At 69.4% G+C, this 48,120-nt stretch carries 42 protein-coding genes and 1 tRNA gene; 17 read left to right on the top strand and 26 right to left on the bottom strand.

Going from position 1 to position 48,120, the window contains the following annotated elements; all coding sequences use genetic code 11:
- Positions 1 to 286 precede the first annotated feature (286 nt).
- On the bottom strand, positions 287 to 1,432 hold the full coding sequence (locus ACYVKI_RS14415) for a calcium/sodium antiporter (protein ID WP_460691056.1): 1,146 nt from the start codon (positions 1,430 to 1,432) through the stop codon (positions 287 to 289).
- A gap of 93 nt (positions 1,433 to 1,525) precedes the next feature.
- On the opposite strand from ACYVKI_RS14415, the gene ACYVKI_RS14410 reads away from it, so the two are divergent.
- Entirely contained in the window at positions 1,526 to 1,963 is a 438-nt protein-coding gene (locus tag ACYVKI_RS14410; RefSeq protein WP_460691055.1) for a helix-turn-helix domain-containing protein, read from the top strand.
- A gap of 383 nt (positions 1,964 to 2,346) precedes the next feature.
- On the top strand, positions 2,347 to 3,579 hold the full coding sequence (locus ACYVKI_RS14405; RefSeq protein ID WP_460691054.1) for a hypothetical protein: 1,233 nt from the start codon (positions 2,347 to 2,349) through the stop codon (positions 3,577 to 3,579).
- A 130-nt stretch (positions 3,580 to 3,709) separates the two neighbouring features.
- Here ACYVKI_RS14405 and ACYVKI_RS14400 read toward each other — a convergent pair whose 3' ends face one another.
- Both ACYVKI_RS14400 and ACYVKI_RS14395 read right to left on the bottom strand, forming a co-directional pair.
- Positions 3,710 to 4,330 (bottom strand): ClpP family protease, encoded by a 621-nt coding sequence (locus ACYVKI_RS14400; protein WP_460691053.1) that lies wholly within the window; start codon positions 4,328 to 4,330, stop codon positions 3,710 to 3,712.
- Entirely contained in the window at positions 4,327 to 4,974 is a 648-nt protein-coding gene (locus tag ACYVKI_RS14395) for a ClpP family protease (RefSeq protein WP_460691052.1), read from the bottom strand. Before ACYVKI_RS14395 ends, ACYVKI_RS14400 begins: the two co-directional genes overlap by 4 nt.
- A 178-nt stretch (positions 4,975 to 5,152) precedes the next feature.
- On the opposite strand from ACYVKI_RS14395, the gene ACYVKI_RS14390 reads away from it, so the two are divergent.
- Complete coding sequence (locus tag ACYVKI_RS14390; RefSeq protein ID WP_460691051.1) at positions 5,153 to 5,656, top strand: DUF2505 domain-containing protein; 504 nt, start codon at positions 5,153 to 5,155, stop codon at positions 5,654 to 5,656.
- Between the two features lie 49 nt (positions 5,657 to 5,705).
- On the opposite strand, the gene pth is transcribed toward ACYVKI_RS14390, so the two are convergent.
- The gene (gene pth, locus ACYVKI_RS14385) at positions 5,706 to 6,290 is read right to left on the bottom strand and encodes an aminoacyl-tRNA hydrolase (protein ID WP_460691050.1); all 585 of its coding nucleotides are present in this window, start codon (positions 6,288 to 6,290) and stop codon (positions 5,706 to 5,708) included.
- A gap of 62 nt (positions 6,291 to 6,352) precedes the next feature.
- Complete coding sequence (locus tag ACYVKI_RS14380) at positions 6,353 to 6,982, bottom strand: 50S ribosomal protein L25/general stress protein Ctc (protein WP_460691049.1); 630 nt, start codon at positions 6,980 to 6,982, stop codon at positions 6,353 to 6,355.
- Positions 6,983 to 7,224: 242 nt separating this feature from the next.
- On the opposite strand from ACYVKI_RS14380, the gene ACYVKI_RS14375 reads away from it, so the two are divergent.
- Positions 7,225 to 8,037 carry an alpha/beta fold hydrolase gene (locus ACYVKI_RS14375; RefSeq protein WP_460691048.1) on the top strand — a complete coding sequence of 271 codons (813 nt, stop codon included), beginning with the start codon at positions 7,225 to 7,227 and terminating at the stop codon, positions 8,035 to 8,037.
- 21 nt (positions 8,038 to 8,058) lie between these two features.
- Here ACYVKI_RS14375 and ACYVKI_RS14370 read toward each other — a convergent pair whose 3' ends face one another.
- The 3 genes from ACYVKI_RS14370 to ACYVKI_RS14360 form a co-directional block, all read right to left on the bottom strand.
- On the bottom strand, positions 8,059 to 9,039 hold the full coding sequence (locus ACYVKI_RS14370) for a ribose-phosphate diphosphokinase (RefSeq protein ID WP_460691047.1): 981 nt from the start codon (positions 9,037 to 9,039) through the stop codon (positions 8,059 to 8,061).
- Positions 9,040 to 9,079: 40 nt separating this feature from the next.
- Entirely contained in the window at positions 9,080 to 10,513 is a 1,434-nt protein-coding gene (gene glmU, locus ACYVKI_RS14365) for a bifunctional UDP-N-acetylglucosamine diphosphorylase/glucosamine-1-phosphate N-acetyltransferase GlmU (protein WP_460691061.1), read from the bottom strand.
- Positions 10,514 to 10,648: 135 nt separating this feature from the next.
- Positions 10,649 to 10,720: transfer RNA gene (locus ACYVKI_RS14360), tRNA-Gln, on the bottom strand.
- A gap of 146 nt (positions 10,721 to 10,866) precedes the next feature.
- Between ACYVKI_RS14360 and ACYVKI_RS14355 the strand changes: the two genes are divergently transcribed.
- Positions 10,867 to 11,709 (top strand): DUF6612 family protein, encoded by an 843-nt coding sequence (locus tag ACYVKI_RS14355; RefSeq protein ID WP_460691046.1) that lies wholly within the window; start codon positions 10,867 to 10,869, stop codon positions 11,707 to 11,709.
- 57 nt (positions 11,710 to 11,766) lie between these two features.
- Here the strand turns inward: ACYVKI_RS14355 and ACYVKI_RS14350 are convergent, their stop codons facing one another.
- Positions 11,767 to 12,291 (bottom strand): helix-turn-helix domain-containing protein, encoded by a 525-nt coding sequence (locus ACYVKI_RS14350; RefSeq protein WP_460691045.1) that lies wholly within the window; start codon positions 12,289 to 12,291, stop codon positions 11,767 to 11,769.
- A gap of 242 nt (positions 12,292 to 12,533) precedes the next feature.
- On the opposite strand from ACYVKI_RS14350, the gene ACYVKI_RS14345 reads away from it, so the two are divergent.
- Positions 12,534 to 14,015 carry a hypothetical protein gene (locus tag ACYVKI_RS14345; protein WP_460691044.1) on the top strand — a complete coding sequence of 494 codons (1,482 nt, stop codon included), beginning with the start codon at positions 12,534 to 12,536 and terminating at the stop codon, positions 14,013 to 14,015.
- A 26-nt stretch (positions 14,016 to 14,041) separates the two neighbouring features.
- Here ACYVKI_RS14345 and ACYVKI_RS14340 read toward each other — a convergent pair whose 3' ends face one another.
- Both ACYVKI_RS14340 and ACYVKI_RS14335 read right to left on the bottom strand, forming a co-directional pair.
- On the bottom strand, positions 14,042 to 15,445 hold the full coding sequence (locus tag ACYVKI_RS14340; protein ID WP_460691043.1) for a serine/threonine-protein kinase: 1,404 nt from the start codon (positions 15,443 to 15,445) through the stop codon (positions 14,042 to 14,044).
- A gap of 27 nt (positions 15,446 to 15,472) precedes the next feature.
- Positions 15,473 to 16,234 (bottom strand): GntR family transcriptional regulator, encoded by a 762-nt coding sequence (locus ACYVKI_RS14335; protein ID WP_460691042.1) that lies wholly within the window; start codon positions 16,232 to 16,234, stop codon positions 15,473 to 15,475.
- 406 nt (positions 16,235 to 16,640) lie between these two features.
- Here ACYVKI_RS14335 and ACYVKI_RS14330 point away from each other — a divergent pair, with 406 nt between their 5' ends.
- The 6 genes from ACYVKI_RS14330 (at position 16,641) to ACYVKI_RS14305 (ending at position 22,432) form a co-directional block, all read left to right on the top strand.
- Positions 16,641 to 17,780, top strand: coding sequence for an ABC transporter substrate-binding protein (locus ACYVKI_RS14330; protein WP_460691041.1), 1,140 nt, complete (start codon positions 16,641 to 16,643; stop codon positions 17,778 to 17,780).
- Positions 17,777 to 18,715, top strand: coding sequence for an ABC transporter permease (locus tag ACYVKI_RS14325; protein ID WP_460691040.1), 939 nt, complete (start codon positions 17,777 to 17,779; stop codon positions 18,713 to 18,715). The genes ACYVKI_RS14330 and ACYVKI_RS14325 overlap by 4 nt, the downstream gene beginning before the upstream one ends.
- A complete protein-coding gene (locus ACYVKI_RS14320; RefSeq protein WP_460691039.1) occupies positions 18,703 to 19,611 on the top strand; it encodes an ABC transporter permease in 909 nt (302 codons plus the stop codon). The genes ACYVKI_RS14325 and ACYVKI_RS14320 overlap by 13 nt, the downstream gene beginning before the upstream one ends.
- A gap of 68 nt (positions 19,612 to 19,679) precedes the next feature.
- Entirely contained in the window at positions 19,680 to 20,717 is a 1,038-nt protein-coding gene (locus tag ACYVKI_RS14315; RefSeq protein ID WP_460691038.1) for an ABC transporter ATP-binding protein, read from the top strand.
- A complete protein-coding gene (locus ACYVKI_RS14310; RefSeq protein ID WP_460691037.1) occupies positions 20,714 to 21,439 on the top strand; it encodes an HAD family hydrolase in 726 nt (241 codons plus the stop codon). The genes ACYVKI_RS14315 and ACYVKI_RS14310 overlap by 4 nt, the downstream gene beginning before the upstream one ends.
- Before the next feature lie 75 nt (positions 21,440 to 21,514).
- Positions 21,515 to 22,432 (top strand): endonuclease/exonuclease/phosphatase family protein, encoded by a 918-nt coding sequence (locus ACYVKI_RS14305; RefSeq protein WP_460691036.1) that lies wholly within the window; start codon positions 21,515 to 21,517, stop codon positions 22,430 to 22,432.
- Here ACYVKI_RS14305 and ACYVKI_RS14300 read toward each other — a convergent pair.
- On the bottom strand, positions 22,345 to 23,469 hold the full coding sequence (locus tag ACYVKI_RS14300; protein WP_460691035.1) for an MFS transporter: 1,125 nt from the start codon (positions 23,467 to 23,469) through the stop codon (positions 22,345 to 22,347). The two genes, ACYVKI_RS14305 and ACYVKI_RS14300, sit on opposite strands and share 88 nt — an antisense overlap.
- Between ACYVKI_RS14300 and ppnP the strand changes: the two genes are divergently transcribed.
- Positions 23,469 to 23,750: a pyrimidine/purine nucleoside phosphorylase gene (gene ppnP, locus ACYVKI_RS14295; protein WP_460691034.1), complete on the top strand. Its 282-nt coding sequence runs from the start codon at positions 23,469 to 23,471 to the stop codon at positions 23,748 to 23,750. The two genes, ACYVKI_RS14300 and ppnP, sit on opposite strands and share 1 nt — an antisense overlap.
- A gap of 198 nt (positions 23,751 to 23,948) precedes the next feature.
- Here ppnP and ACYVKI_RS14290 read toward each other — a convergent pair whose 3' ends face one another.
- The 8 genes from ACYVKI_RS14290 to ACYVKI_RS14255 all read right to left on the bottom strand — a co-directional run bounded on the left by ACYVKI_RS14290 (position 23,949) and on the right by ACYVKI_RS14255 (position 36,837).
- Positions 23,949 to 27,590 carry a LamG-like jellyroll fold domain-containing protein gene (locus ACYVKI_RS14290; protein ID WP_460691033.1) on the bottom strand — a complete coding sequence of 1,214 codons (3,642 nt, stop codon included), beginning with the start codon at positions 27,588 to 27,590 and terminating at the stop codon, positions 23,949 to 23,951.
- 71 nt (positions 27,591 to 27,661) lie between these two features.
- Positions 27,662 to 29,752, bottom strand: coding sequence for a glycoside hydrolase family 127 protein (locus tag ACYVKI_RS14285; protein ID WP_460691032.1), 2,091 nt, complete (start codon positions 29,750 to 29,752; stop codon positions 27,662 to 27,664).
- Between the two features lie 3 nt (positions 29,753 to 29,755).
- Positions 29,756 to 30,574, bottom strand: a complete 819-nt coding sequence (locus tag ACYVKI_RS14280; protein WP_460691031.1) for a carbohydrate ABC transporter permease — start codon at positions 30,572 to 30,574, stop codon at positions 29,756 to 29,758.
- On the bottom strand, positions 30,571 to 31,638 hold the full coding sequence (locus ACYVKI_RS14275) for a carbohydrate ABC transporter permease (protein WP_460691030.1): 1,068 nt from the start codon (positions 31,636 to 31,638) through the stop codon (positions 30,571 to 30,573). Before ACYVKI_RS14275 ends, ACYVKI_RS14280 begins: the two co-directional genes overlap by 4 nt.
- Before the next feature lie 23 nt (positions 31,639 to 31,661).
- Positions 31,662 to 32,939 (bottom strand): sugar ABC transporter substrate-binding protein, encoded by a 1,278-nt coding sequence (locus ACYVKI_RS14270; RefSeq protein ID WP_460691029.1) that lies wholly within the window; start codon positions 32,937 to 32,939, stop codon positions 31,662 to 31,664.
- A gap of 93 nt (positions 32,940 to 33,032) precedes the next feature.
- Entirely contained in the window at positions 33,033 to 34,055 is a 1,023-nt protein-coding gene (locus ACYVKI_RS14265; protein ID WP_460691028.1) for a LacI family DNA-binding transcriptional regulator, read from the bottom strand.
- A gap of 238 nt (positions 34,056 to 34,293) precedes the next feature.
- Positions 34,294 to 36,225, bottom strand: a complete 1,932-nt coding sequence (locus tag ACYVKI_RS14260; protein ID WP_460691027.1) for an ABC-F family ATP-binding cassette domain-containing protein — start codon at positions 36,223 to 36,225, stop codon at positions 34,294 to 34,296.
- Positions 36,226 to 36,282: 57 nt separating this feature from the next.
- Entirely contained in the window at positions 36,283 to 36,837 is a 555-nt protein-coding gene (locus tag ACYVKI_RS14255) for a CGNR zinc finger domain-containing protein (protein ID WP_460691026.1), read from the bottom strand.
- 70 nt (positions 36,838 to 36,907) lie between these two features.
- Here ACYVKI_RS14255 and ACYVKI_RS14250 point away from each other — a divergent pair, with 70 nt between their 5' ends.
- Positions 36,908 to 37,921 carry an EamA family transporter gene (locus ACYVKI_RS14250; RefSeq protein WP_460691025.1) on the top strand — a complete coding sequence of 338 codons (1,014 nt, stop codon included), beginning with the start codon at positions 36,908 to 36,910 and terminating at the stop codon, positions 37,919 to 37,921.
- Here ACYVKI_RS14250 and ACYVKI_RS14245 read toward each other — a convergent pair.
- From ACYVKI_RS14245 to ACYVKI_RS14225, 5 genes are all read right to left on the bottom strand, one after another.
- Entirely contained in the window at positions 37,869 to 38,858 is a 990-nt protein-coding gene (locus ACYVKI_RS14245; protein WP_460691024.1) for a 4-(cytidine 5'-diphospho)-2-C-methyl-D-erythritol kinase, read from the bottom strand. The genes ACYVKI_RS14250 and ACYVKI_RS14245 overlap by 53 nt on opposite strands.
- A gap of 131 nt (positions 38,859 to 38,989) precedes the next feature.
- Positions 38,990 to 39,877 carry a 16S rRNA (adenine(1518)-N(6)/adenine(1519)-N(6))-dimethyltransferase RsmA gene (gene rsmA, locus ACYVKI_RS14240; protein WP_460691023.1) on the bottom strand — a complete coding sequence of 296 codons (888 nt, stop codon included), beginning with the start codon at positions 39,875 to 39,877 and terminating at the stop codon, positions 38,990 to 38,992.
- The gene (locus ACYVKI_RS14235) at positions 39,874 to 40,815 is read right to left on the bottom strand and encodes a TatD family hydrolase (RefSeq protein ID WP_460691060.1); all 942 of its coding nucleotides are present in this window, start codon (positions 40,813 to 40,815) and stop codon (positions 39,874 to 39,876) included. Before ACYVKI_RS14235 ends, rsmA begins: the two co-directional genes overlap by 4 nt.
- An 85-nt stretch (positions 40,816 to 40,900) precedes the next feature.
- The gene (locus ACYVKI_RS14230) at positions 40,901 to 42,802 is read right to left on the bottom strand and encodes an AMP-dependent synthetase/ligase (protein WP_460691022.1); all 1,902 of its coding nucleotides are present in this window, start codon (positions 42,800 to 42,802) and stop codon (positions 40,901 to 40,903) included.
- Between the two features lie 105 nt (positions 42,803 to 42,907).
- Positions 42,908 to 44,509 carry a dolichyl-phosphate-mannose--protein mannosyltransferase gene (locus ACYVKI_RS14225; protein ID WP_460691021.1) on the bottom strand — a complete coding sequence of 534 codons (1,602 nt, stop codon included), beginning with the start codon at positions 44,507 to 44,509 and terminating at the stop codon, positions 42,908 to 42,910.
- 51 nt (positions 44,510 to 44,560) lie between these two features.
- Here ACYVKI_RS14225 and rsmI point away from each other — a divergent pair, with 51 nt between their 5' ends.
- Positions 44,561 to 45,490, top strand: a complete 930-nt coding sequence (rsmI, locus tag ACYVKI_RS14220; protein ID WP_460691020.1) for a 16S rRNA (cytidine(1402)-2'-O)-methyltransferase — start codon at positions 44,561 to 44,563, stop codon at positions 45,488 to 45,490.
- Here rsmI and galE read toward each other — a convergent pair.
- A complete protein-coding gene (galE, locus tag ACYVKI_RS14215; RefSeq protein WP_460691019.1) occupies positions 45,462 to 46,400 on the bottom strand; it encodes a UDP-glucose 4-epimerase GalE in 939 nt (312 codons plus the stop codon). The genes rsmI and galE overlap by 29 nt on opposite strands.
- A gap of 573 nt (positions 46,401 to 46,973) precedes the next feature.
- Here galE and ACYVKI_RS14210 point away from each other — a divergent pair.
- Both ACYVKI_RS14210 and ACYVKI_RS14205 read left to right on the top strand, forming a co-directional pair.
- Entirely contained in the window at positions 46,974 to 47,231 is a 258-nt protein-coding gene (locus ACYVKI_RS14210; RefSeq protein WP_460691018.1) for a hypothetical protein, read from the top strand.
- Between the two features lie 223 nt (positions 47,232 to 47,454).
- On the top strand, positions 47,455 to 47,958 hold the full coding sequence (locus ACYVKI_RS14205; RefSeq protein ID WP_460691017.1) for a hypothetical protein: 504 nt from the start codon (positions 47,455 to 47,457) through the stop codon (positions 47,956 to 47,958).
- Positions 47,959 to 48,120 lie beyond the last annotated feature (162 nt).

Genomic DNA, 48,120 nt, shown 5'->3' with positions numbered 1-48,120 from the left:
GCTGAAGATTCAGTGTTGGGGGTGCAGTGTGAGGGATTCAGGGTGGGGGGGGTCAGGGTGGGGGGGGGTCAGGGTGGGGGGGTCAGGGTGGAGTTCTCGAGCCGAGCGGCCTCCCACAGGATACTGCGCCCGAGGCCGGCGAGCATCTGCGTCCGCTCTCAGCGGGAGCGCGGTTCCAGACGGTGAGCTTCGGCCGCCGAACCTTCGGTCGCGCCTGCCCGCGGCGGACCCTCCAGCTGTGGCGTCGACGCCGCCACGGCCGTGATCAGTGGCCCACGGAAGAGTCTCATCCGCGAAGAGCTGCACGTCCATGGCGCAGTCCGACCTCATAACCCACCAGGGCGATGATCCACAGCGCCGTCACCGGAAGCACGAACCACATCATCGCCGTGCTGAACGGCTCCAGGGCGGCGTGATGGGAGGCGGCCATGACGAGGTAGGCCACATAGGAGGCGTAGAGGGCCACCAGCAGCACGCCCTCCCACCGTCCGATGGCCTGTCCGGTGAAGGCCAGCGGCAGCAGCACCAGGGCGGTGGCCAGCATGACCGGCAGGTCGAAGTGGATCGCGGCCGGGTCGACGTCGATGCCCTCCGGAGCGATCACCGCCGTGATCCCGATGACCGCACCGATGTTGAAGATGTTGGAGCCCACCAGGTTGCCCACCGCCATCTCCCGCTCCCCGCGCAGGGCGGCGATGATGCTGGTGGCCAGTTCCGGCAGCGAGGTGCCGATGGCGACCACGGTCAGACCGATGATCAGATCCGAGACCCCGAAGGCTGCCGCGATGTCGGTGGCCCCGGAGACCAGCATCTGCGCCCCGCCCACGAGCAGTCCCACTCCGAGCGCCACCAGCACCAGGTCTGTCAGCACGGAGCGCAGCGTGGTGGCCCGCAGCGCACGCAGCAGCGGACCCGGTTCGTCGTCCGCGCCGTCGTCGTCCTCGACGACGGCGATCTCGACCTCCTCTCCCCGGGACTGCTGGCGACGGGCATAGAGCAGCAGCGCCACCAGGTAGACGCCCAACAGCGCCAGCAGCAGGATGCCGTCCCCGGTGGAGAAGCCGCCGTCGAGGGCCAGCAGGATCAGCATCACTGAGAAGACGATCATCACCGGAATGTCGGCCCGGATGAGCTGCAACCGCACGGCCAGGGCGCCGAACAGCGCGGTGAGGCCCAGCACGAAGAGGATGTTGGCGATGTTGCTGCCCACCACGTTGCCCACAGCCAGGCCCGGCGAACCGGAGAGCGCCGCTCCGGTGGACACAGCCAGCTCGGGGCTGGAGGTGGCGAAGGAGACGACGGTCAGGCCGACGACCAGGGAGGACAGTCCGACGGTGCGCCCGAGGGACCCGGCACCGCGGACGAGCGCCTCGCCGCCGGCGACGAGGAGGACGAAACCGCCGAGCAGCAGGAGGAGGCTGAGTATGCTCACGGCACCAGCGTACTCACCTCCGACCCCTTTCGAGGCCTCTGCCCAGGGCAGAAAGCCTGGGCGACGATGTCACGGGCGGTCTACTGTGGGCCCATGAGCGAGCACGCGGGAGATCAGAGGGCACCGAAGCCGGCTGCCTCATCGCGGCAGCCGTGGCGGCGGCGCGGCGCCGCAGCTCCCGGCGGACAGGAGCCGCTGTGGCGTGACGTGCTCGGCGCCCGGCTGCGCCGCCTGCGCCAGCACCAGGGACGAACTCTCCATGAGCTGGCGGCTGAGGCTGGGCTCTCCCCGCAGTATCTCTCGGAGATCGAACGCGGGCGCAAGGAGCCCTCCTCAGAGATGATCGCCGCCATCGCCGGGGCGCTGGGGATCGGGCTGCTCGACCTCACCGTCGAGGTGGCGGACGAGCTGCGCCGCGACACCCTCTCCTTCATCGGATTCTCCCCCGCCACGGGCCATGCGGCGGACCCCGGCCACGGGCGGGCCGACCTCGGAGCCTCCCCCGTGGTGAGCCTCTGTGCCGCTGCCTGAGGACTGACGCCTGGGCGCCGGAATCTGGGCGCCGGAGTTTTGGGGCCAGAGTCTGGGCGCCGCCCTTCCTCGCCCCAAGTCCCCGTCCCGTCCTGGTGCGCGCGAGCTCTCCCGCTGCGTCCTGGAGTCATTTCCCCGCACATCTCGATCAACTTACACGCATCACCATGCATCCGATGCGCGGGAAAATGACTCCACGATCACGGCACATCACCCCCTCGTCACTTGAAACCTTTTAGGTCGCGGTGAACCCTGCTATCGTGCCGCGCATCGTGTGAGCTACGACACATGCACGGGTTCTGTTGAGCTGTCGAACCATCACCGCCGTCGAAGAGTTCCCACGTTGCAAGCAGTCCACCGCATCCCGACAAGAGGATTCGCCGATGACACACCCCACCCCACCCGCACACGCCCGACCCGCATACCTTCGACCCGCATACCTTCGACCCACACACCCTCGACCCGGACGACGTCGGCTCCCCCGGCTCCCCCGGCTCGTCGGAGTCCTCCTGGCGGCCTTCGCCCTGTGCGCGGCCGCGCTGACCGGGGGCACCGCGGCCACGGCGGCCATCCCGCAGGAGACCCGACCATCCCAGCAGGCCTGCGGCAGCGGAGATGCCGTGGTCACCGGCAGCCAGGACACCGGGTTCACCACCACCTACCGCGGGACGACCGTCCACCAGGGTGACAGCTACATCGTCGCGATCTGGGAAGCGCTGGGCAGCCTGACCCCCGGCCGCACCGCCCAGGAGAGCGTCTCGGTGATGGCCAGCGGCTGGATCGGCCACCACACGATCGACCTGCCCAGCCATACCTCCTTCGAGGTCTGCGGCACCATGGCGGTCAGCAGCAACGATGGCCGCGGCGCCATCGAGTCCTTCGGCGCCACCGATGTCGCGATCCCCCACCTGACCATGACCGGCGACCCCTGGTTCGGCATGCATTTCGGAGCAGTCCGCGGCCTGCACCTGGGCCAGATCACCCTGGACCTCGACGGCGGTCTCGGCATCCGCTTCGACCGGCAGAGCGCCGACAGCACCTCGGTGGCCATGGATCATGTCTTCGTCTCCGGCACCGATCACCACGGGGTGGAGACCTGGAACGTCAACGGTCTCGACATCGGGGCGGTGATCGCCCGCGACGTCGGCTACGCCGGTCTGCTGCTGAACAACACCCGCAACGCCCGCATCGGGCTGGTGGACGGACACAATGTGGCCACCGGCACCGGATACGCCACCTTCCGCCTGGCCAACACCGCCGGACGGACCGCCGACGGCGGCTACGCCACCAACGTGGTGGTGGACCGAGTGGTCGCCCAGGGCGGCGGACGCGGGATCTTCTGCGTCTCCCGGTCCGGCGGACTGCACATCGGCGAAGTGGAGCTCAGCGGCACCGGCGGCAACTCCGTGCTCATCGAGAACTGCTACAACGTCACCCTGGCCTCCGGCACGGTCGACGGCGGCGGGGAGGTCCGGCTCGCCTCCCGCGACGAGTTCCCGCTCACCCGAGATGTCAGCCTCAGCCTGCAGGTGAACGGCACCGCGGTGCGCGAATCACCCTGCGGGGAGAACATCAGCTGGCACATCACCGGAGACGCCCCGCGGCACATCTGCTGATCACCGAGCAGCTGGGATCCACCCTGACCCCGCCGCGCGGTCGAAGAGTCACCTTCCCGTGCATCTCGACACGCTGATGCGCGTCACTCGCTGGAAGATGCACGGGAGCATGACTCCTCGATGGAGTGCGTCACCCCACGCCCAGATTCACCGCCGTCGTCGGACGCATGCTCAGCACCTCATCCACCAGTCCGTAGTCCAGGGCTTGGACGGCGGTGAGCACCCGGTCCCGGTCAGTGTCGCCGCGCAGCCGCTCCACCGCGCGGCCGGTGTGCCGGGCCAGCACGTCTTCGAGCTCGCCACGGACGCGGACCAGCTCGTCGGCATGGAGGATGAGGTCCGGGATGGCGCCCCGACCCACGCCGAGCGCAGGCTGATGCAGCACGATCCGCGAATGTGGGAGCATCGCCCGCATCCCCGGCTCTCCGCCGGCCAGCAGGACCGCCCCGGCGGCGAAGGCCTGGCCCACGCAGGTCGTCGCCACCGGGGCGTGGATGTACTGCATGGTGTCGTAGATGGCCAGGGTCGCGGAGGGGTCCCCGCCCTCGCAGTTGATGTAGAGGTTCACCGGAACCTGCGGGTCCGCGGACTCCAGGTGGAGCAACTGGGCGATGATCGCGTTGGCCACTCCTGCGTCGATGCCGGTGCCCAGGTAGATGATGCGCTCGTGCAGCAGCTGGGAGTAGACGTCCATGGCGCGCTCTCCGCGCCCGTCCCGGGTGATGACCTGCGGGATGGTGTAGGTGCTCATCGAGCCTCCTCGGAGGTGGTGCGCTCCAGATGCGAGGTCAGTCCCACTGGGCGGCGCCCGGCATGCGGGGCGATGCGCGCGAAGTCCTCGGCCACCGCGTCCACGAACCCGTAGTCCACCGCTTGGCCGGCGGTGAACCAGGTGTCGCGCAGGGAGTCCTCGAAGATCTGCGCGAACGGCCGGCCGGTGTCTGCGGCGGTCAGCTCCAGCACCGTGTCCCGGGTGGCGCGCAAGTCCTTCGCCTGGAGCTCGACATCGGCGGTGGAGCCGCCGATGCCGGAGGAGCCCTGGTGCATCAGGACCTTCGTGTGCGGCAGCGCCAGGCGACGCCCGGGCGTGCCTGCGGTGAGCAGGAACTGCCCCGCACTGGCGGCCATGCCCAGCGCCAGCGTCGCCACCGAGCAGGGCACAGCGCGCATCAGGTCGCGCAGGGCGAGCATCGCGGGCACCGAACCACCGGGCGAATGGATCCACAGGGCGATCTCGGTGTGGGGGTCGTCGGCGGCGAGGGTGGTCAGTTGAGTCATCAGCAGGGTGCCGTTGTCCTCGTCGAGGACACCGTCGAGGACCAGGACACGGCGGTGGAGCATCTGCTGGCGGGCGCTTTCGGTGAACACGGGGGATGCGGGGGTGTCGTCACTCATGGGACCAGCGTCTCCGCAGTCGGCGGGAACGGCGGCAGCATCCTGCTGGGAGCGGATCTGCCATGGGCTGATCCGCCGTGGGCTGATCTGCTCCCGGCGGTGCGGACCTCTATGATGAGAGCGTCTGTTCGGCGCATCTGCCGAACGCACTGTCACCCCTCGAGAAGGAGCACCGCCCGTGGCGATTGAAGCTGAGACCGTCATCTCCCACGACGTGGACAAGATCGTGGCCGCCTATGCCTCCCGTGACTTCCACCAGCACCTGGCCGACACGGTCGGCTCTACGCTGGAGAGCTTCGAGGCCAGCGGGGACACCGCCGGCGCCTTCGAGGTGACCTCCCGGCAGTCGATGCCGGTGGACCGTCTTCCGGAGATCGCCCAGAAGGTGATCAAGGGCCAGGTCACCGTGACGGTGACCGAACACTGGTCGGCGCCCGACGCCGACGGGTCGCGCCGGTCCGATATGGACGTGAAGATCCACTCGGCTCCGGTCAGCGCCGCGGCCTCCCAGGTCCTCCACGCCCGCGGGGACGGCGAGACGCGTGCCACAGTGCGCGGCGAGGTGTCCACCTCGATCCCGCTGATCGGCAAGAAGCTGAAGTCCGCCGCCGAGCCGTACATGAAGAAGCTCGTGGCGGTGCAGTCCCGCGAGGTCGCGACGTGGATCGAGCAGAACGGCTGAGAGCCCGCTGATCGAGGGCCCGCCGCGCAGGGCACGCTCCCGGGCGCCCTCAGCTCTGGTGCACGGTGTGCTGCGCGGCGGTGAGGCCTTCGGTGATGATCAGCTCGACGGCGTCGGCGGCGCGGCCGATGAGCTGCGGCAGGTCTTTCGCCTCGTCGGAAGAGAACTTCTGCAGCACGTAGTCGGCGGTGTCCATGCGCCCGGGCGGCCGGGAGACGCCGACACGAACCCGGATGTAGTCCCGGTCGCCCTTCAGGTGCTGGGTGATGGACTTCAGCCCGTTGTGCCCACCTTCGGAGCCGCCCCGTTTGAGCTTGATGCGGCCGTAGTCGAGGTCGACCTCGTCGTGGATCACCACCAGGCGGGCCGGGTCGACGTCGAAGTAGTCGACGAGGCCGCGCACCGGCTTGCCGGAGGTGTTCATGTAGCCCTCGGAGACGGCGAAGACGACTTTGGACCCGCCCGCTCCCAGACGGGCCGCGACGACCTGAGCGCCGACCTTGGTGCGGGTGTACTTCGCGTCCATCCGGCCGACGAGCTCGTCGAGGACCATGTGGCCGATGTTGTGCCGAGTATGACGATAGCGGGACCCGGGATTCCCGAGCCCCGCTATCAGCCAGGTGTCAGATGCCATGCCTCGCAGTCTATCGAGGAGCGGCGATCCTTCGAATCAGTGGCGACTGAGCGTGCCGCTGGTCAGGCGTCCTCACCCTCGGACTCACCCTCGGCGGACTCGGCGGGAGCCTCCTCAGACTCCTCGGCGCCCTCCTCCTCGTCACCGAGGTCCTGAGCGGTGGGCTCGTAGATGGTGACGACCGGGGACTCGAGGTCGGACAGGGCCAGGGTGACGCCTGCCGGCAGCTGCAGGTGCTCCGGCAGGGCGTTCTGGTCGCGGTCGGTGATGTCGATGGTGATCGACTCGGGCAGGTGGGTGGCCTCGGCCTCGACGGCGACGGTCGGCTGGTCCAGCAGGTACTCGAAGCCGGAGGCCGGCTCACCGATGACCTCGACCGGAGCGTCGACGACGACCTTCTCACCGGAGCGCACGGCCAGCAGGTCGAGGTGGTCGACGCTGCGGTAGATCGCGTCGCGCTGGATGTCCTTGGGCAGCACCAGCTGCGTCTTGCCCTCGATGTCGAGGGTGATCAGCGCGTTGGGGTTGCGGACCGCCAGAGTGGTCTCGTGGTTCGGCAGCAGGATGTGGATGGGGGCCTCGCCGTGGCCGTAGACGACACCGGGGATGTAGCCGGCGCGGCGGGCCTTGCGGGCGGCACCCTTGCCGAAGTCGGTGCGGGTGGTGGCTGGGATGACGATCTTGTCTGCCATGGGGTGTCCTTCGTCGGTTGTCTGGTGGGAGTTCCAGGGCCTGGGGCCGGTACCGACGAGTTCACGGGAGAAGAGCTGCTGAGCAGCCGGTCCGTCGCCTCGTCGATCACGGAGCCGCCGCCGGACCCTGATCGCTCTGCGATCGGTCTGCGGCGCTCCCTCGCCTGGGCACAGTTGACCATGCTATCACGAGGCCCACGGTAGCTTGTCGGCATCATCGACAGCCCGCCATACTCGGGTTCATGGACACCGCACCGACGCTGGACGCACCACACCTGGCAATGACGACGCTGACCACCTGCCAGGACCCGCATCGGCTGCTGGTCCTGGTCCCGGGTCTGGGCACGGATGTGGCCTCCGCCTGGGCCCCCGTCGCGCCGAAGCTGACACCGGACGTCTGGGCCGTGGGCCTGGATCTTCCCGGCCACGGCCTCTCGGGCCCGTGGACCGACGCCCCGGAGACGCCGTCGATGCAACTGCTGGCGGCGGCGGTGCTGGACAGCCTCGACCGGCTTCGCCAGCAGCAGCCCGCCCTCCGGGACATCCCGGTGCGCCTGGCGGGCACCTCATTGGCCGGAGGACTGGCGCTGGAGGTGGCGACCATCGGCGGCGACGCTCTGGAATCCGCTGTGGTGATCGCCGGCCTGCCCCGCTTCGGCACCGAGGAGGCCTGGCGGGATCGGGCGCGGCAGGTCCTCGACGACGGCACGACGTCGTTGGTCGAACCGACCCGGCAGCGCTGGTTCTCTCCAGAGTTCCGGACGGCGGCTCCCGGAGCCGTCGATGATGTCATGGCCTCGCTGCGCGCCGCTGACGATGTTACCTACGCCGCCCTGTGCTCCGTGCTGAGCCGGTTCGATCTGCGGGACCGACTGTCCCGGATCCGCACTCCGGTCCACCTGGTGGCCGGTGAGCTGGATGAGGTGGCAGCCCCGGCGATGATGCGCGAAGCCGCCGAGGCGCTCCCCGAGGCACAGTTCACCATGATCGACGGTGTTGCCCATCAGATCGCGGTAGAACAGCCGCAGCAGATCGCCGCACTGCTCAGCACCTGAGACCCGCCCAGGCCCTGAACCTCAGGCGTGGCCGTCGAAGAGCGAGGTCACCGAGCCGTCGGCGAAGACCTCCTTGATCGCCCGGGCCAGGATCGGGGCGATGGAGAGCACGGTGAGCTGCTCGAACCGCTTCTCCTCCGGGATCGGCAGGGTGTTGGTGACCACGATCTCCCGGGCGCCGGAGGCGGCGAGACGCTCGGCGGCCGGATCGGAGAAGACCGCGTGGGTGGCGGCGATGATGACGTCCTTCGCGCCGGCGTCCTTGAGGACCTTCACCGCACCGGAGATGGTGCCGCCGGTGTCGATCATGTCGTCGATCAGCACGCAGGTGCGGCCCTCGATCTCACCGACGACCTGCTTCGAGACGGCCTTGTTCGGCATGGTCAGGTCCCGGGACTTGTGCACGAAGGCCAGCGGAGCGCCGCCCAGGCGCTCGGCCCACTGCTCGGCCACCCGCACCCGGCCCGTGTCCGGGGAGACGACGGTGATCTCGTCGTCGGCCACCTGGGCACGGATGTGATCGGCCAGCAGCGGGATCGCGAAGAGGTGGTCGACCGGGCCGTCAAAGAAGCCCTGGATCTGCGCGGTGTGCAGGTCCACGCTCATGATGCGGTCCGCGCCGGCGGTCTTGTAGAGGTCGGCGACCAGGCGGGCCGAGATCGGCTCGCGGCCGCGCCCCTTCTTGTCCTGGCGGGCGTAGGGGTAGAACGGGGACACCACGGTGATCCGCTTGGCGGAGGCGCGCTTCATGGAGTCCACCATGATCAGCTGCTCCATCAACCAGTTGTTCAGCGGATACGGGTGGGACTGCAGCAGGAAGACGTCCTTCCCCCGCACCGACTCGGAGGAGCGCACGTAGAGCTCGCCGTTGGCGAAGCCGTAGGCGCTCATCGGAAGGAGCTCGGTGCCGAGCTCCGCGGCGATCTCCTCAGCCAGTTCCGGGTGCGCCCGCCCCGAGGCGACCACCAAGGTCTTCTCGCCGCTCAGCCTGATCTCATCCATGCTGGTCTTCCTTCTCTCCGGTTCCCTGGGCTGTCACTGCTTACTCGGAGTCTGTGTGCTGGGCGGCCTCGGCGTCCAGCCCTGCCTCGGCGTCCAGCCCTGCCTCGGCGGCGGCCTGGGCCGCGGCGGAACCGGGACGCCGGCTCTCCACCCAGCCCTCGGCATTGCGCTGCGGGGCCACGGACAGGGCCAGCGCGCCGGCGGGCACGTCCTTGCGCACCACGGCGCCGGCCCCGGTGTATGCACCGTCGCCGACCTCCACGGGTGCGACGAAGACGGTGTTGGAGCTGGTGCGCACGTGGCTGCCGATGACGGTGCGGTGCTTGTTCTCGCCGTCGTAGTTGGCGGTGATGTTGCCGCAGCCGATGTTGGTGTGCTCACCGATCGTCGCGTCGCCGGCATAGCCGAGGTGGGAGAGCTTCGAGCCGCGGCCGACGGTCACGTTCTTGGTCTCGTAGAAGGCGCCGATCTTCCCCTCGGGGCCGAGATCGGTGCCGGGCCGCAGGTAGGTGAAGGGACCCACGCTCGCTCTGTCGCCGATGCGCGCGCCGGAGCCGTGGGTGCGCACCACTGTGGCACCCTCCCCCACGACGACGTCGGTGAGCGTGGTGTCCGGGCCGACGACGGCGTCACGGCCGATCCGGGTAGTGCCGTGCAGCTGGGTGCCGGGCAGCACCGTGGTGTCCTCATCGAGGGTGACGGTGGCGTCGATCCACGTGGTGGAAGGGTCCACCACGGTGGTCCCGGCGCGCATCGCGGCCTCCACGGTGCGGCGGTTGAGCTCGGCGCCGAGGGCCTGCAGCTGAACCCTGTCGTTGGCTCCCTCGACCTGCCACCGGTCCTCGGCGACGACGGCGGCCACCCGGCCGCCCTCGGCGCGGGCCAGGGCCAGCACATCGGTGAGGTATTTCTCTCCTTGGGCATTGTCGGTGGTGACTCGGGCGAGCGCCCGGGTGAGCACCTCGGCGTCGAAGGCGTAGATCCCGGAGTTGATCTCGCGGATCTCCCGCTGGGCGGGGCTGGCATCCTTATGTTCCACGATGCCGGTGACCGAGCCGTCCTCGGCCCGAAGGATGCGCCCGTACCCGGCGGCGTCGTCGAGGACTGCGGTGAGCACGGTGACGGCGTTGTGCTGGGAGTCATGGGTGCTGACCAGATCGGAGAGGGTCTCGCGGGTCAGCAGCGGCACGTCCCCATAGGTGACCACCACGGTGCCGGTCAGCGGGGAGCTCTCATCCGCCGGAAGGGCCTGAAGACCACATTCGACGGCGCGGCCGGTGCCGGGGATCTCGTCCTGATCGGCGATGACGGCCTGGGTGCCCAGCGACTCGATGTGGGCGGCGACTTTGTCCCTCTGGTGCCGGACCACGGCCACCAGGTGCTCGGGATGCAGGCCTCCGGCGGCGGACAGGGCATGGCCGATCATGGAGCGCCCCCCGATGCTGTGCATGATCTTCGGGGTGCGGGACTTCATCCGGGTACCCGCCCCTGCGGCCAGGACGATCACTGCAGCGGGACGGATCTCGGAAGTGGCCACGAACTGACGCTCCTTGACGCGGGAATCGACGAACCCCTCAATCCTAACGGCGCACAGGTCACCAGGGGGTCGTTCCGCCCCTAGGACTCGAACCTAGACTGCACAGCTCCAAAGGCTGGCGTGCTGCCATTACACCAGGGCGGAGTGCGGACCTCGCGGCACGCGGTGTTCATCTTCGCATGAGTGCCCGTCGGAGTTCACATCTTGACTTCCCGACCGCAAACTCTTACATTTGCTTACGTAAACATCAGCGAAGATCACGCCAGATCTCTTCACAGATGGGAAGAATCATGATCCGCCTCGCCCCTGCCATCACCAGCGCCGCCGGAGTCCTGCTGCTGGCCCTCACCGGATGTGTCAGCCTCGGCCCCGGTGAGAGCCAGGCACGATCGGAGAACGGCACCGCCGCGACGAACACCCATCATTCCGAGGCCCACGGCGAGTCGCTGACCCACCCGCTGGCGGACGGCGAGGTCTTCACCCATGTGCTCGACGCGAGCGCCACGCTGGAGACCCTGCGCAGCGAGATGACCATGTCCTTCGAGCTCGACGCAGTCTGGGCCGCACAGGACCAGGAGCTCGAGATGATCTCGCAAGGCGCCGAGGACTACTCCGAGGCCCACGTCACCGGGTCCGTGACCGAACACGGCCGCGTGGCGGAGTCTTTCGAGGCCTACTTCCAGGACGACGCTGTCCTCACCAACGAGAACGGGCGAGGATGGGAGGAGGAGCAGAGCTTCGACGAGGTCGACGACGACGCCGACAGCCGGTACAGCCGGGTGGTCCAGAGCCTCACCGAGCTGGAGGAGCTGCTGGAGGTCACCTATGACGACCGGTCCTATCTGCTGGAGTACCGCGGCAGCGACCGCGCCGCCTTCGACGCGTTCGAAGAGCCGTTCTCACTGAGCCTGGACGGCTTCGAGCCCGAGGAGACGGATATGACCGTCGAGGCCACCGTCGACCCGGAGACCTTCTTCGTCGAGGAGTTCTCCTTCACCCTGCACACCCAGGACTCCCCAGATCCGGTCAGCCTCGGCATGGAGATCCAAGCCGAATACTCCCTGTTCAACGAGATCCCGCCGTTGGAGATCCCTGCCGACGTCCTCGAGGAGGTCTACGGGCCGCAAGGCTGACCTGCGGCGTGCCGGGGCCCGTGCGGCACGGGCGGACACCCGATCCGCAGGATAGTGTCAGAAGAGATCCTTGTGATTCGTATAGTGATCCAGCGCCCGCCCGACGGAGCCGAGCCCGTAGGTGCGCAGCACTTCGGCGAGGCCGGGGGCACCCTCATCGAGCTGATCGGCGGCATCTTTGATCTGCTGGCCCGAGGCCACAGCCCGCAGCAGGTTCCGCACCCCGGCGACGACGGCGGCGTCACCGCCTTCGGCCGAGACCATGGAGGTCGTCCGGGTGAACCGGCCGGTGGAGGACCGGATCTCCTCGAGCCGAGCGGACACCCCCTCGGCGGCGACGAGACCCTGGTCCAGCTGTTCAGCCAGCTCATCCAGGGACTGCAGGCGCTGAAGCACGGCTGGATTGCCGATCTTGACCCGTTGGGCGCTGTTGAGTTGGGAGAGCATCGGCGCCGACATCCCCAGAACGCCAGCCAATTCGGACTGGTTGATCCCCAGGGCCTGCCTGATCCTCCCGAAGATCTCGGAGAGCTGCTCGCCATAGGCGGCTCGCTGAGCCTCGATGTTCTCTTCCACGCTCATGGACGCCTCATCTCCAGCAGTCGTCGTTCACTCACGCGAAGTCTACTCGTCCTGCCGTGATCCAGCGATGACGGCGTCACCCGCTCTGGGCCCGTTGCTGGCGCAACTGTCGGCGGGTCCGGGACCTCTGCGCAGGCGGTGACCCCGTCACCGCGGCCACCGGCGCAGTAGACTGCCGCCCAGGAGCGTGCCGTCCACGGCACGTGCCTCCGCCGCACTGCACTGTCGAAGAGGCCCGGAAGATGACGATCAGAGCCCCCTGGCGGACCATCGCCGCATCCGCCGGAGTCCTGCTGATGCTGCTGCCGACCGCCCCCGCGGCCGGCGGCTTCACCCCCATGACGGCCGAGACGCTCGACGAGCCCGTGCTGCAGGGTGAGATGATCACCGGCGGCGGACACCCCGGAGACGCCGTCGAGCTCAGCTCCGGCACCCAGTACCTCGATGAGTTCACCACCGGAACCCTGCATTACCGGATCCCCCGGGAGATCGACCACTCCACGCTCCACATCGGAGTCACCGCGCTGGGGCAGCGGGGCGAAGGAGATCCGGTCCGCGTGGAGACCGGCACCTGGGAGGGCGACTCCTGCTCCTCGGACACCCTCTCCAGCACGGCCTCCGGATTCCGCGACCACCTGCGCACTACCCACGTCGCGGCCGCACCGTCCTGGGACGGCACCGGCGACGGCGCCTGCGGTGCGGCCGAGGAGATCGTGCTGACCATCGCCCTGGGCGGTGATCCGGAGGATCTCCGGAGCGTCGGAGAACCGGTGGAGATCCTCGTCCATGAGGAGCCGCGCCCGATGCGGCTGGGTGAGCTCCCTCCCCCGGACAGCGCCGGCGACCACGAGTGGCGGGACATCGGGCGCGACGTCTCCGGCGCCCTGGAGATCGAACCGGGCCGGTCCTTCGGCATGGCCCCGGCACTGGAGCTCGGCAGCACCTATGACCTGGAGATCCGCCCCGGCGAGACGCAGATCTTCCGTGTGCCGGTCCACTGGGGCGAGCGGCTGCAGGCGGAGGCGTTCTTCCCCCAGCCCGATGACCGACTCGCCGACCGGCTCGCCGGAATGGGATCGGTCTCGCTGGCAGTCACCAATCCTCTCCGCGCGATGGTCGACTACGACTCCGGCACGCTGAGCACGTCCTCTTCGACCCAGTACCGGGTGAGTCCGGGCCCCATCCGATGGTTCAATCGCGAGTTCGACCACAACATGCTCGCCGGCGAGCAGTTCCTGGTGGTCACCGCAGATGATCACGACACCGGGGAGAGTCTCCCCGTGCTGTACCGCCTGACCGTGGGCACCTTCGGGGAGGCCGGCGACGGTGCCCCCGCCTATCCGGAGGTCTACGAGGAGGCATGGCCGACCTTCTCCGGAGGCGACGTGGTCCCCACCGGAGCCGGCAGCGGACCCCTGGCCCGGATCAGCTCGTGGGGTGACAGCCCGGCCGTCGTGGCGGTCCTGGCGGTGCTCGGGCTGCTGCTGATCGGCTCAGGCTCCTTCGTGCTGGTCCGGGCCCTTCGGAACCCGCACCCGCTGCCCGACGCCCCAAGCCCGCAGGCTCCGAACCCGCATGCCCCGAGTCGGCCTCCCTTCGAACAGCACCCCCACGGCCAGCAGGGTCAGGGCCAGCAGGGTCAGGGCCAGCAGGGTCAGGGCCAGCAGAGTCAGGGTCCCTCCCCGGGACGGCCGTTCTGGGGGCAGGGCCCGGATCAACGCTGACGCTCCTCAGCATGCGGACCGTCTGATCAGGTCAGCACGATCCAGAGGGTGACGAGCAGCACCAGCAGCCCGGCGAGGATCAGCCCCACGGCGATCCCGATCACCCGAAGCCTGCCGGGGCGCCGCAGTCCCTGGACCCGGCCGTGGGGCTGTGCCCCGATGGGTTCGGGCCCGACATCCTGGCGCTGCCCTCCCAGAGGTGCCAGCGGGCTCGGCGCAGAACCCCGGGACGTCTGGTCCGGCGCCTGCACCGGAGACATCGCAAGGGGCTGCACAGGAGGCTGCGGAGGCTGCGGAGGCTGCGGCGGATGCGACCCGGCCGGCCGGGTCTCCTCCGGCGGCACCGGCCGGGTGGGTGTCCCCCGGCGATCGATCAGCGTCGTGGAGTCGGTGCCCGGCTCATGAGCAGGTGCTGCAGCGACGGCAGAGTGGGCCGACGCGGCGAAGCCGGCAGAGGAGTCGGCGGCGGAGGAGCCAGCCGAGGACCCGGCGGAGGACCCGGCGTCATCGGGGGCTGCCGTGGCGGGGGCTGCCGTACCGTGCCCGTCGGCAGGACCATCCGGGGTCCACCCGGAGGGCAGGTCAGGCACCTGGTCGAAGACCTCCACCTCCCCGAGGATGCTCTCGAGCGGGGCGTGCTCGGAGCACAGGCCGGTGGCGGCGAGCATGCGACGGGCGGTGGCGGCATCCGGCAGGCGTGCCCCTAGGCCGGGACGTGCCAGGCCGGTGACGACGTCGACCAGCCCGGCCGGCAACTGATGCGGCACCTCCGCTGCGGCCAGGGCCTCGGTGGCCTCCGGGTTCGGGTCCGGGCGCAGCCCGAGGAGCATCTCCACCGCGCACATGCCCGCGGAATACAGATCGGCCCGCGGGTCCGGCTCCCAGCCCAGCGTCAGACACTCCGGGGCGAGATAACCAGGGGTGCCGAGGGCATAGGGCCCTTGGGTGAGACGGGGTTCATCGATCCCGGCGGCGATGCCGAAGTCCGCCAGCCAGAGCTGCGGGCGGTCCCGGCCGGTGGCGTCGAGGAGCAGGTTCGCCGGCTTCACGTCGCGATGGACGAGATTCTCCGCGTGGATGGTCTCCAGGGCGGCGAGCAGCTGGTCCAGCAGCACCGCGACCAGCCGGGGCGGCAGCGGACCGAAGTCCCCCACCAGGGTGGAGACGGACCCGCCGGCGATGATCGGCATGGTGAACAGGACCTTGTCGTCCTCCCCCGCCCAGCCGGTGGGGGCCAGCACATGCGGATGATCCAGGCGCAGGCTCTGCTCGCGGATGAAGCGCAACAGGGAGGTGGCGTCCACCTGGCGGAGCACTTTGGCCGCGCAGTAGGCCCTCCGACGGTGGTCCCAGACGCGCCAGACGGTGCCGACGCCGCCTTCTCCCAGCGGGTCGACGAGCTCATAGCGCCCGGCGAAGAGATCCCCCATCACGGGCCAGTGTACCGAGCGATCTGCTCAGAGTCCGGGCTCGGATCCGGGCAGCGCCCAGCGCAGCGGATTGGAGTTCCACGAATTGCCCACGGAGAGCAGGATCCGCCCGGAGATGTACCGGTCGGTGGACCACTCGAGCAACCGTCCGCCCGGGTCCCGGGAGACGCGCCGGTGCATCAGCAGGGCCGTTCCGCGGGAGATGCCCAGCATCGCGGCGTCCCGGGCCTTGGCTCCTTCGGCGCCGAACATGTGCTCGGCGTGGCTGAAGTGCACCTGGTGCCGTTGGGCGAGCACGGAGGTGACCGAGGAGGTGTCCTTCGGCAGCGCTTCGACGATCTCACCGAGCCACTCGGGGTAGTGCGTGCGCTCCAGCATGACGGTCTCGCCGTCGAGGGTGCGGATGCGGGTCACGGCGAGGACGCGCTGGCCCGGTCGGGCCTGGAGCAGCACCTCGTCCATCTCGGAGGCGATCTGCCACCGATTCTCCATAACCTGCCCACCGGGCTCCCGGCCGTGGCCGCGGGCCCACTGGGCGAAGCTGTGGAACTCGTCGAAGCTGGACTGCGGTCGCGGCACGCGCACCACCGTCTTCGGCCGTCCGCGGGTGCCGTCGACGGTGCCTTCGGAGACCAGTTCCTTCAACGCGACGCGCACTGTGCCCGGGGAGACGCCGAACCGCTCGCTCAGGGCTCGTTCCGAGGGCAGGGAGTCCCCCACACCGAGCACCCCGGAGCGGATCTCCTCGCGGAGCGCCTCCGCGATGCTGCTGAAGGCGAAGCCCGCCATCCTCCACCCCTTCCCCGATGTCGTCCCGGTGTCGTTCCGGTGTCGTTCCGGTGTCGTTCCGGCGTCGCACCGGAGCCTGCCGGGCATGCCGCTGACCAGTGTAGACGCTGTCGTCGCCCGGCCTTCGAATTCATCCCTGTCTCTGCTGCGGAGCTGACCCGTCGGCCCCGCCGGAAGCCTGCGTCGTGGGTGCCCGGATCCTCACCGAGCTGTCGCCCTCCGTTCACCCGGAAGGAACCCTACCGCCCCGGGCTGTCCATTTCCACTAGTGATCTTAGACTTGACTTCGATGAGTTCACTAGTGAACATGGAGTCTGTTCGATGCCGCAGGAGATCCCGGCCACACGCCGGGTCCCGCGGCACCCTCGATCACTCGACACCTGAAGAAGGGTTTGGCACCGCACTGATGAGCACACGAACCACCACCCTGCTCGGCACTCTGACCATCACCACCCTCGGGCTGGCCGCCTGCGGTGGAGACTCCGGCGCCTCGGAGTCCTCCTCCAGCTGGCGCGAAGCCACCACCGTCGAGGACGGCGGCGGCATGGACCAGCTCATCGAGGACGCTCAGGCCGAAGGCACCTTCAACGCCATGGGCCTCTACGAAGACTGGGCCAACTACGGCAAGCTGCTGGAGGCCTTTTCCGAGAAGTACGACATCGACATCGTCAACGACACCTCCACCGGCTCCAGCCAGGACCTCATCAACGCGGTGATCAACCGACAGGGCCAGGACAGCTCCCTGGACTACCTGGACACCGGGATGAGCTTCGCCGAGGAAGCCGACGCGGACGGCCTGCTGGCCCACTACACCCCGGCCACCATCGACGACGTCGACGAGGCGTTCCGGTCCGAGGCCGGCACCTGGATCAACCATCTGGGCGGCACCATCGCCATCGGCTGCGACACCTCCCGCGTCTCCGACTGCCCGGAGGACTTCGCCGACCTGCTGGACCCGCAGTACTCGGGCCAGGTGGCCCTGCCCTCCGACCCCACCGCCTCCGAAGGCGCCTTCATGATCGTCCACGCCGCGGCTGAGGCCAACGGCGGATCCTTCGACGACATCGAACCCGGCATCGAGTACTTCGCCGAACTCTCCGAGATGGGCAATCTGCTGCCCGTGGAGGCCAACGCCGGAACCATCGAGACCGGCGAGACCCCGATCGTGCTGAACTGGGACTACCTGCTGCAGCCCATCGCGGACGACTTGGCCGAGGAGGCAGGCATCGAACTGGAGATCACCCTGCCCTCCGACGGACAGGTCTCCTCCTTCTACGCCGCCTCCCTCAACGACGACGCCCCGCACCCCGCCGTCGCCCGACTGTTCTTCGAGTTCCTCTTCTCCGACGAAGGCCAGAACATCCTGCTCGAGGGCTACGTCACGCCTGTCCGCCTCGACGCCATGATCGAGGCCGGCACCGTCGACCAGGACGCCCTGGAAGCCCTTCCCGGCGAAGGCGGGGTGGAAGCACCCCAGCCCACGCTGGAGCAGCGAGAGACCAACCAGGCCGTCGTCGACGAGCAGTGGGCAGGTGCCATCCGGTGACGACCCCGGTCACCTCGCGCGACGCCGCTCCCTCCCAGCTGAGCCGCGGCCGGTCCGACCGGCGGACCGGCCGCCGGCTCGGCCGGGAGACCTGGTCGGCCCTGCGTCACCCCGCCACGCTCTCGCTGCTGCCGCTGGGCTTTCTGCTGGGACTGTTCTTCATCCTGCCGATCGTCGGCATGGCCATCATCGCGTTCACCGTCACCACGGAGGACGGCGCCACCGGCGTCGGCCTCGATCACTTCGCCGCGCTCACTACCGGCTCCCATTCGCAGGCCGTGCTGAACTCCCTGCAGGTCTCGGTGGTCGGTGCCCTGATCGCCGCGGTCGTCGGCGCCGTGACGGCCTTCTGCATCAGCCTGATCCGCTCCAAGAAGCTGGACTCCGTCGTGGCCGTCTTCTCCTCGGTCTTGGCCAACGACGGCGGCGCGCCCCTGGCGTTCGCCTTCATCGTGACGTTGGGCAACGCCGGAGTCGTCTACTCGACGCTGAACCTCGAAGCCACCGGCTTCTCGCTGTACTCCTGGCAGGGCCTGGTCGTCATGTACCAGTACTTCCTGATCCCCACCATGGTCATGGTCACCCTGCCCACGTTCATGGGGCTGCGTCGCGAATGGCGCGAGGCCAACGCCGCACTCGGCGGATCCCCGGCGGTCTTCTGGCGGCGCGTGGGTCTGCCCGTGGCCGCACCTGCGCTGCTGGGCGGGCTGATCCTGTGCTTCGGCGCCGCCTTCGCCACCCACGCCTCGGCCGCCGTGCTGATCGGCGCAGGAGGCTTCCCGCTGATCCCGCTGAACATCTCGTCCCTGCTGGGCCAGAGCCCCTCCAGCCAGCCTGTGGCCATGGCGCTGGGCGTCACGATGGTGGTCGTCGCGGTCGCGGTGCTGTTCCTGTTCAACCGCCTGCAGCGAAGGAGCACACGATGGATGCAGTGACCTCCCCGCCGGCCCCTGCGACCGGGACGGGCCGCGGCCGTGCCCTGCGGGCCTCCCGCTGGGTGCCGGTCGTCGCCGTCGCCCTGTATGTCACCATCCCGGTGCTCTGCTCGATCGCCTACGCTCTGTTCCCCGGCGGCAGCTTCTCCGTGGACGCCTACTCGGTCATCACCGAGGACGCCTCCCTGGCCGCGGCGGCCAGCCGAACCTTCGCGATCACCGCCGCGACGATCGTCACTCTGGTGCTCGCCCTGGTCCCCGCTCTGGTCGCAGTCCACCTGTGGGCGCCCCAGCTGCGCCCGGCGCTGGAGATCCTGTGCACTCTGCCCCTGGTGGTTCCGCCGATCGCGATCGCCGCCGGCGTGGTCGCGCTGCTGAGGGCAGGAGCTCAGCAGGGACGCGGCTCTCTGGGCAATCAGGTCAGTCAGTTCCTGCAGAACCCGGACCTGCCGCTGATCCTGGTCGGGACCTACGTGGTGCTGTGTCTGCCGTTCACCTTCCGATCCATCGACGCCGGCCTCCGCACGATCCCTCTGAAAGCCATGGTGGAAGGCTCCGCGATCCTGGGCTCCAGCACCTGGGGCACCATCTTCCGAGTGGTGATCCCGAACATCCGCGGCTCCATGCTGTTCTCGGTGTTCTTCACCACGGCCCTGTGCTTCGGCGAGTTCTCCCTGGCCGCCACGCTGAGCCAACAGACCATCCCGGTCTGGCTCTATGACGTCTCCTCCCATGACTTCCGCGCCTCCATCGCGATCGCGGTGCTGCTGAACCTGACCACCTGGGCGCTGCTGTTCGTCGCGACGCTGTCCGCCGACCGGTTCTCCCCGGCCGGCCGGGCGGCACGTGCCGAGAAGCAGCTCCAGAAGTCCACCCAGAAAGCTCCCACCTCATGAATGCGTCCGTGACATCTCCCGTGACGACCCCCGCAGACGCTGCGTCGTCCTCCGCACAGCCCGCTCCCGTGACCTCCAACGAGGTGACGCTCGAGGGTGTGTCCAAGTCCTTCGGACCCACCACAGTGCTGAAGAACCTGGATCTGACCATCGGCGCCGGCGAGCTGGTGACCGTGCTGGGGCCCTCCGGCTGCGGCAAGACCACCGCGATGCGGATCCTGGCCGGATTCGAGCGCCCGAGCACCGGCCGCGTCATCGTCGGCGGTGAGGACCTGACCGCGGTGCCGCCCAACCGACGGGGCATCGGCATGGTGTTCCAGGCGTACAGCCTGTTCCCCAACATGAGCGTGCAGGACAATGTGGAGTACGGCCTGCGCGTGCGCAAGGTCCGGCGAGAGAAGCGCCGGGCCCTGGCCGTGGAGATGCTGGAGATGTGCGGACTGGGCGAATTCGCCGCCCGCTTTCCGCACCAGCTCTCCGGCGGGCAGCAGCAGCGCGTGGCGCTGGCCCGGGCCCTGGCCACCCAGCCCGAGGTTCTGCTGCTGGACGAGCCGCTCTCCGCCTTGGACGCGATCGTGCGCACCCAGATCCGTGAGGAGATCCGCCGGCTGCAGCAGCAGCTGGGCATCACCACGATGTTCGTCACCCACGATCAGGAGGAGGCGCTGGCCATCGCCGATCGGGTGGCCGTGCTCAACGGTGGGATCATCGAGCAGATCGATGAGCCGCAGGCCGTCTACCAGCGTCCGACCACGGAGTTCGTCGCCCGATTCGTAGGCACTGTGACCGAATTGGGCGCCGACCCATCCTTCACTCGCGGAGCGCTGCCGGCCCAGGCGCCGCGGGCTGGGCTGGACACCGTCTTCATCCGCCCCGAGAACCTGACCCTGCTGCCGGAGGAGGACGGCCGGTGCACTGTGGTCTCCCAGATCTACACCGGCGAGCGCACCGTGGTGCGTGCGGAATCTGCCGACGGCGTTTCGGTGACCAGCTCCGTCTCGGCCGCCGAGGCCGCCGACCTGGTGCCGGGCACCCGAGTCTCGCCGCATCTGCTCTCCGCCCCGGCCCTCCGACTCCCCTCCCGCACCATCGAGGTGCCCGCATGATCCGGACAGGACAGGTGGCCCACCTGGGTCCGCTCCGGGAACAGGATCGGTCGGTCACCGCCGAGGCGGTGATCTTCGACTGCGACGGCCTGCTGGTCGACTCCGAGTCGGTATGGATGGAGCTGATCGCCTCCTGGCTGCCGCAGGGCACCCCCACGGCGGACACCGCAGACACTGCGGACACTGCGCTGGAGGACTTCCGCGGCCTGGGGGTCGACGAGTCGGCGCGCCGGCTGGCCGAGCTGCTGGGCTCCCCGGCGAGCGCCGCAGGGATCGAGTCGAAGCTCACCGCACGCTATTCGTCGCTGTTGGCCGAGGGGGTCCGGCCGATGCCCGGGGCGGTGGAGCTGGTGGAGGCGCTCTCCGGCGTCGTCCCCCTGGCGGTGGCCAGCAACGGACTGCGCGCCGATGTGCTCGCCATGCTGGCCGACGTCGGGATCCTGGAACGGGTCGACGTCGTGCGCACCCTTGACGACGTCGCCGCCGGCAAACCGGCCCCGGACCTCTACCTGGCGGCCGCCGCGGCGCTGGGGGTCGCCCCCGAGCAGACGGTGGCCTTCGAGGATTCCCCAGCCGGGTCACGGGCCGCGCAGGCCGCAGGGACGACAGTGATCGGGGTGAACGCGGACACGGGTGTGGAGCTGGCCTGCGCGCTGCGGCTGACCCGGCTCACCGACGTCGAGACCCGGGTGGCGCCGGAGGGCGTCGAGGGCCGAGACTGATCCGCTGTGCCCGCTGCTGAGGGTAGAGACCATGCTGAGGGTGAAGACCATGCTGAGACTGATCTGGAGGAGACCATGACCACGCCCACCGAAGCCGCCCGTCCGGCCGCACTGACCGCGGGGACCGCGGAGACCGACCGGCCTACGCTGCGCCTGTTCTGCTGGAACCTCTGGTTCGGCGGAGAGAAGGTCGCCGACGGGCGGCACAAGCAGATCGACGTGCTGCGAGGGCAGGAGGTGGATCTGCTCTTCCTGCAGGAGTGCTGGGGCGACGCCGGCGGGCGGCTCGGCCGCACCCTGGGGATGACAGTGGCCCAGCAGTCCTGGGACAACGCGGTGCTCTCCGCAGGAGGCGCTCGACTGCTGCGGACCGACACCGCCCCCTATGCGACGGCTGCGATCGTCCAGACCCGGCTGGGTGAGCTGCTGGCCTGGTCTGTGCACCTGGCCCCGCAAGACTACGGTCCCTACCGGTCCGACGAGCTGCCCGAAGGGCGGGGCGCGGTGTTCTCCCAGGACGGCGAGGTGCTCCGGGACCAGCAGGCCCAGCAGGTGCTCGCCGAGACCGACCGAATCCTGACCGAGCATGGTGACATGCCGGTGGTCATCGCCGGGGACTTCAACGTGCCCTCCCCGGTGGACTGGGAGGCCGCGGATCGCCCGTCGGCCGACTGGCCGGCGACCCGTCGGCTGATCGACGCCGGGTACACCGATGCCTTCCGCGCGGTGCATCCGGACCCGGCTCGGGCCCCGGGACGGTCCTGGTCCCAGATCCACACGCTGAGCGACGAGCCGCGGGACCGGATCGACTTCATCTACGTGCGCGGGCTCGAGGTCCTCGCCGCCGACCATGTGGGCGGGGCGGCCGACGACGCCGACGCCGGTGATGATCAGGGGTTCGTCCCCTATCCGGGGACCTGCCGACACATCCCGGACCATGAGGACAACGAGTTCCCCTCGGACCACCTGGCCGTGCGGGCCGTGGTGGCCTGACCGGCCGGGGGCACCGCGATGAGGAACAGCGCCGAGGAGTACGGGCCTCCGGTGGCCTGGATCAGCCAGGTGCCGGTGTAGGGAGCGACACCGCCGAACAGGGCCGCTCCGAGGGTGAACGGCCGGGCGAATCCGACGTATCGGGACCTGGTGGACAGCGATTCGGCGAAGAAGGACGGGAAGACCGCGTCGTTCAGGGTGACGATCGCCAGCGCGGTGACCAGGGCCAGGATGGCCAGCGGCACGCTGCCCACGGAGAAGGTGAACATCATCGGGTAAGCGAGCAACATCAGACCGATGCAGGCCGCCAGGAGCGCTCTCTTGTAGTAGGCGCCGGCGTTGAGCGCCATCACGAGCAGCAGCCGGGTCATGCCGGGGGCGTTGGCCCAGAAGCTGCTCCTGGCCCCGGCACGGTCCTGGCGCGTCTGCGCCTGCTTCCGCGTCTGCTTCCGCGTCTGCTTCCACGCCTGCTTCTCGGCCTTCGCCTCCTTGGTCGTCTGGGCCTCTCGCTCCTCACGGGCGTCCATGACTTCGCGGAAGTAGGGCGTCTCCTCCAACCGGTACCCGAGGTACAGGGTGATCATGCCCAAAGGGCCTGCCATCAGGAACGGCACCCGCCAGCCCCAGGACTCCATCGCCTCTGACGACAGCGACGAGTACAGCACGGTCGCGGTGAACGACGCGAGCAGGAAGCCCGCCGAGGCGGCCATGGGCACCGCACTGGTCATGAACCCGCGCGATCGGTTGGAGGCGAACTCCGCGATGTAGGTGCCGGCCCCGGCGTACTCGCCGGCTGCTGAGAAGCTCTGCACCATGCGGAAGAAGAGCAGCAGGGCCGGAGCCGCGACACCGATGGCGGCGTAGGGCGGGATCAGCCCGATCGCCACGGCGGCGCCGGACATCACCAGGATGGTCGTCGCCAGGATCCGCTTGCGGCCGAGTCGAACCCCAGCATTCTCCAGAAGAGTGCGCCGACGGTGCTCCCGTAGCGTGCGATCGTCAGCATCACGATCCGAGCATTCGGAAAGGACGATCAATGATTGGCCAGAACGAGTACTACGACGGCCAGGTGCGCAGCCTGGAGTTCGCCAACCAGCAAGGCAAGTTCACCGTGGGCGTCATGGAGCCGGGCGAATGGACCTTCGAGGCTCCGACCCGCGAGTGGATGATCCTGCTCCGCGGGACCTGGGACGTCCGCCTTCCCGGACGTGATGACTGGGTGACCTACACCGAAGGCGAGTCCTTCCAGATCGAACGCGACGAGTCCTTCACCGTGCGCATTGCGGACACCGTCGCCTACGTCTGCCCCTACACCTGATCGGCACTCTGCGGCCGGGCTGCATGCGGGCTGCGTTCGGGCTGCGTATGGGCGCGGTGGACGGGGCGGCACTGCGCGCCCCGCCATGCCATCGGCACCTCTGGCGTCCTCTCGGGAGGCCAGAGGTACCGAGGCGTCGCGCGGCGCCGGCCGCGCCGCGCCGTGCGGACTCAGTCGTGCGGACTCAGTCGTGCGGACTCAGTCGTGCAGCGGCGAGACGGTCAGCCCATCGATGATCGGGGCCTGCCCCGCCCGGAGCGGGATGCCCGGCCAGTTGTCCTCCGCGGAGGTCTCACCGTCGAGATTCGGCTTCTCCTCCGCCGAGATCCTCACGGAGTTCTCCCCTGACTCGAGGTCCAGCACCACAGTGCGCTCGACGAAGTTGTTCTCATGGAACGTGGGCGCGAACATGTGCCGCTGGGGGTCCCCACCGTTGACGGAGAACTCCGCAGGTCGGCCCATCGGGTTGGGGTTGTAGTGCGTCGCCGGGACCTGCTCCGGATTGGAGTACCTCACCACCACGGCGTGGGGGCCCGCCTGGGCGGCCTCGACCGTGAAGGTCACGGCGTTCTCATTGCCGGGCTCTCCCCCGACGCCGGTGACCGCAGTGCCGTCCTCGGCCAGGGAGAGTTCGGTCAGCGCAGCCTCGCCGGCGAACTCGCCGTCCGAGGCCGCCAGCTCAGTCACCGGCAGAGCCTCCTCGGAGGGCGCCACTGTGAGACTGTCGATCATCAGCCACTTCCGGTCCCCGGTGTGGGTCACGGTGACCTTGTTGACCCCACCGTCCAGGTGGGCGGCGATCGAGACGTCGCCGTCGACCTCCGCCAGCTCCCGGCCGTTGAGGCTCATCGTGCCCTCGGCGCGGCCGAAGGTGGACAGCTCCAGCTGCGCCTCGCCGTCGACCTCCCCATAGACCCAGAAGGTGATGCTCTCCCCCTGGGCGAGTTTGGCCCCGCCGGAGCCGGTGCCGTCCTCAGGTCTGTCATGCTCGGCGAAGGATCCCTCATGCTGGGCGATCTCCGCCGGGTAGACGGTGACGCCGTCCTGCTGGCGGGACAGGGTGATGCGGTCCACGAGGGCATCACCCTGAGTGGTCCGCTCCCCGTCCAGGCTGTGGGTGGACAGCGAGATCGTGTGGGTGCCCTCAGCAAGTTCCACAGTGGTCTCGGTGTGATCCCAGACCACCCACTTGTAGCCCAGCGGCAGGAACAGCTCCTGCTCGGCCTCCCCATCCACGGTGAGGAACACATTGGTGGGCCCCTGCTCCTGCACCAGGTCGAAGGTGTTGAGGCTGTTGGCGAAGACCGAGAGGTCATACGTGCCGTCTTCCGGGACCTCGACGGTGAAGTCGATGGACCCCTGGCCCCCGGTGCGCAGCCCGCCCACGTTGTACCCGCCGGAGGTGTAGAACCTGTCCACCGCAGCCGGTGAGCCCTCAGGACCGTTGATCCCGAACCCCTCCCCGGTGAGCTGGGCGTCCTCGGCCTCATAGCTGGCCCGCCACGCCTGGCTGATCGTGTCCTCCCGGCCAGCTCCGGCCGGGGCCAGCACGATCTCATAGGCGGAGGACTCGGTGAGCAGCGGCAGCTCATCGCCGTCGAAGCGCACCTGGACCTGCCCGTCCTCCACCGGCAGCACCAGCTCCGCGAGCTGGCGCGGCTGGGCAGAGTCGCCGAGCTGACCGGTCCAGGGGATCTCGTGGACCCATGCGCGCACCTCGTCGCCGAAGACATCAGCAGGGACCTGATCGAAGGTCACCGGGGCCAGGCCGTCGGCTCCGCCGATGAGCGTGCGGGCGGTGTGGTTCCGTTCGTCCAGGGCGGCGACACCCTGCAGGGTGTAGTTCTCCCCGGGGTGGGGTGCGGTCAGCTCCACGGTCTCGCCGCTGAGCTTCGCATACGCATTGTAGAGCCACCACTGGCCGTTGCCCCGATTCGCCTGCACCGCAGAGTCCGCCAGGTTGCCGTTGATGTTCCAGAAGGCGATCATCGCATCGACCTTCATGTCCTCGATGGCGGAGATCCACTGGATCATCTGGCCCGGCACCGAGGTGTGGTAGTTGAAGGCGTACTCGTTGATGTTGATCGGCAGCTCCACCCCCTCATACTCGGTGCCGGGGTAGATCGCCTCCTCCCAGCTGCGGAACTGGGCCACCGAATCGCGGATCGCCTGCGGGTGGGTCAGCTCGTGCCAAGTGACGATGTCCGGCAGCGTCCCCTGCTCCACGGTGTGCTCCAGGTAGCCTTCGATCTGGGGCCACAGGTGCTCCGCACCTGGACCAGCGATGCGCATCTCGATGCCGGTCCGCTCCGACCAGTCCCAGATGGTGCGGTAGACCTCGTCCCAAGTCTGGAAGAACGGCCCCGGCTCGTCCAGCCAGGACTCGCCGGGAGCCTGCACGCTCCATTCGGCGTTCGGGCGGTCGCTGAACATGTTGCCCTCGGGCTCGTTGAACGGCTCGATCACCAGATTCTGCGCCACCTGGCGGCGTTCCTCCTCGCCGCGGTCAGCGTACTCCTCGATCATCTCCAGCTGCTCGTCGAGGATGCGCAGGAAGTCCTGCCGCCGCTCCTCCGGGGTCTCCCCCGGAATCTGGTACGGGAAGCCGCGGTACCAGTCGGTGATCCGCAGGTAGAGGTCCCCGCCGGTGGTCTCGGCCAGCTGGGGCAGGACCTCCAGGGCGTCGGAGCCGGGGTGCTGCGAGCCGTCCTGCGCCTTGGTGGCCACTGACCGCAGGTTCATCCCCTCGATGAGGTTGTCCGTGGGCATCCCTTCGTCATACAAGCCGTAGAGGACTCCGGAGGCCCCACCATGGACGTCTCCGCCGCGGTGGGAGAGATCCACGGTGACCTCCTGGTCCTGCACCGTCACCCGAGCGGTGATCTCGATGCCAGCGGCCTCCCCGGTCACGATGAACTCGCCGACCTGCGCGTAGGCCTCCGGGTCGACGTCTTCCCAGCTGACCGGCACCGAACGCGGATAGCCGTCGGTGTACTCGGCCCGCACCTCACCGGGCAGCTGCGGGGCGGAGCCGGTGTTGGCCTGGACCTCCACCTCGGTCTCGATCGCCTCCCGCTCCGGGAGGTCACCGTCCTGAATGTCAGCCACCTGATCCTCCGTGAGTGCGGCGTCGTAGATGCGGAAATCATCGATCTCGCCGGTGAAGGGCGGATCGGGGTAGAAGGAGCGCCCGATATGGCCGCTGGTCTCGGTCTCGGTCGCGCCGGTCCAGAGCTCCGAGGCGCTGACGGTGGTCGCGGTGCTTCCCACCGGGACGCCGTTGAGATAGGTCGTCAGGGTGTCCTCGGCGCTGTCGAGAGTGACGGTCAGCGTCGCCCACTGATCCGCATGCAGGGGACTCAGCCCGGTGACGGTCGACTCTCCCCCGGCCCCCTGGGTGGTGATCGCCGCGCGAAGCTGACCGTCCCCGTGGGAGGGCGTGACGAACAGATAGCGTTCAGTGTCGGCGCCCAGCGCGACGAGCCACTGCCAGGCGCCGCCGTCTCCGCTCCACTTCACCCGGGTGGAGACGGTCAGGTCCTCGGCCTCCTGGAACTGCCCCGCAGGGAGGGTCACCTGGCCGCCGCCCAGTCGCAGGCTCGAGCCGTCCCCGGCGTCGACGACGTCGACCTCTCCGGTGACGCTGCCGTCCAGACCGTTGCCCGAGACGTCGGGAAGGCGGTCTCCGTCGAGCTCGTCCATGGTGTAGTGCAGGATCGGGTCGGGCGGGGCGGCGTGAGCGGGAGCTCCCCCGGCCAGCACGCCGGCCCCCAGCGCGACGGCGGCGGCGCTCGCCGTCGCGCCGGAGATGCGGCCTCGCCGTCTCGTCAGGTGCTGCATCGATGTGTCACCTCTCCGTGTCGTGGATGATCCGGTGTCAGTGCTGGTGCGAGATCAGTGCTGGTGCGAGATCAGTGCTGAACCGGTGTCAGTGATGATCCGGCGAGCGGGAGGAAGACCCGCATGGTGGAGGGCCCCCGCTCGGCCCACCGGTGATAGGGCACCAGGGGCGCAGTGAACGTCCGAGGGGCACTCTCCGGAGCCGTCGGCGGAGGGCCGAACGGCGGTGCTCCGGGGCGCGGCGCGGCACCAGGCACCACCTGCAGCCGCACCCGGGCGCCGTCGTCATGTGCGACCAACGGCTGATCCGGATCCAGACGCAGGTCCTCCAGGGCGACGCCCTCCGGCAGATCGATGGACTCCAGACAGAGGACCAGCGGACCACGCTCGAGGGCGACTGTGCCGCGCACCGCGTCGACGCGCGGATCCGGCCAGGTCAGGCGCAGAGCCGTCCCGAGATCCAGCTCCACCGCGTCCCCGGGCGCCAGCCGCTCCCCGACCTCGGCCCAGCCGGGCGGCACCGACCTCCGAGACAGCAGGACTCCGTCGGCACTGGTCACCGTCAGGGCGGCGCCGTCCGCCCAGGAGGGCACCCGCAGCCGCAGCCTGACGGGCCCCTCGGGAACCTCCGTGATGACCAGCCCGACCTGCCCCTGGTGCGGATAGTCCCCTTGGACACGCAGCCCCAGATGCCCGGCGGGCAGTTCGGCGCGGATCTCCCCGGGCATATACTGCAGCACCGAGACCCGCGGCACCCCCTCTGCACCGGAAGCCGCCGGCCCGCGAGACGGCACCGGCTCCTCGAGGGCGTCGATCGAGAACACATAGTGCTGCAGCGATGCGAGGGTCCGCGCCACGTTGGTCGGGCAGCAGGAGACGTCGAACCACGGTGCCCGCAAGCCCCCTTCCGCCCGCATGTGCACTCCCTCGGCCTCCTGGACGTCGGGCTCCTGCCGCAGCTGCAGGGGATTGGCGTAGAAGAAGGCCCGTCCGTCCTCCGCGGCGGAGGTGGCGATGATGTTGAACAGGGTGCGCTCGATGAGGTCCAGGTGTTCCACCTCTCCGGTGGCCAGGTACAACCGCCACGAGACCATGACGGAGGCGACCCCGGCGCAGGTCTCACAGTAGGCACGGTCACCGGGCAGTTCGAAGTCCTCGCCGAAACCCTCGTCCTGATGGCGGGAGCCCATCCCCCCGGTGAGATAGGTGCGCCGCTCCACAGTGCGCCGCCACTGGCGCAGCAGCGTCTCCAGCAGCGGCTGGTCCTCGGTGTCCATGGCCAGATCCACCGCGCCGGCGGTCAGGTACAGGGCCCGCACCGCGTGGCCGCGGAGCACCTGGGCCCGACGCAGCGGCACGTCGTCCTGGAAGTAGTCGGCGGCCAGCAGCGCGGGGACCGGCAGGCTTCCATGGCCCCGCCGGTCGAGGAACAGCCGGGCCTGGTCCCGGTAGCGGGACTCCCCCAGCGTGCGGCTCAGCTCGACCAGGGCGACCTCCACCTCAGGATGACCACAGATGCCGGGTCGCCCGGCAGGGCCGAACTCCGCACAGATGTGCTCCGCCGCGGCCCGCGCGACACGGACCAGCCGATCTGCCTCCACCTCCTCCGGAGGGAGACTCCGGGCACGGGCCACCGCCGCCTGGAGCAGATGACCCATGGTGTACAGCTCATGCCCCATGGACAGGTCTGAATAGCGCGGAGGCAGCCCGGGGTGTCCGAAGGCGGTGCTCAGGTAGCCGTCGTCGTCCTGGGCCGGGGCGATGCGGGCGACCAGCCCCCGATGGAGCTCCTCCATCTGCGGGTCGCCGGTGCGGGCCTGCTCCCAGGCCACCGCCTCGAGGAGCTTGTAGACCTCGGAGTCGGAGAACTGCCAGCCCGGACGGTCCCCTGTGGGTTCTCCCCGGGCGACGCGGTCGAAGCTCTCCAGCCAGCCCAGCCGCTCCAACCACTCCACACAGTGCGACAGGGTCGCCCGGGCGTTGATCTCCTGGCGTCGGCCCCAGAAGCTCCTGGGGTCCAGGCGGACCTCGTGGGTCCGGGCGCCGCGCCGTCGGCCATGGGCCGGCACCACCGGCGCGGCCGCCCCGATGGTGGGGGCGCCCGATGACTGGGGGCCGTCGGTGGTCTTCAGGGGACGCTGCTCAGTGTGATGAAGAGTCACGGATCAGTCCTTCACTGCCCCGGCGGTCACACCGGCGGCCACATAGCGCTGGGCGATGACCAGAAGCACCGCCGCGGGGATGGAGGCCACGACGGCGGTGGCCATGATGGCGTTCCACTGGGTCGTGTTGTTGCCGATGAACGAGTAGATGCTCAGCGTGATCGGGATGAAGTCGGCGTTGCGGCTGAGCGTGGAGGCGAAGATGAAGTCTGACCAGGCCCAGAGGAAGGCGAAGAGCGAGACGGTCAGGATCGAGTTGCGGCTCATCGGCAGCACGATCGAGACGAAGACCCGCCAGACCGTGGCGCCGTCGATGGCCGCCGCCTGGAGCAGCTCCCGCGGCAGTCCGCTCATGAACGCCGTGAACAGCAGTACCGCGAAGGGCACCGCGATGGTCGAATCGGCCAGGATCAGGCCCCAGACGGTGTTCAACAGGCCGAGCCTGACGTAGACGGCGTAGAACCCCATGGCCATGACCACCGCCGGCAGCATCTGCGCCACCAGCAGCACGAAGTTCAGACTCCGCTCGCCGCGCAGGTTCAGCAGCGCGATCGCGTAGCCCGCCGGCGCGGCGATGACCACGGTCAACGCCACGCAGCCCAACGCGATGACCAGACTGGTGGCCAACGACGACATCTGGTGATCGAAGACCGCCACGTACCCCTCCCATGTGGGGTCTGCGGGAACGAGCTGCGGTGGGCTGGAACGCAGGTCTCCGGTGCGGGTCAGCGACACGTTGAGCATCCAGTAGACGGGAAAGAGCATCAGGGCGGTCAGGACCAGCCCCAGCAGCGTCTTCCACCAGGGTCGGCGGGCGATCATGACTCCTCCTGTCTGCGCTGGACCCACACGTAGAGCAGTCCGCAGATCAGCGCGATGACGATGAGCAGATTCCCGACGGCGGCGGCCGGTGACATGTCCGGCTGACCGGTGCCGAAGGCCTCCCGGTAGGACCAGATCGCCAGCGTGGTGGTCGAGTTCGCCGGACCGCCGGAGGTCATGATCCAGATGATGTCCACCACTTTGAGGGTGTACACCAGCCCGAGGAGCAGGGTGATCGCCGAGACCGGCCGCAGCAGCGGGAAGGTGATGCTGACGAACTGGCGCCACGGGCCGGCACCGTCCAGGGAGGCCGCCTCATAGAGCTCCTCGGGGATGTTCTGCAGGCCCGAGTGGAGGATGACGAGGTTGAAGGGGATGCCCAGCCAGATGTTGGCGATCAGCACACCGATCATCGCGGTGTCCGGCGAGGTCAGCCAGTTGACCTGACCGATGCCGACGATGCTCAGGAAGGAGTTGACGATGCCGTTGTCACTGTTGAGCATCCAGGCCCAGGCCGAGCCGGAGACGATCAGCGGCAGCAGCCACGGCACCAGGAACAGCGCGCGCAGGGTCGCCGAGAGTCGGAAGCCGGACCGGAAGAAGACCGCCAGGGCCAGGCCGATCGTGTACTGGAAGACCAGCGAGACCAGCACGAACGCGGTCGTGTTCCACATGGCCTGGGCGAACAGGCTGGAGGTGATGACGTCGACGTAGTTCGCCAGGCCCACGAACTCGGCGTCGCCCTGGACGAACGCCCGGACGGTGTAGTCGTGGATGCTGAGGTCGATGCTGCGCATCAGCGGATACGCGTAGAAGGCGATCAGGTAGATCACCAGGGGTGCGACGAAGCCCGCGGCGGCCAGCTGGGAGCCGCTGGTCCGTCGTCGTGCGCGGGCCGCCGCCGGCCGGGGTGATCCGCCCGGCCGTGTGGCAGTCCGGGCAGCGCCCCCGGGGCCTGCAGGTCCGCCTGTCCCGCCGACGGGGAGCCCGGTGGGGCGTTCCCCGACGGCGAGCCGGGCCGGCTGGGCCGACTGGGCCGGCGCGTCAGTGGATGGGGTGCTCATGGGTCGATTCCTCGCCGGCCGGGTCAGTCGTCGGAGGAGACCTGCGCCTCGGCGGCCTCCTGGGCGTCGGTGAGCGCCTCCTCCGGGGTCTTGGCCCCGGAGAGCGCGTTCTGCACGGCTGTCCACAGTTGTTCGGAGATCACCGGGTAGTCGGTCCCGAGGTCGTCGCTGGTCCGGCCCTTGGCAGACTGCACCGCCTCCACCCAGGTCTCCAGCTCCGGGTTCTCCTCCAGGAAGGCCTCCTGGCCTTCTCCGGTCGGCGGGATGTAGTAGGCGAAGGTCTCTGCGGTCTCCACGAAGCCCGCGGGGGTGGTCATGCATTCGATGATCTGCACTGTGGTCTCGTAGCGCTCAGTCTCGGACTGCACCGGCGCGATGATGAACTCTCCACCGGTGGGGGCCGGGGCGACGCCGCCCTCTGGGGTGGGCAACTCCATCACACCGGTCTCGAAGTCCGCCTCGGCTGCGGCGTTGACCTGCCAGGTGCCGTTCTCCACGAAGGCGAAGTCGCCGGTGAGGAACTCCTCCCAGGTGCTGTTCTGCGAGTTGTCGATCACCGACTGGGGCGCGTGGCCCTCGTCCAACCAGGAGGTCCACAGCTCCAGCGCCTCGACGGCCTCCGGCGAGTCCAGCTGGCGCAGGTCTGCCCCGGCGCCCCAGAACCAGGGCAGAAACTGGAAGGAGCCTTCCTCGGTGTTGATGCCGGCGAAGGTGATGCCGCGGTGTCCGGCGTCCTCCACCGATTCGAGGGCTTCGGTGAGCGAGTCCCAGCCGGAGATCGATTCCGGGTCCACTCCGGCGTCGTCGAGGATCTCGGCGTTGTAGTAGAGGGCCAGCGTGTTGGCCCCGACGGGGATCCCATAGGTCTCGCCGTCGAGCTGACCGGCGGCCAGGAGGTTCTCCTCGACGTGGGAGACGTCGAGCCCGAGCTCGTCCACTGTGGTGAGCATGTCGGTCTCGGCCAGGGTGGACACCGCCGGGTTGTCCAGCAGGATGATGTCCGGTGAGGTGCCCTCCTGAGCGGAGAGCAGCGCCTGGTTGGTCAACGAGGTGGTGTCATAGGCGGTGCGGTCGATGCGCACTCCGGCCTGTTCGCCGCAGCTCTGCACCCGTTCATCCCAGTCGGAGCCTCCCTCGTGCTGCGGGTACGGGTCCCACCAGGTGAACGTGTCGTCTGCGGCGACGTCACCTCCGGTGCCGCCGCAGGCGGTCAGGATGCCCAGGGAAGCGGTGGCGGTGAGCGCGGCGAGGCTCAACCGGGAGCTGCGGCGGGTCCTGGTGCCGACGGTCGTGGTGGTCATGGTGTCTCCTCCTGGGCGAGATGTGGTGGCGCAGTGGCGAACGGTGAGGCAGGTGAGGCAGGTGGTGCGGTGGCCGGCGCGCGGGCGCCGTCCTCAGCGGGACGGCGGCGCGGCTAGGCTGCCGCGGTCGGTGAGCGTCGGGTCGACGAGCTCGACTCCGTACGGGGCCCCGGAGGGCACTCGGCCGGTGACACGCCCCACGAGCCGGTCGACCGCGGCGCGACCGAGCTCGTCAGCGGCGCTGTCGATGGCGGAGAAGGGCAGGGAGAAGGTGCGGGCGAACTCATCGGAATAGCGGCCGATCACCGAGAGGTCCTCAGGGGCGCGCAGGCCCCGGGACCACAGGACATTGGGCAGCGCGGCGGCTGCGGCTTCGTTGTTCAGCAGCAGCCCGGTGGCCCCCGGGTAGGCGTCGAGGACGCCATGGAGGTCCTGGCCGATGGCCGGCTGGGAGGAGGAGCCGAAGGTGGCGTGGACGGTGACGCCGAGTTCTGCGGCCCGCTGCTGGGCCGCGTCAGCGAGCCGCCAGACGTAGGCGCCGCCGCGGGCCACCACATGTTCCGGCTGGGAGACCAGGACGAGTTCACGGTGGTCGAGCTGGTGCATCCTGTCGACCATCAGGCGACCAGCCGCGGCGAAGTCCAGGTCGAAGATGTCGACGTCGCCGGTGCGGCCCGGCAGGCCCACGGTGGAGGCGGGCTGAGGGACTGCCGCCAGCGCGTCCAGCCGTTCGTCCTCCTCGGAGACGTTGAGCAGCAGGAAGCCGTCGACCTTCCGCGACCGGGAGAGCCGTTGCAGGGCCCGCACTCCGTCCTCCTCCGTGACCATGAGGGTGTCGTAGCCGAGCGAGCGGGCGTGGTCGGTGACCCCGAGGATGTACTCCAGCATCGCGGGGGCGAACTCGTCGTCGAGGAACCGGGCCAGCAGTCCGAGCACATGGGTCTGCGAGGTGGCCAACGCACGCGCCCCGGCATTGGCGGTGTATCCGAGTTCGTCGACGGCGGCCTGGATGCGTTCGCGGACGGATGGCGAAATGGGCCTCTTGCCTGAGAGCGCATAGGACACGGTGCTGCGGGACACTCCCGCCGCTCGTGCGACATCTCCGATGGTGACCACGGCGACCCCTCCTGTCGAACCGATTCGATTGATCGAACCGGTTCTACAGTAGCGTGGCCCAGATCACGTCCACAAGGGTGGGTCAGAGCGTTCGACGAGCACCCCACGGACGAGGCGGCGCATCCTCGCAGGTCAGCCGATCGTGACGGAAATGTCAGAGATTTTGTGGGGTGGCGGCGTTCGATGCCCTCTCAACCGGCCTCGGCAGGAACCCAGGAGGCGGCCAGACGGCGCAGGCTCACTCCGCCAGTTCGCCCGCCTGCAGCCAGGTCTCCTCCAGCTCGGCGAACTCCGCATCGACGCCGTCCAGCTCGGACTGGAGCTTCTTCAGGCGTTCGAGGTCCACGGCCTCGGAGGCGGCGGCCATGTCGTCATGCAGCTTCTGCTGGCGCTCCGCCAGCTTCTCCATCTGCTTCTCGATCCGCGCCATCTGCTTCTTCGCCTGCCGCTTCTCCGCCTCGGAGACCCCCGAGCCTCCCAGGCCACCACCAGCCGTCGTAGCGCTCGTCCCTGAGGAGCTGGAGCCGAGGGTTCCCGCCGGGACACCAGCGCCTGCAGTGTTTCCCGAGCCCCCGGTCGTACCAGAGGTCGACGTCGCCTGGAGGCTGCTCTGGGCCCGGTAGGTCCGGGTCGCCGCCCCGGGGATCGGTTCCCGGCCGGCGCGGATGCGCAGGTACTGCTCCACTCCCCCGGGCAGGGCACGCACCGCACCGTCGCCGAGCAGCGCCACCTGGTGGTCGGTCACCCGCTCCAGCAGGTAGCGGTCGTGGCTGACCACCACCAGGGTGCCGGGCCAGCCGTCGAGCAGGTCCTCCATGGAGGCCAGAGTGTCAGTGTCGAGGTCATTGGTGGGCTCGTCGAGCATGAGCACGTTCGGCTCGCCGGTGAGCAGTTTCAGCAGCTGCAGTCGCCGCCGCTCGCCGCCGGAGAGATCCCCCACCGGGGTCCACTGGCGGGCCCGGCTGAAGCCGAGGGTCTCGAGCAGCTGCGAGCCGGAGAGCTCCTTGCCGCCGACCTCGAAGACGTTCTTCTCCTCGGTCATCACCTCATGGACGCGCATGTGAGCCCGGGCACGCAGCTCTTCGACCTCCTGGGAGAGGATCGCGGTGCGGACCGTCTTGCCGCGTCTGATCCGCCCGGAGTCAGGTTCAGTGCGCCCGTCGAGCAGGTGCAGCAGCGTGGACTTGCCTGCGCCGTTGACCCCGACGACGCCGACCCGCTCCCCCGGGCCGAGCCGGAAGGTGACGTCGTCGAAAAGGACCTTCTGTCGGCCTTCGGCCTGCACGGTGAGGTCCACGTGCTCCAGGTCGAGCACATCCTTGCCCAGCCGCGCGGTGGCCATCCTCTTCAGGCTGACGGTGTCTCGCGGCTCCGGGACGTCGTTGATCAGCGCATTGGCGGCGTCGATGCGGAACTTCGGCTTCGAGGTCCGGGCGGGGGCGCCGCGGCGCAGCCAGGCCAGCTCCTTCTTCACCAGCTGCTGGCGCTTCTGCTCCTCCACTGCCGCGGACCGATCGCGTTCTGCGCGCGCCAGCGTGTAGGCCGCGTATCCGCCGTCGAAGGAGTCCACGGTGGCGTCGTGGACCTCCCACGTCAGCGTGCAGACCTCATCGAGGAACCAGCGGTCGTGGGTGACCACCAGGAACGCACCGTCATCGGCCTTCCACCGGGTCTTCAGGTGGTTCGCCAGCCAGGCGACGCCTTCGACGTCGAGGTGGTTGGTGGGCTCGTCGAGCATGAGGACGTCGTGGGCGTGCATCAGCAGCTGGGCCAGGGCGACCCTGCGGCGCTGCCCGCCGGAGAGCGCGCCGACGGGCTGCTCCCAGTCCAGACCCTCGAGCAGACCGGAGGCGATGTCTCGCATCCGGGGATCGGAGGCCCACTCATGCTCCGCCAGATCTCCGACGACGGCATTGCGGATGCTGGAGTCGCCGTCGAGGATGTCGGACTGGTCCAGGAATCCCACGGAGACGCCGCCCCGCCAGGTCACCCGGCCGGAATCGGCCTCCGCCTGGCGGGCAAGCAGGCGCATCAGGGTGGATTTGCCGTCCCCGTTGCGGCCCACGATGCCGATCCTGTCCCCGGCATCGATGCCCAGGGTGATGTCGTCCAGGACGGTGCGAGTGCCGAACGTGATGCTGAGCCCTTCGGCTCCGAGGAGATGCGCCATGCGTTAACACTTACCCCACTGGCCCGGGCTGGACCCAAACGGCCGGAAACGATCGCCTCACCCCCGGCGGCTGCGGTAGGCCGCCGCGGCCAGCCGGTTGCCGCAGGTCACCGAACAGAACCGGCGGGAGCGGTTCCGCGAGAGGTCCACCAGCACCTGCCCACAGTCCTGCGCCGCGCAGATGCGCAGGCGGTCCAGCTCCTCGGCACGGATCACGTCCACCAACGCCATAGCGGCCTCCACCGCCATGCGCCGCCACAGCGGCGCCTCGGAGGCGGTGGCGTGAAGGTGCCAGCCGAAGTCGTCATGGATGACCAGCTGCGGCAGCGCCTGCGCCTCCGCCAACCACGTGTTGACCTGTCCCACCGCCTGCTCGGTGTCCATCGACCAGACCGCGTGCAGGTCCTCCCGGAACCGGTGGACGCCCTGCAGCTCGTCGGCGTCGTGGGTGCGACTGCCGGTCCACCGCCACTGCTCCACGAACGCGTCCAGCGCGGCGACATCCGGCAGATCCTCCCGCGGCGCGGCCCCGGCGCGCCTCACCTCCGGTGCGGTGTTCACCAGGGCGGCGGCGTTGGCCAGCGCGACGTCGACATCATGGGTGAAAGTCATCTTTGTACGTGATCTCCGGGCGGTCTACCATCATTGACGTTGCTGCTCCACACCCATGATAGGAGGGCCCGTGGCGGTCCAGGTCTCCTCACGCCGACTCGCGGTCGGCCTGCTCATCGCCCTGCTCTCCGCCGTCGCCTTCGGGTCCTCCGGCGGTGTGGCGAAAGGCCTGCTGGACTCCGGCTGGTCCCCCGCCGCGGCAGTGACCCTGCGGATCCTCATCGGGGCGCTGGTGCTGCTGCCTTTCGCAGCCGTCGAGATGCGCGGCCGCTGGGAGCTGCTCCGCCGTCGTCGCACCTGGGCCCAGGTGGCGCTCTTCGGAGCCTTGGCGGTCGCCGGCTGCCAGCTGTTCTTCTTCCTGGCCGTCACCCACCTCACCGTCGGCGTCGCCCTGATGCTGGAGTACCTGGGCCCGATCCTGGTGGTGCTGTGGCTCTGGGCCGTCCGGCGCCAGGCTCCACGTGCCCTGACCCTGGCCGGCATCGGCCTGGCCCTGACCGGCCTGCTGCTGGTGCTGGACGTCTTCAGCGACGCTCAGATCAGCATGATCGGCGTGCTGTGGGGACTGCTGGCCGCCGTGGGCCTGGCGGTGTTCTTCCTGGTCGGCGCCGACGAGTCCACAGGCCTGCCCCCGCTGGCCTTCACCTCGTTGGCGATGCTGTGGGGCGCCGCCGCCCTGGCCCTGGCCGGAGCACTCGGAGCGGTCCCCTTCGAGATGACCGCCGACGACGTCCCGCTCGCCGGAGCCGTGGTCCCGTGGTGGGTTCCGGTGCTGTGGCTCGGAGTCGTCGCCGCCGGAATCGCCTACGCCACCGGGGTCATCGCAGCCCGTCGCCTGCAGGCCAAGCTCGCCTCCTTCGTGGGACTGACGGAGGTGCTCTTCGCCGTGGCCTGGGCCTGGCTGCTGCTGGGCGAACTGCCGGCGATCATCCAGCTCCTCGGCGGGCTGCTCATCCTCGCCGGCGTCGTGTGCATCCGGCTCGACGAACCCTCTCGTCCCCAGGTCGAGCTGACACTCACCGGCGAGGAGGTCACTCCCCTGAACGGTGCGTCAGCAGATGCGCCCCGGGGGCGGGGCCGCTGACCGGGATCGCCCACACCGAGGTGCGCTCCTCCAGACGCGTGGCCAGCTGCCCGGCGGATTCGGCGTCGCGGGCGAGGAACAGCACCGACGGTCCGGAGCCGGAGACCATGCCCTGCAGGGCCCCTTCCACCAGGCCGGCGTCCATCATGTCCTCCAAGGAGGGCACCATGCTCACCGCCGGCGCCTGGAGGTCATTGGCCATCAAGGAGGCGATCAGCTCCACATCAGCGGTACAGACCGCCCGCACCAGATCCGGGTCCAGCGCCGGCTCCTCAGCCTCCACGCCGGCCTCCTCTCGCATGGTGTCCAGGCGGCGATACACCTGCGGCGTGGACAGGCCGGTGTTCGACGGCACGATCACCAGATGCAGCTCTCCGCGGGCCAGGACCGGGGAGAGCTCATCACCGACCCCCTGGCCGACGGCGGCACCGCCGAGGATGGCGAAGGGCACGTCGGCCCCGAGTTCGGAGCCGATCTCCGCCAGCTGCTCCTTGGACAGGCCCGCCTCCCACAGCGCGGAGCAGGCCACCAGCGTCGCCGCGGCGTCCGCGGAGCCTCCACCCATGCCCCCGGCCACCGGAACGTTCTTGGTGATGGTGAGGTCCACTCCCCGGCGGTGCCCCAGCCGCTGGCGCAGCAGCGTCGCGGCCCGGTGGGCGAGGTTGGACTCGTCCAGTGGGATCGCCGCGGTGACCGTCTCCCCGGAGGCGGGGTCCTGGAACTGCACATCGGTGAAGGCCGAACGCTCCGAGAGGCTCACCGTGATGGCCTCATCCTCCCGCGGGGCGACACTGACCTCCTCGGTGAGCGAGACGGCCACGTAGAGGGTGGCGACGTCGTGGTACCCGTCCGGGCGCGGCGGTCCGACGCGCAGCGTCATGTTGACCTTGCCGGGCGCGACGGCGGTGACGTGTCCGAAGAATTCACTGTCCTTCATGCGCTGGTCCTCATGCACTGGTCCTCATGCTGGGTGTCTCGTCCTCCGCGTCGTGCCGTCTCTGCCGTCAGGCTGCTCCTGGTGCTCCAGCACTCTACAGTCCGGGGCTGACACCGCTTCAGATCTCGGCGTCAGGCCACAGAGTCGGGAAGCCTCCGCCGCGCCTCGGCGATGCGCGTGTAGGCACCCACGTCGAGGGTCTCGCCGCGAGCCTGGGGGTTCACTTCGGCGTCACGCAGCATCTGCTCCGCCCGGACACCGGAGCCGGCGAAGCTGGACAGCGCCGCCCGCAGCGTCTTGCGCCGCTGGGCGAAGGCGGCATCGATGACGGCGAAGACCTCGTCGCGGGTCACAGTCTCCGAGGCGGGATCCACCCGGTCGAACCGCACCAGGCCCGAGGAGATCCGCGGCTCCGGCCAGAAGACCTTCTTGCCGACCACTCCGGCCTTGCGCATCCGGGTGTCCCAGGCGGCCTTGACACTGGGCACGCCGTAGATCTTCGACCCCGGGCCGGCGCAGAGCCGGTCAGCCACCTCCTCCTGGACCATGACCAGGCCCTTGCGCAGCGAGGGCAGCACCTGCAGCAGCTCCAGCACCACCGGCACCGCCACGTTGTAGGGCAGGTTGGCCACCAGCACTTCGGGGCCGGCGTCGTCCCAGCGCAGCGTCTCCGTCTCCACACGCAGGGCGTCCTCGGGCACCACGCGCAGTGCGGCGGCCCGCTGCGGGCGCATCAGCGCCACAGTCTCGGGCAGCTGGGCGGCCAGGGCGGGGTCGATCTCGATCGCGGTGACCTTCGCCGCCTGGTCCAGCAAGCCCAATGTCAGTGAGCCCAGCCCGGGCCCCACCTCCAGGACGTGCTCGTCCCCGCGCAGCTCGGCGAGCCCGACGATGCGGCGGATGGTGTTGGGATCGATGACGAAGTTCTGCCCCCACTGTTTGGTGGGGCGGATGCCCAGGCCCTCGGCCAGGTCCCGGATGTGCGCGGCCGAGAGCAGCTCCGGAGAGGAGCCGCTCATGTCCAGTTCCCATAGGCCTGGGCGGTGTTGAGCATGACCTGTTGGCCCAGCGACTCCACCGAGGTCTGGCGGACCTCGGCCATCAGCCGCATGGTCTGCGGGATCAGATAGGGCGCGTTCGGCCGCCCCCGATGGGGGTGCGGGGTCAGGAAGGGGGTGTCGGTCTCCACCAGGATCAGCTGCGGGTCGGCGATCTCCAGGGCCTCGCGCAGGTGCGTGGCGTTCTTGAAGGTCACCGTTCCGGCGAAGGACATGTACCAGCCGTGGGCGTTGCAGATCCGGGCGAGCTCAGCGTCGCCGGAGAAGCAGTGGAACACCACGGAACGAGGCAGTTCCGGAGCGTCGCGCAGCACGGCGACGACGTCGTCATGGGCGTCGCGGTCATGGATCTGCACGGCGGTGTCCAGCTCGACGGCAAGGGCCAGGTGCCGGCGGAAGCTCTCCTGCTGGGCGGCCACCCCGTCGGCCCCGGTGCGGAAGTAGTCCAGCCCGGTCTCCCCCACGGCGACGACCTGGTCGTCACGGGCGAGCTCGGCGATCCGGGCGAAGGCGGCGTCGAACTCGCCGGCGGCGGTCAGCTCCGGTGCTTCATTGGGGTGCAGGGCGACGGCGGCCTTCAGCCGCGGGTCGGCGGCGGCCGCGGTGACGGAGAACTCGGAGGAGCTCAGATCGTAGCCCACGCAGATCGCCCCGGCCACGCCGACGGCCTCGGCGGCGTCCAGGGCTGCCTCCACGGAGACAGCCACCTGGCCGTCCCGGAAGTCCAGGTGGGCGTGGTTGTCGATCACCGGCACGTCCAGCGGCTCCGGCGCGGGCGGGTACTCCAGGCGACGACGTCGGCCGGAGTTCTCCTCGGCGGCGTCACGCACCGGCTCGCCGTCGGCGGGGGCGCGCTCGGGGTCGGGGACGTAGGCCTCCGGGGTGTGCCCGGGGACCACCGTGGTCTGCTGGCGGGATGCACTCACCTGGCGGGATTCACTCACAGCGTCCCAGCCTACTGCCCCGAGGCCGCCGGAGCTGAGCTCATCCGGTGTAGAGCGCCTCGACGTCTTCGGCGAAGTCGGCGATGACCTTGTGGCGCTGCAGCTTCATCGACGGCGTCAGGTGCCCGGAGTCCTCGGTCAGCTCCACGTCCAGAATGCGGAACTTGCGGATGGACTCGGCCCGGGAGACGGAGTCGTTGGCCTCGTCCACGGCGGCCTGCACCGCCGCGCGCACGCGCTCGTCGGCGCAGGCCTGCGGCAGACTGAGCTGAGCGATGCCCTGTTCGGCGCACCAGTCGGGCAGCGCCTCGGTGTCCAGGGTGACCAGGGCCCCGATGAACGGCCGGTCATCACCGACGACGACGGCCTGGGCCACCAGCCGGTGGGCGCGGATGGTCTCCTCCAGGGGTGCGGGGTGGACGTTCTTGCCCCCGGCGGTGACCAGCAGCTCCTTCTTGCGTCCGGTGATGAACAGGAACCCGTCGGCGTCAAGGGCGCCGAGGTCCCCGGTGCGGAAGAAGCCGTCGACGAAGGCCTCCTCGGTGGCGACCGCGTTCTGGTGGTAGCCGTCGAAGACCACCGGCCCGGAGAGCAGGACCTCGCCGTCGTCGGCGATGCGGACTGCTGCGCCGGGCACCGGAAGCCCGACGGAACCGATGCGGGTGGCTCCGGGGATGTTCAGGGTGATCGGGGCAGTGGTCTCGGTCAGCCCGTAGCCTTCCTGGACCGGGACCCCGATGCCGGTGAAGAAGTGGGCGATCTCGTCGTTCAGCGGGGAGGCCCCGGAGATCATGTACTCCGCGCTGCCGCCGAGCCGGGCGTGGAGCTTGGAGTACACCAGCTTCGAGAACAGCGCCCGGCGGGCCTTCAACGCCGCGGAAGGTCCGGACCCGCGGCCGGCGGCGGCCTCATCGAGGGCTCGCGAATACTCCACGGCGGTGCGTCGGGCGGCCTCGAAGATCCGCCCCTTCCCGGAGGCCTCCGCGGCGGCGGCCGCGCCGTGATAGACCTTCTCGAAGACCCGTGGGACCCCCAGCAGCCAGCGGGGCCGAAAGCTGGCCAGATCCTGCGGCAGGGTGGCGGTGCTGGGGCTGTGGGCCACCTGCACCCCGCGGTGCAGGCAGGTCAGCTGCACCGCCCGGGCCAGCACGTGGGCCAGCGGCAGGAAGATCAGCGTGCGCGAGGTGTGGTCACCGACGATCTCGCGGACGAAGGGGATCAGGTTCGCCGCCCCCTCGGCCAGGTTGCGGTGGGTGATGCGCACCCCCTTGGGGCGTCCGGTGGTGCCGGAGGTGTAGACCAGGGTGGCGACGTCGTCGAGGCCGGCTGCGGTGCGGGCGCGTTCCAGGGCGCCGTCGTCGATGATGCGGCCGTGGTCGGCGATGGCCTCCAGGTCGTGGTGGGTGCGCATGCCCCGGACGGGGATCCGGGCAAAGCTGCCGGCGGGGCTCCCTCCGGGGGACTCGTCTCTGGCGGTGCCGTCATCGGTGCTCTCGCCATCGCGGCCGTGGCCGAGCGCGGCACGGACGGTGGCGCTGATCTCCTCACTGCCGGTGAGCGCCAGCGCCGCGCCGGAGTCCTCGAGCAGATCGGCCACCTGCCGTGGGGAGCTGGTCTCATAGATCGGCACCGAGACGGCCCCGGCGAACCAGATGGCTTGGTCCACCACGGCCCAGGAGTAGCAGGTCGGTGACATCACGGCCACCCGCTGACCGGGTTCGATCCCGAGGCCGATCAGGCCTTTGGCCACGGCCCGCACCTGCTCCACGAAACTGCGGATGGAGACGTCCACCCAGCCGCCGGAGCCGTTGGGGACCGCATAGACCGGACGCTCGGGCGAAGCCTCCGCCAGGGCCAGAACCCCGTCGGTGACGTTGATGCGCGGGTCCAGCTGCACGACCTGTTCGGTGGTGGCTTCGGTGAGGGGTTCGGTGAATGTCACGGCAGACACTATAACGGTGCAGAGGGGCCTGGATGTGAGCTGAACGACAAAGTTACTTTCGAGTAGAACTGGGGTCGCGGCGCCCCGGACCATGCCCCTGCCGACTCAGACCCAGGACGGCAGCCACATGCGCAGCCGCCACTGCTCGTAGGTGATCGTCTCCCCGGTCCACAGCGGCAGGAAGAAGATCGACACCGCCGCACACAGCAGCAGGAAGCACAGCACCACCACCGTGTTCCGTCGTCTGTTCGCCCGGCTCTCCCGGCTCTCCTCGGCGGAGACACGCGCGGGGTCGGCGCCGGCGCGCAGCACCAGTGCGGCCACCGCCACCACGGAGAGGATGAGGAACGGGTGGTAGGCGATGGTATAGAAGAAGAACATGGTGCGGTCCGGGAACAGCAGCCAGACGGCGAAACCGCCGGCATAGCCGGACAGGATCGCCCCGTACCGCCAGTCCCGTCGCCCCAGCCACAGGGCGAGCACCAGCACCAGGGCGATGAGCCCGACCCACCAGATCACCGGATTGGCCAGGTCCAGGATGGCCTGGGAGCAGCGTGAAGCGGCACAGCCGGCCTCCCCCGAGTCGAAGGACTGGTAGTGGAAGGACACCGGCCGTCCCATGAACAGCCAGGTCCACGGCGTGGAGGCGTAGTCGTGGCCGGCGTCGAGCCCTGTGTGGAAGTCCGTGGCCGCCAGGTGGTACTGCCACAGCGAGCGCACCGGGCCGGGCACCAGGGCACCGAGCCCCTCGGGCGGGTGGCTCTCATGCCACAGGCGCCCCCACCCGGTCGACGAGCGCAGCCAGCCCGTCCAGCTGGCCAGATAGGTCCCCGCGGCCACCGGCAGCACGGTGACGACGGCGAGCGCGGCGTCCCGAACCCCGGCCACGCCCCATCGTGGTGCCCCGACTGCGCGACGGGCCTGCAGGTCCCAGAGGATCACCAGGACCCCGAAGACGGCGAGGAAGGCCAGTCCGGAGAGTTTCACCGCCGCTGCCGCGCCGAGCAGCGCCCCGGCGAGCAGCCGCCAGGGCCGCCAGGCCAGCCGGGTCGCGGGACCGGAGTCGGCCAGCCGTCGTCGCCCGTGGTATCGGTCAGCCAGCAGGGCGCCGAAGGCCGCCAGCACGAAGAGCATCAGGAAGATGTCCAGCAGTGCGACCCGACTCATCACCAGGTGGTGACCGTCGATGGCAGTGAGCGTCCCGGCGAGGCCACCGAGCAGCACGGAGCGGAACATCCGTTGGGCGATCAGCGCCACGAGAAGCACCGCCAGTGTGCCGGCCACGGCGGCGGAGATCCGCCACCCGGCGGCCGACTCCACGCCGAGGACCTGGATGCCCAGTGCGATGAGCCATTTGCCCAGCGGCGGGTGCACCACATAGGCCGGCTCCCCGGTGGGTGCCGGGTCCCCGGCCAACCAGGCCTCGTCGGCGCCGTCGGGCCAGACCAGCTCGTGGCCGGCGAGCAGCAGCGCGTAGGCGTCCTTGGCGTAGTAGGTCTCGTCGAAGATCAGCTCATGCGGGTGACCGAGTCCCGGCAGGCGCAGCCCGGCGGCGAGCAGCGTGACCAGTGCGGGGATGATCCAGCCGAGCGGCCCGGGGCGGAAGGGCTCGACGCCGAGGCGACGACGCCGCAGGGCCGGATCGCCGGGGGACACACCGGTGAGGTGCGCGGCGGAAGTGCGTCGCCTGGTCAGAGTTCCGTCCACTCTGGGTATGCTACGTGACCGACCCATGTCCCCAGCAGAGAGTCGGTCACCATGGCGTCCCACGCCCCTTCCTCCCCCGATCCGGCCTCCTCCCCAGCTCTGGCTCCTCTCCCCGGCGGGCTCTGGGACGTTCCGGTGGTGCTGGCCGCGACCCCGATCGGCAATCTCTCGGATGCCACCGCTCGGCTGCGCGCCCTGCTGGAGACCGCAGAGATCATCGCCGCCGAAGACACCCGCCGCGCCCGTCACCTGTGCCAGGCCCTGGGAGTCTCGGTGACCGGCCGGGTGGTGAGCCTGCATGAGCACAATGAGGCCTCCCGCGCCGAGGAGCTGGTGGCCGAGGCGGCTGCGGGCGCCCGGGTGCTGGTGATCTCCGACGCCGGCATGCCCGGGGTCTCGGACCCTGGCTTCCGGCTGGTGGCCGCCGCGATCGCCGCCGACGTCGGCGTCACTGCGGCGCCGGGGGCCTCAGCGGTGACCACTGCGCTGGCGCTCTCCGGCCTGCCGACTGATCGGTTCACCTTCGCCGGGTTCCCGGCCCGCAAGGGGGTGGAGCGCCGTCGGCTGCTGCAGCGGCTGGCCGGTGAGCAGTGGACCACGGTGCTCTTCGAGTCTCCGCACCGGACGGCCGCGACCGTGGCGGAGCTGGCCGCGGCCCTGGGGGCGGAGCGCCCGGCGGCGGTCTGCCGGGAGCTGACCAAGAAGCATGAGGAGATCCTCCGCGGGACCCTCGGGGAGCTGGCCGAGCTGCTGGCCGACCGAGAGGTCCGTGGCGAGGTGGTGCTGGTGGTCGGCGGCGCCGGGGACGCCGTCGAGGAAGCGACCGCCGAGGAGCTGGCCGCAGAGGTGCTACGCCGGGTGGAGGCCGGTGTGAAGCTCAAGGTCGCTGCCAAGGAGGTGGCCGCTGATCGTGGGATCAGCGCCCGGGAGCTCTACGACGCCGCCCTGTCCCTCAGAGGTGAGACCACGCGTCGCCGATGATGTCCTCCAGGCTGTGTTGCGGCGCCCAGCCGAGGACGTCCCGGGCCTTCTGTCCGGAAGCCACCAGCGTGGCGGGATCCCCGGAGCGGCGCGGGTGCTCTTCCACCGGCACGGTACGCCCGGTGACCCGTTCGACGGCGTCGATCACCTCCCGCACCGAGGACCCCACTCCGGTGCCGAGGTTGAAGATCTCATGGGTGCCGGGCTGGACCCACTCCATGGCCTGCAGGTGGGCAGCGGCCAGGTCCAGGATGTGGATGTAGTCGCGCACTGCGGTGCCGTCGGGGGTCGGATAGTCGGTACCGAAGAGCTTGGCCGTGCCGCCGTGGCCGGCGGCGGCCTTCAGCAGGTTCGGGATCAGATGGGTCTCCGGATCGTGCCGCTCGGCGAGCCCGTCGCTGGCGCCGCCGACGTTGAAGTAGCGCAGGCTGACCGCGGCCAGGCCGTGCGCTGCGGCCTCGGCGGTGAGCATGTGGTCGATCGCCAGCTTGGAGGCCCCGTAGGGGTTGATCGGCGCGGCCGGGTGGTCCTCGGAGATGGTCTCGGTGACCGGGTTGCCGTAGACGGCGGCGGTGGAGGAGAAGACCATGCGCTTGACTCCGGCGTGACGCATCGCATCGAGCAGGTCCAGGGAGGCGACGACGTTGCCGTGCCAGTACCGCTCCGGGTGCTCGACGGACTCGCCGACCAGCGACTTCGCCGCGAGATGGATGACGGCGTCGACACTGGGGTCCAGCACCTCGGCCGCCTCGGCGAGGCTGCCCTGGTGCCAGGTCGCGTCGGGGAGGACGGCATTGGCATGGCCTTTAGAGAGGTCGTCAAGGACGATCACCTCGTGGTCGGCACGCAGCAGCTGCTGGGCCACGACGCTGCCGATGTAGCCGGCGCCGCCGGTCACCAGGACCTTCATGCGTGCTCTCCTCCGGGTCGTCGTCGCCTGCCCGTCACAGGTCCTGGCAGGACTCTACACAAGAATCCCTGAAATCAACAGATTGCTACATTTTCCAACTATCATCACCAGGCCGAACCACGCTCGCGTCCATGTCCCGCGGACCCGTGGCGGTCGAACAGGAAGGTCACCACACGAGGCACATGCATCGCCCGTGACGTCGTCACGACTCGTCCCGACATTGGCCCTGCCACCAGGGGCGGAGCCGAATCCCTGGCGGTCGCTTGTCTCATACCCACTGAAGAGGAGTCCCCACTGACGAAGACCTCGGGACACAGGCCCACTCCTCGGACGGAAACCACGGAAGCTCCCCAGTCGACGAGGCGAATGTGACTGGACATGCCAGAACCAACGACGAGCCGCACCGGTACGGCTACGTGGACAGAGATGCGCAGCACCTCCACAATCTGGTGCAGATCATGGGGACGACGATATGGACAGCATCGTCATGCCAGACGCGCATTACCAGGGAGTGGAGATGGGGGGGGGGATGGGAGCAGCGTCTCGCACCACCAGGAAGGTGGCGAAGAGATCGTGGTGGATTGGAGTGCGGGCCTCACCTATGCGGAGCAGGTCGAGGAGATCGGGCTGACGCCGAACAGCGGGGTCCGGGAGACCTATGACCAGGGCCAGAATCCTCCGCTGTCAGTTGCTGGTGGGCAGGAGGAGTCTGGGCGGCTTGTCATCATCAGGCAGCTCAAGCCGGGGGCCGAGATCACGGCGGTCTTCTCGACTCGGCATTCCGACGATGAGTCGATGGATCAGGCCCAGGAGGCGAACGGGGATGACTGAGGGGTACGGGGACGGCGCACTGAATTGTGCGTCGGAGGGGAGAAACCGGCACACCCGGGACATACGGGCGCGGGTGCTGACGCTGTTGGCCGGGACACTGATCGTGGCGGGCTGTGGGGGCGGATCACCAGAAACTGGTCGCCCGGAGAGCGGTGACGGTGGTGGGGACGGCTCCTCCGGCGACTTGATCGATGTGGAGTGCGGTCTGACCCATCAGGAGCAGATGGCTGAGCTGGAGATCGTGGTGGAGGTGATGCGGGAGTACTTCGGGGACGACGTGGCGACCATCGGTGGCGAACCTTGGAGCGCGGTGCTCCACGAGGCCAAGATCTCACCGCACCCCCGGGGGAATGACGTCTATCGGCATCGCGTGGGGTTCGATGTGCCGTTCGGTGATCTGGAGGAGACCTACGAGGTGGCGGAGGAGATCGCGGAACGCCTGGGGTTGAGCGAGAACTCCGGCAACACGCAGGGGATCTCCGAGCACGAGAAGATCTACTACGGTGCGGGGTTTGCTGAAGGGCGCGCCTTTGTGATCGCGTCCACGATCTCTGGCGATGGATTCCGTGCCTTCTATCGGACGCGATCATCGGATGATCCGAGCATGGTTGAAGCGGCCGAACGATACCTTGAGAAGCGCCGTCAGGAACGCGAAGAAGAGCAGGGCACAGGTCCTCCTCGGGTGGAGGATATTGATGATCCGTTCGATGATGACACGGCGGAGTAGCCCGAATCATTGACTGCCTCGTGGATCACCCATGAGGGTGCATCAGGTGCCGCGATCTTCTCGTGTCCAGCGGATCACACGTGATGGATGCGGCCAGACTCCGGAGCCCCCGGCCGGCTCCTCGACGACGTGCCGTGCCTCCATTTTCACGCCGGACCCGCC

Source organism: Nesterenkonia suensis (assembly GCF_054782935.1).
The sequence above is the reverse complement of the archived record's forward strand: the minus strand, read 5'-3'. Positions and strand labels throughout refer to the sequence as shown.

What these genes read in the sequence shown, in the direction of transcription:
- ACYVKI_RS14330 (WP_460691041.1), top strand. Translation starts at nt 16,641, where the DNA reads ATGAGCACACGAACCACCACCCTGCTCGGCACTCTGACCATCACCACC.
- ACYVKI_RS14405 (WP_460691054.1), top strand. Translation starts at nt 2,347, where the DNA reads ATGACACACCCCACCCCACCCGCACACGCCCGACCCGCATACCTTCGA.
- ACYVKI_RS14350 (WP_460691045.1), bottom strand. Translation starts at nt 12,291, where the DNA reads ATGAGCGTGGAAGAGAACATCGAGGCTCAGCGAGCCGCCTATGGCGAG.
- glmU (WP_460691061.1), bottom strand. Translation starts at nt 10,513, where the DNA reads ATGAAGTCCCGCACCCCGAAGATCATGCACAGCATCGGGGGGCGCTCC.
- ACYVKI_RS14395 (WP_460691052.1), bottom strand. Translation starts at nt 4,974, where the DNA reads ATGAGTGACGACACCCCCGCATCCCCCGTGTTCACCGAAAGCGCCCGC.
- ACYVKI_RS14275 (WP_460691030.1), bottom strand. Translation starts at nt 31,638, where the DNA reads ATGAGCACCCCATCCACTGACGCGCCGGCCCAGTCGGCCCAGCCGGCC.
- ACYVKI_RS14305 (WP_460691036.1), top strand. Translation starts at nt 21,515, where the DNA reads ATGACCACGCCCACCGAAGCCGCCCGTCCGGCCGCACTGACCGCGGGG.
- ACYVKI_RS14320 (WP_460691039.1), top strand. Translation starts at nt 18,703, where the DNA reads ATGGATGCAGTGACCTCCCCGCCGGCCCCTGCGACCGGGACGGGCCGC.
- ppnP (WP_460691034.1), top strand. Translation starts at nt 23,469, where the DNA reads ATGATTGGCCAGAACGAGTACTACGACGGCCAGGTGCGCAGCCTGGAG.
- rsmI (WP_460691020.1), top strand. Translation starts at nt 44,561, where the DNA reads ATGGCGTCCCACGCCCCTTCCTCCCCCGATCCGGCCTCCTCCCCAGCT.
- ACYVKI_RS14270 (WP_460691029.1), bottom strand. Translation starts at nt 32,939, where the DNA reads ATGACCACCACGACCGTCGGCACCAGGACCCGCCGCAGCTCCCGGTTG.
- ACYVKI_RS14355 (WP_460691046.1), top strand. Translation starts at nt 10,867, where the DNA reads ATGATCCGCCTCGCCCCTGCCATCACCAGCGCCGCCGGAGTCCTGCTG.
- ACYVKI_RS14205 (WP_460691017.1), top strand. Translation starts at nt 47,455, where the DNA reads ATGGCTGAGCTGGAGATCGTGGTGGAGGTGATGCGGGAGTACTTCGGG.
- rsmA (WP_460691023.1), bottom strand. Translation starts at nt 39,877, where the DNA reads ATGAGCGGCTCCTCTCCGGAGCTGCTCTCGGCCGCGCACATCCGGGAC.
- ACYVKI_RS14335 (WP_460691042.1), bottom strand. Translation starts at nt 16,234, where the DNA reads ATGGCGGGCTTCGCCTTCAGCAGCATCGCGGAGGCGCTCCGCGAGGAG.
- ACYVKI_RS14310 (WP_460691037.1), top strand. Translation starts at nt 20,714, where the DNA reads ATGATCCGGACAGGACAGGTGGCCCACCTGGGTCCGCTCCGGGAACAG.
- pth (WP_460691050.1), bottom strand. Translation starts at nt 6,290, where the DNA reads ATGGCATCTGACACCTGGCTGATAGCGGGGCTCGGGAATCCCGGGTCC.
- ACYVKI_RS14400 (WP_460691053.1), bottom strand. Translation starts at nt 4,330, where the DNA reads ATGAGCACCTACACCATCCCGCAGGTCATCACCCGGGACGGGCGCGGA.
- ACYVKI_RS14375 (WP_460691048.1), top strand. Translation starts at nt 7,225, where the DNA reads ATGGACACCGCACCGACGCTGGACGCACCACACCTGGCAATGACGACG.
- ACYVKI_RS14410 (WP_460691055.1), top strand. Translation starts at nt 1,526, where the DNA reads ATGAGCGAGCACGCGGGAGATCAGAGGGCACCGAAGCCGGCTGCCTCA.
- ACYVKI_RS14370 (WP_460691047.1), bottom strand. Translation starts at nt 9,039, where the DNA reads ATGGATGAGATCAGGCTGAGCGGCGAGAAGACCTTGGTGGTCGCCTCG.
- ACYVKI_RS14255 (WP_460691026.1), bottom strand. Translation starts at nt 36,837, where the DNA reads ATGACTTTCACCCATGATGTCGACGTCGCGCTGGCCAACGCCGCCGCC.
- ACYVKI_RS14340 (WP_460691043.1), bottom strand. Translation starts at nt 15,445, where the DNA reads ATGGGGGATCTCTTCGCCGGGCGCTATGAGCTCGTCGACCCGCTGGGA.
- ACYVKI_RS14245 (WP_460691024.1), bottom strand. Translation starts at nt 38,858, where the DNA reads ATGAAGGACAGTGAATTCTTCGGACACGTCACCGCCGTCGCGCCCGGC.
- galE (WP_460691019.1), bottom strand. Translation starts at nt 46,400, where the DNA reads ATGAAGGTCCTGGTGACCGGCGGCGCCGGCTACATCGGCAGCGTCGTG.
- ACYVKI_RS14290 (WP_460691033.1), bottom strand. Translation starts at nt 27,590, where the DNA reads ATGCAGCACCTGACGAGACGGCGAGGCCGCATCTCCGGCGCGACGGCG.
- ACYVKI_RS14345 (WP_460691044.1), top strand. Translation starts at nt 12,534, where the DNA reads ATGACGATCAGAGCCCCCTGGCGGACCATCGCCGCATCCGCCGGAGTC.
- ACYVKI_RS14280 (WP_460691031.1), bottom strand. Translation starts at nt 30,574, where the DNA reads ATGATCGCCCGCCGACCCTGGTGGAAGACGCTGCTGGGGCTGGTCCTG.
- ACYVKI_RS14380 (WP_460691049.1), bottom strand. Translation starts at nt 6,982, where the DNA reads ATGGCAGACAAGATCGTCATCCCAGCCACCACCCGCACCGACTTCGGC.
- ACYVKI_RS14260 (WP_460691027.1), bottom strand. Translation starts at nt 36,225, where the DNA reads ATGGCGCATCTCCTCGGAGCCGAAGGGCTCAGCATCACGTTCGGCACT.